Source organism: Streptomyces sp. NEAU-174 (assembly GCF_052665095.1).
In genome coordinates, this window is record NZ_JBQTCE010000013.1 from 332,250 (window position 1) to 376,036 (window position 43,787).

Below are 43,787 nucleotides of genomic sequence, written 5' to 3' on the forward strand. Positions count from 1 at the left end.
GGCCTTCACCCTCGGCGACCAGCACCTCCAGCACGCGCCCGACCTGCTTCTTGTTCTCCTCCCAGGAGATCTCCTCCTGGAGGGCGACCAGCCGCTCGTAGCGCTCCTGGACGACCGCCTTGGGCACCTGGCCGTCCATCTCGGCCGCGGGCGTCCCGGGCCGCTTGGAGTACTGGAAGGTGAACGCCTGGGCGAACCGCGCCTCGCGCACCACGTGCAGCGTCTGCTCGAAGTCCTCCTCGGTCTCCCCGGGGAAGCCGACGATGATGTCGGTCGAGATGGCGGCGTCCGGCATCGCGGCGCGCACCTTCTCGATGATGCCCAGGTAGCGCTCCTGCCGGTAGGAGCGGCGCATCGCCTTGAGCACGGTGTCCGAGCCGGACTGAAGCGGCATGTGCAGCTGCGGCATCACGTTCTCCGTCTCGGCCATGGCGGCGATGACGTCGTCGGTGAAGTCGCGCGGATGCGGCGAGGTGAACCGGACCCGCTCCAGGCCCTCGACCTTCCCGCAGGCGCGCAGCAGCTTGCTGAACGCCTCGCGGTCGCCGATGTCGGAGCCGTACGCGTTCACGTTCTGGCCGAGCAGGGTGATCTCGGTGACGCCCTCGGCGACCAGGGTCTCCACCTCGGCGAGGATGTCGCCGGGGCGGCGGTCCTTCTCCTTGCCGCGCAGCGCCGGGACGATGCAGAAGGTGCAGGTGTTGTTGCAGCCCACGGAGATGGAGACCCATGCGGCGTACGCGGACTCGCGCCGCGTCGGCAGCGTGGAGGGGAAGGCATCCAGGGACTCGGCGATCTCGACCTGGGCCTCCTCCTGGACGCGGGCGCGCTCCAGCAGCACCGGCAGGCTGCCGATGTTGTGGGTGCCGAAGACCACGTCGACCCAGGGGGCCTTGTTGACGATGGTGTCGCGGTCCTTCTGGGCCAGACAGCCGCCGACGGCGATCTGCATGCCCGGCCGCCGGGCCTTGATCGGCGCGAGCCGGCCGAGGTTGCCGTACAGCCGGTTGTCGGCGTTCTCCCGCACCGCGCAGGTGTTGAAGACGACGATGTCGGCCTCGCCCTCGCCGGTGCCCTCGGGCGCGCGGACATAGCCCGCCTGTTCCAGGAGGCCCGAGAGCCGCTCGGAGTCATGGACATTCATCTGGCACCCGTAGGTGCGGATCTCGTAGCTCTTGGGTGCTTGAACGTCCACTGCCGGGCTCCGGTCGCTGCTGATGGTCACCCAACAAGGGTAGGCGCTCACAGAAGCCCCTCTGCCGGGCGGTGGACCGGGCCACCGGCCCGTCCCCCGGGGGTGGGCCGACGGCCGGGTACCGGCACACTGTGTTCCATGACACGGAACAGCGCACAGGGCAATATGCTCGACAAGGCGATGGCGGTGCTCGGCTGCTTCCGCCCCGATGGCGGGGCGTTCCGTCTCACGGAACTGTCCGCGCGGACCGGGCTCGCCAAGACCACCGTGTTCCGGCTCTGCGCCGATCTGGTCCGGCTCGGCCTGCTCGAACGTGACGCCGAGACCTACCGGCTCGGAGGCGCCCTCTTCGAACTGGGCTCACTCGTCCCCCGTCGGCGCGATCTGCGGGAGGCCGCGCTGCCGTTCCTCCAGGACCTCTTCGAGGCCACGCACGAGACCGTGCACCTCGGGGTGCGCGAGGGCCACGAGGTGGTCTACGTCGAGCGCATCCATGGCCACGACGCCCTTCGGCTGCCGTCCCGCATCGGCGGCCGACTGCCCCTGACCTGCACCGGCGTCGGTAAGGCGCTGCTGGCGTTCTCGGGCTCCGAGCTGGTCGAGGAGGTCCTGGCCACGCCTCTGCCCGCCCTCACGCCCCACTCGATCACCGATCCGGACCGGCTGCGCACGGCCGTCGAGCAGGCCCAGGTCGCGGGTCTGGCCTACGAGGAGGAAGAGGCGGCCCCGGGGGTCAGCTGCATCGCGGCTCCCGTCTTCGACGGGCCGACCTCGGTGGCGGCGCTGTCGGTGGCCGTACCCCGCGGCCGCTTCCGGCCGGCGCAGCTGGCACCGGCGGTCCGGACGGCGGCCCTGGGGCTGTCGCGGGCCCTGCGCTCCGGCAGATGAGGGGGCGGCGCCCGCGCAACGGGATCCGCGACTCGCCCCGCCCTTCCACGGGATCCGCGACTCACCCCCGCCCTTCCATAGCGACTCGCCCCGCCCTTCCGTAGCGACTCGCCCCCGCCCTTCCGTAGTGGGTCTCCCCTCCCCTCCCGGCAGCGGGCCTGGCAGGATCCTCGTCATGGCCCTCACCCTTCCGCGCCTGGACCGGCGCCGCGCCCTCCAGTCAGCCGCCGCGGGCCTCGTCGCCCTCGGGCTGCTGCTGTGGTGGCTGCTGGCGTCGGGCGGTGGCGCCTCGCCCAGCGGCCGGGTGACGTTCGCGACGGGGGTCTCCACCGGGGTCTACGACACCTATGGCCGGATGCTCGAGCAGGACCTCGCCCGGGACCTCCCCGATGTCGATGTGCGGCTGGAGCAGTCCAGGGGTTCCCCGGACAACGTCGAGCGGCTGGCCCGGGGCAGGGCCACCTTCGCCATCGCCGCCACCGACGCCGTCGCCGCCTACCAGGGCGAGGGAGCGGGGCGGCTGCGGGCCTGCGCCCGGCTGTACGACGACTACATGCAGCTGGTCGTGCCGAGAGGCTCGTCCGTGCAGTCGGCCCACGACCTGAGGCATCTGCGAGTCGGGGTGGGCGGCGACGGCTCCGGCGTGCAGCTGATCACCCGGGCGCTGATCAAGGCCTCCGGGCTCGACTTCGACCGGGACATCCGGGCCGAGCGGGTCGGCATCGACGCCATGCCGAAGCTGCTGCGGCAGGGCAAGCTCGACGCCTTCTTCTGGTCGGGCGGGCTGCCGACATCCGCGGTGCGCACCCTGGCTCACGCCTACCCGATCCGGCTCGTCCAGCTCGGCGACCTCACCGGCCCGCTGCATCGGCAGGGCGGGGTGACGCGCTACTACCGGGCGGCCACCGTGCCCGCCGACGCGTACGAGGAGATACGCAGGCCGGAGCCGGTCAAGACGATCGCCGTACCGAACCTCCTGGTCACGACGGACCGGGTGGCCCCCGATCTGGCGGAGGGCGTCACCCGCACGGTGATAGAGAACCGGGACCGTATCGGGGCGAAGGTGCACGCCGCCCAGAAGGTGGACCTGCGGACCGCCGTCTTCACCGACCCCCTCGCCCTCCACAAGGGCGCGGCCCGCTATTACCGTTCGGTCAAGCCGTAGTCCGGCACCGCCGCCGCCCCCTGCCCGGCTCGTGGTACCGCCGTCACGTCCTTACGGCCCGCGTCACGTCCTTACGGTCGTCACGGTCTCACCGGGCCCCGTCCGCGGCACCGTAATGGTCACGCGCAGACCACAGGGCTTGTTGGGCGCGTAGTGGATCGTGCCCCCGCCCGCCGTCAGCAGCGCGCGGGTGATGGACAGGCCAAGGCCCGAGCCCGAGACGTTCTGGTGGCGGCCGCTGCGCCAGAAGCGGTCGCCGATGCGGGCGAGTTCGTCCTCGGTGAGGCCCGGGCCGCCGTCGGCGACGACGATCGCCACGGTGTCGCCCTCCGTGCGCGCCGAGACCTCCACATGCGCCCCCTCGGGCGTGAACTTCAGGGCGTTGTCGACGACGGCGTCCAGCGCGCTGGACAGGGCCACCGGGTCGGCCCAGCCGGTGATGGCCGCGGGGCCGGTGTAGGCGAGCCCGACCTCCTCCCGCTCGGCCACCGGAAGCCAGGCGTCCACCCGGTCGGTCGCCAGCTCCGCGATATCGGTGAGCCGCAGATCCGCGGCGGTGTGCTCGGCCAGGGCGAGGTCGAGCAGATCGTCCAGGACGCTGGCCAGGCGCTTGCCCTCCGCGCGCACCGAGGCGATCTCCTCATGGCCGTCCGGCAGCTCCAGCGCCAGCAGCTCGATGCGCAGCAAGAGCGCGGAGAGCGGATTGCGCAGCTGGTGCGAGGCGTCGGCCACGAACGCCCGCTGCTGCTCAAGGACCTGCTCGACGTTGTCGGCCATCTCGTTGAACGAGCGGGCCAGCCGCCGCAGCTCCGGGGGCCCGGAGGCGGCCGCGACGCGTGACTGCATCCGCCCGGTGGCGATGTCATGGGTCGCGGTGTCCAGGACGCGCACGGGCCGCAGCACCCATCCGGTGAGCCGGAAGGCGGCGCCGACGGCCAGCAGCATCGCGGCGCATTCGCCCCCGCCGATCACCAGCCAGCCGTGCAGGATCCGCGACCGCATCTGGCCGGTGGGCGAGTCGGTGACGACGACGGCCACCACGTCCCCGTCGCGGACGACAGGAGAGGCCACGGTGAGCCTGCCCCGCTGCCAGGGCCACACCTGGGGCGGATCGTGGCTGCGGCGCCCGGCGAGGGCCTCGTCGAACGCCTGGGCGCTCTCACCCGAGTCCGGCAGCCGCCAGCCGCCGGGCGCCTCGGCCATGGGCGGTGCGTCCCGGTCCCGGTAGAAGACCCCGGCCCGGATGCCGTACAGATCGTGGTAGCGCTTGAGCTCGGCGCGCAGGGTGCCCAGCCGCTCGTTCCCCTCGGCGCCGACCGCCCCCGTGGGCCCGGCGGTGACGAACTGGGCGAGCGCGGCGAAGCGCGCGGTGTCGTCGATCCGGTCGACGACCACGCGCTGCTGCTCCCGGGCGGCCAGGCTCCCGGCGAGCGGGAAGCCGAGCGCGAGGAGCACGCCCGCCATGAGGACGATGAGGAGCGGGAGGAGCCGCGTGCGCACCGAGGGAGCCCCGGTCGCTCAGCCGGCCGGGGCGACGAGGCGATAGCCCACCCCGCGCACCGTCTCGATCAGAGCGGGCATCCGCAGCTTGGAGCGCAGGGAGGCGATGTGGACCTCCAGGGTGCGCCCCGTCCCCTCCCAACTGGTGCGCCAGACCTCACTGATGATCTGCTCCCGGCGGAAGACGACACCGGGGCGCTGGGCGAGCAGGGCGAGCAGATCGAACTCCTTACGGGTGAGCGAAACGGTCGTCCCGTGGACGGAGACCTGGCGGGTGGGCAGCTCGATGGTCACCGGGCCGAGCCGCAGCGGCGGATGGGAGCCGTCCGGGCTCTCCTCGGGGCCATGGCCCGGGTCGTGGGCGGCGGTGCGGCGGCTGACGGCGTGGATCCGGGCGAGCAGCTCCATGGTGTCGTACGGCTTGACCACGTAGTCGTCGGCGCCGAGGTTGAGCCCGTGTATGCGGGAGCGCACATCGGCGCGTGCCGTCACCATGATCACGGGGATGGCGGTGCGCTTGCGGATCTTGCCGCACACCTCGAAGCCGTCCTGGTCGGGCAGGCCCAGGTCGAGGAGGACCACGCCGAAGGGGGCGCCGGAGTCCGGCAGCAGCGCCTGGAGCGCCTCCTCGCCGCTGCGGGCGTGGGCGACCTCGAAACCGTGCTTGGAGAGCATGGCGGACAGCGCCGCGGCGACATGGTTGTCGTCCTCGACGAGCAGCAGTCTCACCGGCCCCTCCGCCACCTTTCCGTATCAGGGGAGACGCGCCCCGTACGCGTCCCCGTCACCATGTCTTCGAATGCGGCCACGAACATGGCCACAGGGCATCCACCCCGATCGACGGGCAGCCGTCAAGACGCATTCGGTCACACACGGGTTTCCGTTACGCAGCCGGTACGGTGCGCGTCGCCCCGTTCACGCAGAGTGTCGTGTCGCGGCCATATCGTTATCCTCAATTTCAGCTCAGATGTAATGACGCTGGTCGCGGGCGCTCATTAGTGTCCTCCCAACCGAGGAGGACGGAGCGAGACGCCGATGAGCGAAGTATCGGTGACCAAGGACGCCGCACCGGTGGCGAACGCGTTGGTTGCGCTGTCAGGAGTCAACAAGCACTTCGGCGCGCTGCATGTGCTCCAGGACATCGACCTGACCATCAGCCGGGGTGAAGTGGTCGTCGTCATCGGGCCGTCCGGGTCCGGGAAGTCGACGCTGTGCCGCACGGTCAACCGGCTGGAGACGATCGACTCCGGCTCCATCACGATCGACGGCAAGCCGCTGCCCCAGGAGGGCAGGGAGCTCGCCCGGCTGCGTGCCGACGTCGGCATGGTCTTCCAGTCCTTCAACCTCTTCGCGCACAAGACGGTGCTCGAGAACGTGATGCTGGGCCAGGTCAAGGTCCGTAAGTCGGACAAGAAGGCCGCCGAGGAGAAGGCCCGCACGCTGCTCGACCGGGTCGGCGTCGGCGCCCAGGCGGACAAGTACCCCGCCCAGCTGTCCGGTGGCCAGCAGCAGCGCGTGGCGATCGCGCGCGCCCTGGCCATGGACCCGAAGGTGATGCTCTTCGACGAGCCGACCTCGGCGCTGGACCCGGAGATGATCAACGAGGTGCTGGAGGTCATGCAGCAGCTCGCCCGGGACGGCATGACGATGGTCGTCGTCACCCATGAGATGGGCTTCGCCCGCTCCGCGGCGAACCGGGTGGTCTTCATGGCCGACGGCCGGATCGTCGAAGAGGCCGAGCCGGAGCAGTTCTTCAACAACCCCCGAAGCGACCGGGCCAAGGACTTCCTGTCGAAGATCCTGCACCACTGAGCCGGCTGAGCCCGCCGGACCCGCACATGGCCCGGCAGACCGCTCCACGTTCGCCACTGCGTATGTGAACCACGTACTGAACACAGAGGGATGGGCACCATGAGGATTCGTAAGACGGCCGCGGCGGCCACGGTGGTTCTCGCGCTGGCCGCGACGGCGACCGCCTGTGGCGGCGAGAAGGGCACCGCAGGGGACAAGCCGAAGGGCGGCGAGGTCTTCAGCGGCGAGTACACGGTCGCGAAGGATGTGAAGATCGACTCGCCGACCCTGAAGGCGGCGCAGAAGCGCGGCAAGATCGTCATCGGCGCCAAGGCCGACCAGCCCTTCCTCGGGTTCCAGGACACCGAGGGCAAGCGCTCCGGCTTCGACATCGAGATCGCCAAGATGGTCGCCGCCGACCTCGGCTTCTCCGCCGACAAGATCAGCTTCAAGACGGTGGACTCCAACGTCCGCGAGACCTCGATCTCCAAGGGCCAGGTCGACTACTACGTCGGCACCTACACCATCAACGACGAGCGCAAGAAGCAGGTCGGCTTCGCGGGCCCGTACCTCACAGCCGGTGCCGACCTGCTGGTCCGCAAGGAGGACAAGGGCAAGATCACCGGCCCGGACAGCATCAAGGGCAAGAAGGTCTGCTCGATCGTCGGCTCCACCCCGCTCCAGGAGATCAAGAAGCCGAAGTACGGCGCCAAGACCACCGAGCTGAGCAAGTACTCGCTCTGCGTCAAGCAGCTGCTCGACGGCCAGGTCGACGCGGTCACCACCGACGACGCCATCCTCAAGGGCTACGCAGCCCAGCGCCCGAGCAAGCTGTACGTGGTCGGCAAGCCGTTCACCGAGGAGCCGTACGGCGTCGGCATGGCCAAGAACGACAAGGCGCTCCGCGACGCGATCAGCGACTCGCTCGAGAAGCACATCAAGAACGGCGACTACAAGAAGGCGTACGAGGGCACGCTCGGCAAGTCCGGCTCCTCCTACGTCGCGCCGAAGACGCCCCTGCCGCGCTACTGAGCAGGGTTCCCCGACGGGCACGTTCGCTCGTCCGCCCGTTCACCTGTTCACCCGTTCGCCTCGAAGCCGGTGCGCTCCGCACGCCGCTGACCTGACCGCTACCGCGGAGAATCGATGAACGTACTTCTCGATCATTTGCCCCAGTTCCGGGAGGGGTTCCTGGGAACCCTCTCCATCACGGCGGCCAGTGCGGCGCTGGCTCTCGTTCTGGGCGTCGTCATAGCCGGCTTCCGGGTGTCGCCCATACCGCCGCTGCGGGCGTTCGGGACGGCCTGGGTCACGCTGCTGCGCAACACCCCGCTGACCCTGCTGTTCCTGATCTCGTTCTTCGTGATCCCGCAGATCTTCTTCCCGGGGACGAGCCCCTTCGTCCTCGCCATGATGGCGCTGGGCTGCTACACGTCGTCCTTCGTCTGCGAGGCCGTGCGGTCCGGTATCAACACCGTGCCGCTCGGCCAGGCGGAGGCCGCCCGCAGCCTGGGGATGACCTTCTTCCAGACCCTCCGGCTGATCGTCCTCCCCCAGGCCACCCGGTCCGTGATTCCCCCGATGAGCAGCATCTTCATCGCGCTCACCAAGAACTCGGCCATCGCCGGGGCATTCAGCAACACCGAACTGTTCAATGTCTCGAAGCTGCTGAGTGACAAGGGCTTCGCGATCGGCTGGATCTTCCTGTGGATCGCGCTGTGCTACCTGGTCATCACGTTCGCCATCAGCGGTCTCTTCCGGCTGCTGGAGAACCGCCTGGAGGTGGCCCGATGAGCTCGAGCGTCCTGTACGACGCCCCCGGCCCCAAGGCCCGCGTCCGGAACCGCATCTTCTCCGTGGTCGGCGGCCTGGCCGTCCTCGGGCTGATCGTCTTCGCGGTGGTGCGGCTGAACGCCAAGGGCCAGTTCGCGCCCGAGATGTGGGACATCTTCAACTACGCGGGGGTGCGGAACAGCATCCGCGACGGTGTGATCACCACCCTGAAGGTGTTCGCGGTCGCGGCGGTCCTCTCCCTCGCCCTCGGTGTGCTGCTGGCCACCGGCCGGCTCTCGGACCACAAGCCCGTCCGCTGGCTCGCGACCGGCTTCATCGAGCTGTTCCGGGCCGTCCCGCTGCTGATCACCATCTACGTGCTGTGGGTGCTCTTCCTGACCTACCGCTCGGACCTGGGGCTCAGCGGTGACAACACCGGCTTCTGGGCCCTGGTCATCGGCCTTACCGTCTACAACGGCTCGGTCCAGGCCGAGGTCCTGCGCGCGGGCATCAACTCGGTGCCCAGGGGCCAGCGCGAGGCCGCGTACGCGCTGGGCATGCGCAAGACCCAGGTCATGATGACGGTCCTGGTGCCGCAGGCCGTAAGGGCGATGCTGCCGACCATCATCAGCCAGCTGGTGGTGACCCTGAAGGACACCTCGCTCGGCTACGTCATCACCTACCAGGAGCTGCTGTTCCAGCTTCAGCAGCTGGCCGGCAACATCGTGGTCAACGACGAGAACCCGTACGTTCCGGTGATCATCGTCGGCGGTGTCATCTACATCGCGATGTGTCTGGCCCTCTCCGCCCTCGCCACCTGGATCGAGCGGCGCGGCCGGCGTGCCAAGACCGGCATCCGGGTCGCGGACGCCGGGCAGCCGCTCGCGGCCGCCGACGCGCTCGACGTCGTCGACCAGTCCACGACCTCGGCACCGGACGCGTCCGCGGGCAAGACGAACTGAGGGGACGTCCCCGGCGACCGGGCGGACGCCGTCCGGAAGGGCCGGGCGGACGCCGTCCGGGGAGGCCGGGCGGATGAGCGAGACCCTTAGCAGGGCGGTGGCGCACGCGCCACCGCCCTTCGTCGCTTGACGCGGGCAGCGGCAGTGGGTTGCATGCTTTCTGTGATCGCTCACCGGGTTTCAACTGCCAGTTTCCGTACGTCACGTACGACCCGCAGGGCCACAGGAACCGCACCGTGGACCCGGTGATCGTCGCCGGGGCGGGCCCGGTCGGCCTCACCCTGGCCCTCGCCCTCGCGCGCCTCGAGGTGCCCGTCATCCTGCTGGACGAGTCCACGGAAGCCGAGGAGAGCCGCCTGGCCCGCACCGTCGTGCTGCGCCCGGACGCCGCCGCCCTGCTGGAGCGGCTGGGCTGCCGGGTCACCGCCCGCACCCGGCCGTGGACCGGATGGCGCACGATGCGGCGGCGGCAGCTGGTGCGGCAGGTGCCCCTCACTCCCGGCGCCCTCTTCGGCGGTTCGCCCTCGTCCGAGCGCGGCACCGGCGGCTGGGACGGCGGCCTTATGGAGGCCATGGAGGCTCCCGAGGGCGACGGGCACTCCCCGGAGGACGAGACGGCACCGGTGTCGGCGCCCTCACCGCTGCATCTGCCCCAGCACGAGCTCACCCGGGCGCTGCGGGGCTCGCTGGCCGCCGTGGGCGACGAGGACCTCGTCCGGATCGTCTCCGGAACCCGGATCGACGACCTGGAGCAGGACGACCACGGGGTCGGGGTGCGCACCCGGGGCGCCCAGGCCACCTGGTGGCGGGGCAGCTATCTGGTGGGCTGCGACGGGCCGCGATCCACCGTCCGCAAGCTCCTGGGCGTGCGCTTCCCGGGCCGTACGGCGGTGGAGCGGCACGCCGTCGCGGCGCTGCGCGCCGAACTCCCCTGGCCCGGCGAGGCCCTTCTGCACCGCTCCCCGCCCTGGCGCAGCATCGACGCCGAGGTCACCGCCCGGCCGCTGCCGCACGGCCTGTGGCGGATCGACTGGCTGCTGCCGCCCGGCCGCGATCTCGTCACCCCCGACGCCCTGATGGTGCGGGTGCGCGACACCCTCGCGGGGTGGTGCGGCGAATCCGAGCCCCCCTATGAGCTGCTGGACACCGGCGTGCACACCGTGCACCACCGGCTCGCGCTGCGCTGGCGCGTCGGGCGCGCCTTCCTGGCCGGGGACGCCGCCCATCTGCTGGGCGCGCTCGGCACCCAGGGGCTCGAGGAAGGGCTGCGGGACGTCGACAACCTCGCCTGGAAACTCTCCCTCGCCTGGCACCACGGGGCCTCGGACGCCCTGCTCGACAGCTATCAGGCGGAGCGGCGCGGAGCCGTCGGGGCCCGGCTGCGCGCGGCCGACCAGGCGCTGCCGCTGGTGCGGGCGGCCGGCGGCTGGCACGCGGTGCGGCGCACCGTGCGGCCCGGCGGGGCGCGCGGGCACGACGCGCTGCTCACCGACGGCCATCTCGGGCGGGGTCCGCTGGGCGCGCCGCCGGTCTACGACCGTTCGCCACTGGCCCCGGCCACGTCGCCGGACGGCTCGGTCGCGGTGGGCACGGCGCTCGGGGCACCGGTCGCCGATGTGCCGGTGACCGCGCCGGACGGCTCGGTCGTACGGCTGCGGGAGCGGCTCGGGCGGGAGCTGCTGGTGGTGCTGGTCGCCCCCGGCACCGGGGTGTGGGACCGCCGCCACTGGATGCGCGCCGGGCTGATGCCGCGGCTGGCGGCGGCCGTCGCCGCGCTGCCCCTGCGCACCGAGCTGCTGGTCACCGAGGCGTATCCGGGTGCTCCGGCGCACACCGTGCTGCTGGTGCGGCCGGACGGCCATCTCGCCGCGGCACTGTCCGGGGTGCGGCCGAGCGCGCTGTACGCGTGCGCGGACGCGGCCAGGGGCGGAATCGCGGCCAGGGGCGCCCCGGCGGAGGCGAGCGCACGGCGGTAGCGCGGGAGACGCGGCGGGCTCAGCGGGGGCGCGCCCGGGTTCGCGCTCGGGCGCCCTGGTCGCGTCTCCGGGCGCGGGCGGTCGTCTGCGGGCGTGCTGTAGTCCGTGCGCTGGCGTGCGTGGAGTCCGTGCGCGGGCGTGCGTGGTCCGGACGCGCATCCACGTCCGAGGCCGGTGAGATTGACCTTCCTTTCCGGCACATGATTCACTTCGCAGCGTGACTGACACGTGCTTGCCTCGCTTCTGGCGGAGGGTCCATCTGGACCTGGTCCGCTACGCGGGCTGTGTCTGTCGTCCGTCCTGTTGATCCGCTTCCTTCCCGCGCGGCACAGCCGCGCCCCTTTCGCGATCATTCAGGACGGTTCTCTGTGCCCGACGTACGCACTTCCCCCTCCAGTCCCACGCACCTCTCCGCGGGCCTCGTCACGGACCCCGGTACGGACCCCGCAGCCGGGCCCGTCGCCCCGCCCAGCGCCGCGGAACTGCTCGACTTCGCCCGCCGGACCGCCGCCGACGCCGAGCTCGTCGCCTCGCTTCCGCTCGATCCGGAGGGCCGCACCTGGCTGCGGCTCGACGGTCCGGGCGGCAGCGAGGCCTGGCTGATCGGCTGGCCTCCGGGCACCGGCACCGGCTGGCACGACCACGGCGGCTCCCATGGCGCCTTCGTCTCGGCGGCCGGTGAGCTCAACGAGCAGTCACTCGCCGCGCGTCTGCCCACCGAGGGCTGGAAGACCTTGGAGCTGGCCGACGGTGTGGACCGCGAACGGCGGCTGCCCGCCGGGCAGGGCCGGGCCTTCGGACCGCATCATGTGCATGAGGTGATCAACCCGTCCGACACCGAGCATGCGGTGTCGGTGCACGCCTACTATCCGCCGCTGCCGCTCATGCGGCGCTACAGCCGTACCGGTCAGACGCTGCGGCTGGAGCAGGTCGAGCGGCCCGAGGAGTGGGGATGAACACGATGGGCACGACCAACACGACCAACACGACCAAGCGGAGCGTGGACGAGCTGCTGGCCGAGGCCCGCGAGGAACTCGACCGGCTGGAGCCCCTCGACGCCGCGGCGGCGCAGGTCGAGGGCGCGCTGCTGGTGGACATCCGGTACGCGGCGCTGCGGGAGCGCGACGGCACCATCCCGGGGGCGCTGATCGTCGAGCGGAACGAGCTGGAGTGGCGGCTCGACCCGCAGTGCGACCACCGACTGCCCGAGGCCACCCACCACGATCTGCGGGTCGTCGTGGTGTGCAACGAGGGCTACGCCTCCAGCTTCGCCGCGGTCTCGCTGCGCCGGCTGGGACTGGCGCGGGCCACCGATCTGATCGGCGGCTTCCAGGCGTGGCGCGCGGCGGGCCTCCCGGTGAACTGAGGGGTCGTCACCCCGCCCTCAGCCCCGAGACCGAGCCACGGGCCCCTCAAGAGCCACCGGGCCGCTCAGAGGTCGGGAAGGTGATGCTCCAGCAGCTCCGGGTCCTCGCCCTCCTCCTCCAACGCACGCCGCACCACCCGCAGCGCCAGCCCCTCCGAATAGCCCTTGCGGGCCAGCATCCCGGCGAGACGGCGTATCCGCTTCTCCCGGTCCAGGCCACGGGTGGCCCTCAGCTTGCGCTCGACCAGCTCGCGCGCCGTCCGCTCCTCCTGATCGGCGTCGAGCTGCCCCACGGCGTCGTCGATCAGGGCGGAGTCCACGCCCTTGGTGCGCAGCTCCCGGGCGAGCGCCCGCCGGGCGAGCCCCCGGCCGTGGTGCCGGGACTCCACCCACGCCTCCGCGAACGCCGCGTCGTCGATCAGCCCGACGTCCTCGAACCGGGACAGCACCTCCTGCGCGGCGTCATCGGGGATGCCCCGGGTGCGCAGCGCGTCCGCGAGCTGCTTACGGGTGCGCGGGGTCCCGGTGAGCAGGCGCAGGCAGATCGCCCGCGCCTGCTCCTCCGGGCCCGGCGGCGGCCCCTGCTCGGCCCTCGACAAGGAGGGGGCGCCGCTGTCCGGACGGTCCGGGCGCTCCGGACGGCCTGGGCCGTCCGGCCATTCGGTCCGCCGTGTCATGGGTCAGCTCTTGGCCGCGGCGGCCTTGGCCGCCTTCGCCCCGGACTTGGCCGCCGGGGCGGCCACGGCCTTCGCCGGTGCGGCGGCGGCCACGCCCGTGGCACCCGCCGCGTCCGCGGTGGGCTCCGCGGCGGCCGGGTCCTGGGGCTTCACCCCGATGCCGAGCTTTTCCTTGATCTTCTTCTCGATCTCATTGGCGAGATCGGGGTTGTCCTTCAGGAAGTTGCGGGCGTTCTCCTTGCCCTGGCCGAGCTGGTCCCCCTCGTAGGTGTACCAGGCACCGGACTTGCGGACGAAGCCGTGCTCGACGCCCATGTCGATCAGACCGCCCTCGCGGCTGATGCCCTGGCCGTAGAGGATGTCGAACTCGGCCTGCTTGAAGGGCGGCGCGACCTTGTTCTTGACGACCTTGCAGCGGGTGCGGTTGCCGACCGCGTCGGTGCCGTCCTTGAGGGTCTCGATGCGCCGGATGTCGATGCGGACCGAGGCGTAGAACTTCAGCGCCCGGCCACCGGTCGTCGTCTCCGGGGAGCCGAACATGACGCCGATCTTCTCGCGCAGCTGGTTGATGAAGATCGCGGTGGTCTTGGACTGGTTCAGCGCACTGGTGATCTTGCGGAGCGCCTGGCTCATCAGCCGGGCCTGGAGACCGACGTGGGAGTCGCCCATCTCACCCTCGATCTCCGCGCGCGGCACCAGGGCGGCGACGGAGTCGATGACGATGAGGTCGAGAGCGCCGGAGCGGACCAGCATGTCCACGATCTCGAGCGCCTGCTCGCCGTTGTCCGGCTGGGACAGGATCAGCGAGTCGGTGTCCACGCCGAGCTTCTGCGCGTAGTCCGGGTCGAGGGCGTGCTCCGCGTCCACGAAGGCGACCGTGCCGCCCGCCCGCTGGGCGTTGGCCACCGCGTGCAGGGTCAGGGTCGTCTTACCCGAGGACTCCGGGCCGTAGACCTCCACCACGCGGCCGCGCGGCAGGCCGCCCACGCCGAGGGCGACGTCGAGCGCGGTCGACCCGGTGGAGATGACCTCAATGGGGTCGTTCGGCCGGTCGCCCATGCGCATCACGGCGCCCTTGCCGAATTGCCGTTCAATCTGTGCGAGCGCGGCGTCGAGGGCCTTCTCGCGGTCGGTTCCTGCCATGGGTCCCACCCGGTTTGCTTGAGTCGATCGCTTCACGTCCATGACGCTAGCGCCTGCCACTGACAAGCGGCCCTGACGTCCTCGGCCTGTGGATAACTGCCGGAGCCCTCCATGAGAATGGATGTTCGATTTTTGTGTCAACTACGCCGCGCCAGCGCGGCGCGCATCCGCGCGAGGGCCGAGCCTCCGCGCCGCCGCGTGCGCCCGTGCACCCGCAGATCGTCGGTCACGTCATAGCGCTTGATGTACGCGCCGAGGAACGCCTGAAGCGTCGCGGTCGCCGGAATCGCGATCAGCGCGCCCACCGCGCCCAGCAGCGCGGTGCCCGCGATCACCGATCCGAAGGACACGGCCGGGTGGATGTCCACCGTCCTGGCGGTGATCCTCGGCTGGAGCAGATAGTTCTCGAACTGCTGGTAGATCACGACGAAGATCAGGACCCACAGCGCGTACCAGGGCTCGATGGTGAACGCGATCAGCATCGGCAGGGCCCCGGCCAGGTAGGTGCCGATGGTCGGGATGAACTGCGAGATCAGCCCCACCCAGACGGCGAGCGCCGGGGCGTAGGGCACGCCCAGGGCCTCCAGCAGGATGTAGTGGGCGACGCCGGAGATCAGGGCCATCAGCCCGCGGGAGTAGATGTAGCCGCCGGTCTTGGCGACCGCGATCTCCCAGGCGCGCAACACCTCGACCTGCCGGGTCGGCGGCAGCACCGAGCACAGGGCGCGGCGCAGCCGGGGGCCGTCGGCGGCGAAGTAGAAGGCGAACAGGGTCACCGTCAGCGTCTTGAACAACCCGCCGAGCACCTGTGCGGAGACGTCCAGCACATTGTCGGCGCTGTTCTTGACGTAGCTCTGGAGCCAGTCGGAGTGCAGCAGGCTGTCCTGGATCTCCAGACGCGACAGATGCGTATGGAATGTGTCGTTGATCCAGCTGACCACGTCGTCGAGGTACTTCGGGAAGTCCTGGACCATGGTGATGATCTGATCGGCGAGCATCGAGCCGAGCAGGGTGAAGAAGCCAGCGGTGCCGACGAGGATGGCGAGAAAGACCAGCCCGGTGGCCAGCCCGCGGCGCATGCCGCGGGCGGCCATCCGGTCCACGGCCGGTTCGATCGCGAGCGCCAGGAAGAACGCGATCAGGATGTTCAGCAACAGCCCGGTCAGCTGGTCGAAGGCCCAGGTCGCAAGGCGGTAACAGGCCACCAGCGCGAGTGCGAGGACCATGGCGCGCGGCAGCCAGCGCGGCATGCGCGCGGCGCATTGCGGGGATTCCGAGGAGGCCCGAGCGGCGCTCGGGTTGTCGTCGGCGTCGGAGGAGAGGGTCTCTTCGGTCGGGGCCACGGAGCAAGTGTGGCGTACACCGGTCGTAGAAATCCGGCCACCCCGGGAAGCTGATGGGTCCGGAGTGCCCGGGGCCGCTCAGCGCCTGCTCTCGGGGATCTCCATCGCGGCGCAGACCCCGCGCCAGACGTCCTTGGCCTCCCAGCCGTCCCGCAGCGCCTCGTGCACCGTCCGGCCGCCGAGTTGCGACATCACATGATCGCGCGCGAAGGAGTCGGCGTACGCCTCGCCGAAGTGGTTCGCCATTCGCTGCCAGAAGTCCGTCAACCGCATGTGACCAGTATCGCGCTCCCGGGGTGCACCGGTGCGTGAGCCCCCTACGGATCGTGTCTCGCGGCCTACGGTCTGTCCATGGATCGATCCGCAAGCCTCCCCTCCTCGCCGTCATCACCCTCCTTGCCCACGCCCGGGCCCGCCGAGCCGCCCCGGCCGGCCGGGTCCTCCGCGCTCGCCCGCGCCGAGCGGTTCGTCTGGCTGTCCGCCCGCGTGCTGGAGCAGCGCAGATTCGCGTATCACTTCCTGGGCGGCGGCGCCGAGGCCGTCGAGACCGCGCTGACCGCGTACCTGGGGACCGACGGGGGCTACGGCCATGCGCTGGATCCGGATCTGCGCGGCCCGGTGAGCCAGCCGCCGCATGCCGTGCACGCCTTACGGGTGCTCGACGGGATCGGCCGGTGCGGCGGGCAGCGGGTGGAGCGCCTGTGCCGCTATCTGACGTCCGTGTCGACCCCGGACGGCGCGCTGCCCGTCTGTCACCCCTCTCCGCACGGCTATCCGGCGGCCCCCTGGGTCCCGTCGGCGGATGATCCGCGCGGTGATCTGCTGACCACCGGGCCGGTAGTGGGGCTGCTGCACCGCAACGAGGTGTGGCATGCGTGGCTCTTCCGGGCCACGGACTTCTGCTGGGCGGCGGTCGCCGCCCTCGCGGAGGGCGGCGCGGCGCTGCGTCCGTACGAGGTCGCCGCGGCCGTCGCCTTCCTCGACGGGGCGCCGGACCGGGCCCGCGCCGAGGCGGCGGCCGAGCGGCTCGGCCGCCGGGTGCGGGAGGAGCGGCTGATCGTGCCGTCCCCGGTGCCCGGGCCCGCCGAGGACCGTCCCGTCCCCGGGTCCGTCGAGGACCGCCCCCTGCCGCCGGGGCCCGGTGAGCCCCTCCAGGTGCACGACATCGCTCGTACGCCCGGCTCGCCGGCGCGCCGGTGGTTCACCGACGCCGAGGTGGAGCGGTCCCTGGACGCGCTCGTGGCCGCCCAGCAGGAGGACGGCGGCTGGCCGCCGCACCGGCGTGCCTGGACGCCGGGGGCCACGCTGGAGTGGCGTTCGGTGGCGACCATCGAGGCGCTGCTGACGCTGCGGGCCTACGGGCGGCGGATCTGAGTACGGGCGTCCGGGGCGGTCACAGGGCCCGGACGCCGGCCGTGACGGCGACGGCCACGGCGACCACCACCAGGAAGGGGGCGCGGAGTACCAGCGCGAGCGCCGCCGCCCCCAGCCCGGCCGCCCTCGCGTCCAGGAGGAGGTGCCGGCCGTCGCTGAAGGTCTGCTGGGCGGTGAGCGCGGCCAGCAGGGCCACGGGCAGCAGTGCGGCCAGACGTCTGACCAGCGGGCGCTCCAGGACCCCGGCGGGCACCGAGAGGCCCAGCAGCTTGACCAGGTAGCAGCCCGCGGCGGTGACGCCGATGGCGATCCAGATGGTCATCGGCGCTCACCCCGCTCCGCGCCGCGCGCCATGCGCCCGTGCACCGTAAGGACGACGGGAGCGGCGAGCGCCGCCACCAGGACCGGGACCCCGGCGGGCAGCACCGGCTGGCACAGGAGCACCAGCAGGACGCCGAGACCGGCCACGGCCCGTTCGACGGTGCCGCTGAGCATGGGGGCCAGCAGGGCGAGGAAGACGGCGGGCCCGGCGGCGTCCAGGCCCCAGGCGTCGGTGTCGCCGAGCGCGGACGCCCCCAGGGCGCCGATCAGCGTGGTGAGGTTCCACAGGGCGTACAGCGTCAGCCCGGTGACGGTGAAGCCCAGGCGCGCGGTGCGCCGGTCGGGCTGGGCCAGGGCGACGGCCGAGGTCTCGTCGATGACCCATTGGGCCGCCAGGGGGCGCACCGCGCGCGGCAGCCCGAGGAGCCCGGACAGCCGCAGCCCGTAGAAGGCGTTGCGCACCCCGAGGAAGAACGCCCCGGCGGCGGCGGTGAACGGATTGCCGCCCGCCGCCAGCGCGCCCACGAGGGCGAACTGCGACGCCCCGGTGAAGACCAGCAGGCTGAGGGCGCAGGTCTGGAGCAGGCCGAGCCCGGCGCCCGCCGAGGTCACCCCGAAGGCGAAGCCGGAGAGCCCCACCGCCACACCGACGCCCAGGGCGTCACGGACGACGGCCGAGTCCGCCGGGGGCGCGGCGGGATCGGTTTGTATCTCTATCTGTTCTGACACAGCGCGCACATTAGGAGAGCGCTTCGACTCCGGTCTTGTACGTTCTTGCGCGCTCGCGCCGGTAGGCGCCCGGTGGCACCCCCACGATCCGGGTGAAGTGACGGTTCAGATGGGACTGGTCGGTGAAGCCGACGGCGACGGCCACCTCGGCGGGCGCGCTCCCGGCGTCCAGCAGCCGCCGGGCCCGGCGGACCCGCGCGTCGGTGAGCCAGGTGTGCGGCGGCATCCCGTAGACCGCGCGGAAGGCGCGCAGGAGGGCGAAGGGACCAGTGCCCAGTTCGGCCGCCAGCCGTTCCAGGGACGGCGGGTCGGCCATCCGCTCCTCGAGGATCGCGCGGGCGCGCGCCGCGGTACGCGCACCCGCGGTGCGCGCCGTGCGCTCGGGGAGCGGGCCGCCGTGGTCGCGCAGCAGCCGGGCGAGCGCGATGCGCAGCAGACTGTCGGCGGCGAGCGCGTTGCCCTCCTCGGCGGCCCGGTGCACCGCGGTGACCAGCCGCGCTCCCTGGGGATCGTCGACGCTGGGGACCCGGAACCCGGCCGTGCCCCGGAGCGTGGTCGTCTCGGCGGCGATACCGGCGACCAGGTCCGTGGCCGGGTACAGCACGCTGTACGCCCACCCCTCGGGCGCCCCGGCCCGTCCGGTGTGCGGCACCTCGGGGTTGATGAGCGCGAGCCCGCCGGGCCCGGTGCGCTCGATGGCGCCGCGGTGGTGGAACTCCTCGACGCCCTCGGTGATCGCGGCGATCACGAAGGTCTCGTGGGTGTGCCAGACGAAGGTCTTGTGGATGTAGCGGGCGCGCAGCAGATCGACGCCCGGAAGCTGGGGGTACCGCCAGTGCCGCGCGCTCTCCCGGTTCGCCATGGCACCATTGTGCGCCCCGCCCGGGCCCCCTCTGACCTGCGGCTCCGTCCATTGTCAGAGGTGCGGTGCACGATGGAGGGCATGGCAGGCTCGGCGCTCGACGGTTTCTCCCCGGCCACCCGCGGATGGTTCACGGGTGCCTTCACCGCGCCCACGCCCGCGCAGGAGGGCGCGTGGCGGGCGATCGGCGCGGGCTCGGACGTCCTGGTCGTCGCCCCCACCGGCTCGGGCAAGACCCTGGCCGCCTTCCTGGCGGCCCTGGACAGGCTGGCCGGTGAGCCGCCGCCCGCCGAGGCGAAGAAGCGCTGCCGAGTGCTCTATGTCTCCCCGCTGAAGGCCCTGGCGGTGGACGTCGAGCGCAATCTGCGCAGCCCGCTGACCGGTATCCGCCAGGAGGCGGTGCGGCTGGGCATGCCCGAGCCGGAGATCCGGGTGGGCACCCGCTCGGGCGACACCCCGGCCGCCGAGCGCCGCGCCCTGGCCACCCGCCCGCCGGACATCCTCATCACCACCCCCGAGTCGCTGTTCCTGATGCTCACCTCCGCCACCCGGGAGGCGCTGCGCGGGGTGGAGACCGTGATCCTGGACGAGGTCCACGCCGTCGCGGGCACCAAACGGGGGGCCCATCTCGCGCTGTCCCTGGAGCGCCTCGACGAGCTGCTCGAGCGCCCCGCCCGGCGCATCGGCCTGTCCGCGACCGTGCGGCCGGTGGACGAGGTGGCGCGGTTCCTGTCGCCTCGGCGCAAGGTGGAGATCGTCCAGCCGCCCTCGGGCAAGGAGTTCGATCTGTCGGTGGTCGTGCCGGTGGAGGATCTGGGCGAGCTGGGCGGCGCCCCCGCCCAGGAGGGCGAGGCGGGCGAGCGGCCGTCGATCTGGCCCCATGTGGAGGAGCGGATCACCGATCTGGTCCAGGCCCACCGCTCCACCATCGTCTTCGCCAACTCCCGCCGGCTGGCCGAGCGGCTGTGCAACCGGCTGAACGAGATCGCCTACGAGCGGGCCACCGGCGAGGCCCTGCCCGAGGACCACTCCCCCGCCGAGGTGATGGCCGAGGCCGGTGCGGCCCGGGGCGCGCCCGCGCTGCTGGCCCGCGCGCACCACGGCTCGGTGTCCAAGGAGCAGCGGGCGCTGGTCGAGGAGGACCTCAAGGCGGGCCGGCTGCCCGCCGTCGTCGCCACCTCCAGCCTCGAGCTCGGCATCGACATGGGCGCGGTCGACCTGGTCGTCCAGGTCGAGTCACCGCCCTCGGTGGCCTCCGGTCTCCAGCGGGTGGGCCGGGCCGGCCACCAGGTGGGCGCGGTCTCCACCGGCGTCGTCTTCCCCAAGTACCGCGGCGATCTGGTGCAGGCCGCGGTGGTCACCGAGCGGATGCGCGAGGGGGCCATCGAGTCGCTGCGGGTGCCCGCCAACCCGCTGGACGTGCTCGCCCAGCAGCTGATCGCCATGACCGCCATGGACACCTGGGACGTGGACGAGCTGCTGGCCCTGATCCGCCGCGCCGCGCCGTTCGCCTCGCTCCCGGAGTCGGCGTACACCTCGGTCCTCGACATGCTCGCGGGCCGCTATCCCTCCGACGCCTTCGCGGAGCTGCGGCCGCGCCTGGTGTGGGACCGCGTCGCCCATACGGTCACCGGCCGCCCGGGGGCGCAGCGGCTCGCGGTGACCTCCGGCGGCACCATCCCCGACCGCGGGCTCTTCGGCGTCTTCCTGGCGGGCGCCGACCCCAAGAAGGGCGGCGGCAGGGTCGGCGAGCTCGACGAGGAGATGGTCTACGAGTCGCGGGTGGGCGATGTGTTCACCCTGGGCACCACCTCATGGCGGATCGAGGACATCACCCGCGACCGGGTCCTGGTCTCCCCCGCCCCCGGCGTCCCCGGCCGGCTGCCCTTCTGGAAGGGCGACCAGCTCGGCCGCCCCCTGGAGCTGGGCCGCGCCCTGGGCGCGTTCCTGCGCGAGGTGGGCGCGCTCCAGCCGGAGGACGCCCGGCTGCGGCTGCTGGCCGCCGGTCTGGACGCCTGGGCCGCCGAGAACGTCATCGGGTATCTGGACGAGCAGCGCCGCGCCTGCGGCCATGTGCCGGACGACCGCACGATCGTGGTGGAGCGGTTCCGCGACGAGCTGGGCGACTGGCGCGTGGTGGTCCACTCCCCCTTCGGCGCGCAGGTCCACGCCCCCTGGGCGCTCGCCCTTGGCTCCCGCCTCTCCGAGCGGTACGGCATCGACGCCCAGGTCATGCACGCCGACGACGGCATCGTGCTGCGGCTGCCCGACGCCGATCTCATGGGCCTCGACCTCCTCGACGCGGACCCGACGCGCCAGGGCGTGGAGTACGACACCGAGCAGTCCCCGGTGGGCGCGGCCGATGTCGCGTTCGACAAGGGCGAGATCAACCAGATCGTCACCGACCAGGTCGGCGGCTCGGCGCTGTTCGCCTCCCGGTTCCGCGAATGCGCCGCCCGCGCCCTGCTGCTGCCGCGCCGCGACCCCGGCAAGCGCACCCCGCTGTGGCAGCAGCGCCAGCGCGCCGCGCAGCTCCTCCAGGTGGCCAGCGAGTTCGGATCCTTCCCGATCGTCCTCGAAGCGGTCCGCGAATGCCTCCAGGACGTCTTCGACGTCCCCGGCCTCACCGAGCTGATGGGCGACATCGAGGCCCGCCGGGTCCGGCTGGTGGAGGTGACCACCCCGGAGCCGTCCCCGTTCGCCCGCTCGCTGCTCTTCGGCTATGTGGCGCAGTTCCTCTACGAGGGCGACTCCCCGCTCGCCGAGCGCCGCGCCGCCGCCCTCTCCCTGGACTCGCGGCTGCTGGCCGAGCTCCTGGGCCAGGCCGAGCTGCGCGAGCTGCTCGACGCCGACGTCCTGGCCGAGCTGGAGCGGGAGCTCCAGTGGCTCACCGAGGACCGCCGGATCAAGGACGCCGAGGGCGTGGCCGACGCCCTGCGGGTGCTCGGCCCGCTCACCGCCGCCGAGCTGGCCGAGCGCGGTGCCGAGCCCGGGTGGGCCGAGGACCTGGCCGGGGCCCGGCGCGCCATCCGGGTCCGGATCGCGGGCGAGGACCACTGGGCCGCGGTGGAGGACGCGGGGCGGCTGCGGGACGCGCTCGGCACGGCTCTGCCGGTCGGCGTCCCCGAGGCGTTCACCGAGCCGGTCAAGGACCCCCTCGGCGATCTTCTGGCCCGCTACGCCCGCACCCACGGCCCGTTCACCTCGGCCCAGGCCGCCGCCCGCTTCGGCCTCGGCGCGGCCGTCACCGAGGGCGCCCTGCACGGACTGGCCGCGGGCGGCCGCGTCGTCCAGGGCGAGTTCCACCCGTCGGGGCTGGGCCAGGAGTGGTGCGACGCCGCCGTGCTGCGCCGGCTGCGGCGCCGCTCCCTGGCCGCGCTGCGCCATGAACTGGAGCCCGTGCCACCCTCGGCGCTCGCCGCCTTCCTCCCGCAGTGGCAGCATCTGGGCACCCACAGCCTGCGCGGTATCGACGGGCTGGTGCGCGCGGTCGAGCAGCTCCAAGGCGCGCCGGTCCCGGCCTCCGCCCTGGAGAAGCTGGTCCTGCCGTCCCGGGTGAGCGACTACACCCCCACGATGCTCGACGAGCTCAGCGCCTCCGGGGAGGTCGTCTGGGCCGGAGCGGGAGCGCTGCCGGGCAAGGACGGCTGGGTCACCCTGCACCTGGCCGACACCGCCCCGCTGCTGCTGCACACCCCGCACCCCCTCGAGGCGGGCCCGCTCCACCAGGCCGTCCTCGACTCCCTGGCCGGGGGGTACGGGCTGTTCTTCCGCCAGATCGCCGAGCAGGCCCGCGCCGCCGGGCACGAGTTCCTGGATCCCGAGCTCGCCGAGGCCCTGTGGGACCTGGTCTGGGCGGGCCGGGTCACCGGTGACACCCTCGCCCCGCTGCGCTCCCTGCTGGGCTCGGGCCGTACGGCGGGCTCCACGGCCCACCGCGCCAAGCGCACGGTCCCCCGGGGGCGCTATGGCGGCCTTACAGGCCGCACCGGCCGACCGACGGCGTCGCGCAACGGCCCGCCCACCGTCGCCGGACGCTGGTCCCTGCTGCCGGAGCGCGAGCCCGAGCCCACCCACCGCGCCCACGCCCTGGCACGCACCCTGCTCGACCGGCACGGCGTGGTCACCCGCGGGGCGGTCGCCGCCGAGGGGGTCGAGGGCGGCTTCTCCGCCGCCTACCGGGTGCTGTCCGCGTTCGAGGAGTCCGGCCAGGCGCGCCGCGGCTATGTGATCGAGGGGCTGGGCGCCGCCCAGTTCGCGATGGACGGCGCGGTGGACCGGCTGCGCGCGGTCAGCACGGCCCGCGACCGCGCGGCGGCCCCCGCCTTCGACGGACAGCGCGGGCCGTCCCGGCGTGCCTTCGTGCTCGCCTCGGCCGACCCCGCCAACGCCTATGGCGCCGCTCTCCCCTGGCCCGATCCGCCCGCCGACGCGAGCCACCGGCCGGGCCGTAAGGCGGGAGCGATGGTGGTGCTCGTCGACGGGGAGCTGACGCTCTACATGGAACGAGGCGGCAAGACCCTGCTCGCCTGGCCCTCGGGCGAGGCCGAGGCCGCGTCCCCCGAGGACGACGCCCGGCTGTGGACGGCGGTGGAGGCGCTGGCCGAGTCCGCCCGCGCGGGGGCGCTCGGCTCCGTCACCGTCGAGCGCGTCAACGGCGCCCAGGCGCTCTCGTCCCCGATCGGCAAGCTCCTGGAATCGGCGGGCTTCCACCCGACTCCACGGGGCCTCCGCCTGCGCCCTTGATCAACCGCCGTCCCTCCGGTCAACAACGACCGTCCCGCCCAACAACTACCGCCCGCGCCCCGGAACAACAACCACCGCCCGCACCCCTGATCACCGGGCGCTCCCGCCCGCCCGCGGCCACCGGCATCATGGAGGGCATGCCCGAAGGAGACACCGTCTGGCAGACCGCTCAGCGTCTGCACCAGGCCCTCGCGGGTTCCCCGCTCACCCGCAGCGACCTGCGCGTACCCCGTCTGGCGACCGCCGACCTCACCGGCCGCCAGGTGCTCGAGGTGGTCCCGCGCGGCAAGCATCTGCTGACCCGTGTCGAGGGCGGGCTGACCCTCCACTCCCATCTGCGGATGGACGGTTCCTGGCAGGTGTACGGGCCGGACGAGCGCTGGCGCGGCGGCCCGCACCACCAGATCCGGGCCATCCTCGCCAACACCGCCCACACCGCCGTCGGCTACCGCGTGCCCGTCCTGGAACTGCTCCGCACCGGCGACGAGGACCGGGTCGTCGGCCATCTCGGCCCCGATCTCCTCGGCCCCGACTGGGACCCGGACGAGGCGCTGCGCCGACTGCTCGCCGATCCCTCCCGGCCCCTGGGCGAAGCGCTGCTCGACCAGCGGAACCTCGCCGGGATCGGCAATGTCTACAAGTCCGAGCTGTGCTTCCTGCTGCGCGTATCGCCCTGGCTGCCGATCGGCGAGGTGCCCTCCCCCGAGCGCCTGGTGGCCCAGGCCAAGAAGCTCCTGGAGGCCAACAGGAACCGGCGCGCCCGGGTCACCACGGCCGAGTCACGCCGCGACCGCAGGCTATGGGTGTACGGGCGCCCGGGGCGGCCCTGTCTGCGCTGCGGTACGCCGGTGCGCGCCGCCGACCAGGGGAGCGCGGGTCAGGAGCGCTCGACCTTCTGGTGCCCGAGCTGCCAGACGGGGCCGCGGGGGCCGGATCCGTCCTGACGCGGAGGGCCTCCCCGGCGGCGAGTGCCGCCCCTTCCGGGCGAGGGCCCACAGTGCACCGGCAGCAGGCTCAGCCCCCAGCCGCCGACCGCTAACGCCCCCTCCACCGGCCCGGTCTCCCCCGGCTGCACCGCCAGCCGCGCTACGGACCACCACCAGACGCCGCCCAGAGCGAGCGCGAGCACCCATCGGACCGGCCTGAGGCCCCGAGTGTCCGCCCCTCCGACGGCTGCCATGACTGCCTCCTTCGGGGCGCCGAACCGCACCGGACTTCAATGAGGCCGCTTGGACGCCTGTTCGCACACGGCGGGAGGGCGCACAGGAGGCACGTCGGCGCGTGTCGGACACTCGTGCTCCCCCCAGTTTGCCCAGCCGGTCGACACGGCGCACCCAGAGCGGGCCAAGGGGCCGGAGCGAGGCGGCCTCAGCCTCATCCGGCCTGGCCCGACGTCCGCCTCTCAGCCGCACCGGCCGCGTTCTAGCCCCGCTTGCCGCCGTTCTCGGCCTGGAACATCCAGTGGTGCTTCTCCAGGTCACGAGTGAGCTCGATCAGAATGTCCTGGGTCACCGGGTCCGGCTCGTCGGTCGCCCTGATGCGCTCCCGCATCCGTCCGATCACCGCTCCGAGGGCGTCCACGAGCGTCCGGACGGCCTGCGCATCATCAATCCAGCCGTCCTTGACCGTCTCGACACCACTGGTCGCGGCGACCGTCTGGGCCCGTCCGTCCGGCGGCACCCCGAGCGCAGAGGCCCGCTCCGCCACCGTGTCGGCATGCTCCCTGGTCGATGCCACGACATCGTCGAGCTGTAGATGAACCGTGCGGAAGCGCGGGCCCACGACGGTCCAGTGGATCTGCTTGCCCACCAAGTGGAGGTCGACGAGATCGACGAGGGCGCCTTGCAGCGCGTCGGCGACGATCTTGAGGTGCTCCTCCGGCAGCGGGCTCTTCACCACAGACATCCACTTCCTCCTGTTCGACCGTTTGGCCCCTCTTGATTGCCTCTCTCCCTCTGGGGTGACCCGAATCCGGCCGGACAAACATCGAGGCCCCGACCGGTATCGCTACCGGTCGGGGCCTCGGAGAGCCGACTTCGCGGGCGGTCTCAGGCCGCTACCACGTCCACGGCTTCCTTGGGCGTCTTGATGGTCACCCGCTCCTCCGGAACGCCCGTCACGGACGTCACGGACACGGGGTTGAGCACGGGCCGCATGGGCGCCGGCACCTTCTCGGTGGTGGACGCGGCCGACTCGGCCAGTTCGGCGAGCGACAGCTCGTCGCTGACCTCGCGCATGACCTGCGACATCCGCACCTCCAGGGCGTCGCAGATGGCCGACAGCAGCTCGGACGAGGCTTCCTTCTGACCGCGCTCGACCTCTGACAGATAGCCGAGCGACACCCGGGCGGAGGAGGAAACCTCGCGCAGAGTACGGCCCTGGCGCTGGCGCTGCCGGCGCAGCACGTCACCCAGCAGGCGACGGAGCAGAATCATCGCTGGCTCCCTCCTCGGACCTCGGATCCGGATCCTTCACGCCCCACCGTACCGCCTCCGGCTGTGCCCGTGCGGGGAGCGATGTCGTGTTCACTCAGGGCTGCAAACATCAAATCTCGTCGTGTTGTTCCGTATCCTTTGCCCCCGCCGTCGCGATCAATTCGCTGAACAGCAGCTTGACGGCGGCATGAACGGTCTGTCCGCGGATTCCGGCGCGGTCTCCTTCGAGCCGCAGCGCCGCCGCGGCCACCGCGTCCGAGGGCCCCGCGACGGCCACGTGAACGGTGCCCACGGGCTGGCCGTCCTGGGGTGTGGGACCCGCCACACCGGTGGTGGCCACGCCCCAGTCCGCGCCCAGCGCACGCCGTACGCCCCGGGCCATCTGCCGGGCCACCTCGGCGTCGACCGCGCCGCGCTCGGCCAGCAGGGCCTCGTCCACGCCCAGCACCTCGTGCTTGAGGTCGGTGGCATACGCCGTCACCGAGCCCCGGAAGGAGCGGGAGGCGCCGTCCACCGAGGTCAGCTCGGCGGCGACCAGACCGCCGGTGAGCGATTCGGCGGCGGCCAGGGTCTGCCCGCGCCGCTCCAGCAGCGCCAGCACATCGGCCGCCGTCCCGCCGTCGCTCACTTCGTGGCCTCCTCCGTCGTCCGTCCCGCCCGGCGCAGCACGATCGCCTGCCGGATGTAGTCGAGGCCGGTGACCACGGTCAGGACGACGGCCACGGCCATCACCCAGAACCGCAGCGAGGCCAGCGGTCCGGTCAGCGCCAGGATGTACATCCCGACGGCGGTGCCCTGCGCGAGCGTCTTCATCTTTCCGCCCCGGCTGGCCGGGATGACCCCGATCCGGATCACCCAGAACCGCATCACTGTGATTCCGATCTCACGGAAGAGGATCACTCCCGTCACCCACCAGGGGAGGTCGGACAGGGCCGACAGACAGATCAGCGCCGCACCCATGATCGCCTTGTCCGCGATCGGATCGGCGATCTTCCCGAAGTCGGTGACCAGGTTGTACCGGCGGGCCAGCTGACCGTCGAAGAGATCGGTGATCATGGCGATGGCGAACGCCGCCCATGCGAAGGAACGCCACGCCGGGTCGTACCCGCCATTGTGCAGCATCAACAACACAAACCCCGGCACCAGCAGCAGCCGCACCATGGTCAGGATGTTGGCGATGTTCCACAAACTGGCGGGCCTGACCGTGGCGCCGGCCGGCCGGCGGTGACCTCCCGCGGCGGAGGCCGGGACACCCGTCATCTGTCCGCCTCTCCGGTGGACGCGCCGCCGCCCTGCCGCTCCAGCGGCTCAAGCGGCTCCGCGACGAGGTCCACTCCCTCCGTCGCGATCACCTTCGCTTCGACCATACGGCCCACCTCCGGCTCCCCGTCGGTGCGCAGCAGCGTCTGGCCATCGGTTTCCGGCGCCTGGTGGGCGCCGCGGCCCAGGACCGCCCCGGTGTCGTCGATCTCCTCCACCAGGACCTCCACGACCTCGCCGAGCCGCTCCTCCGCCCGCTGGGCGGTCAGCTCCTCCGCGAGCCGCGAGACGCGCTCCAGGCGCTCCGCGACCACCTCCGGGTCGACCTTGTTCTCGTACCCGGCGGCCTCGGTGCCGTCCTCGTCCGAGTACCCGAAGACGCCGATCGCGTCCAGGCGAGCCGCAGTGAGGAAACGCTCCAGCTCGGCCAGGTCCTCCTCGGTCTCGCCGGGGAAGCCGACGATGAAGTTGGACCGGGCGCCGGCCTGCGGCGCCTTGCCTCTGACGGTCTCCAGCAGCTCCAGGAACCGGTCGGTGTCGCCGAAGCGGCGCATGGCGCGCAGCACCCCGGGCGCCGAGTGCTGGAAGGACAGATCGAAGTACGGCGCGACCTTCTCGGTCGAGGTGAGCACGTCGATCAGCCCGGGACGCATCTCGGCGGGCTGGAGATAGCTGACCCGGATCCGCTCGATGCCGTCCACCGCGGCCAGCTCCGGCAGCAGCGCCTCCAGCAGCCGGATGTCCCCGAGGTCCTTGCCGTACGAGGTGTTGTTCTCCGAGACCAGCATGATCTCCTTCACCCCCTGCTCGGCCAGCCAGCGGGTCTCGCCCAGCACATCGGAGGGGCGGCGGGAGATGAAGGAGCCGCGGAAGGACGGGATGGCGCAGAACGAGCACCGCCGGTCGCAGCCCGAGGCCAGCTTCACCGAGGCGACCGGGCTGCTGTCCAGTCTGCGCCGCAGCGGGGCCCGCGGCCCGGAGGCCGGGGACACCCCCTCGGGCAGATCCTCGGGCGCGGTGTCCTGGGCGTGGCCGGGGAGCGCCACCGAGGTGGCGTCCTGCCGCTCGGCGGGGCTGATCGGCAGCAGCTTGCGGCGGTCGCGCGGGGTGTGGGAGGCGTGGATGCCGCCGGAGAGGATGGTCTGGAGGCGGTCGGAGATGTCGCCGTAGTCGTCGAAGCCGAGCACCCCGTCGGCCTCGGGCAGCGCCTCGGCGAGCTCCTTGCCGTACCGCTCGGCCATGCAGCCGACGGCCACCACGGCCTGGGTCCGGCCGTGGTCCTTCAGATCGTTCGCCTCCAGCAGGGCGTCGACCGAGTCCTTTTTGGCGGCCTCCACGAAGCCACAGGTGTTGACGACGGCGACGTCAGCGTCGGCGGCTTCCTCGACGAGCTCCCAGCCGTCCGCCGCCAAGCGGCCTGCGAGCTCCTCCGAGTCCACCTCGTTACGGGCGCAGCCAAGAGTGACAAGGGCGACGGTGCGGCGTTCGGGCATGGGCTCAGACTACTTTGTCCCCACGACAGCCCCCGCTGCCAGGGCTGCCGACTTCGCACGGCTCAGCCCGCCTCGGGGTCTCCCTTGGTGTAGCTGAGCCGCTGGACGGCCCCGCTGGTGCCCACGTTCTTCACTTCCTTGCCGTTCACGAACAGCTTGATCGCCCCGGCGTTGCCCAGCACCAGGTCGATGCGCCTGCTGTCACTGAAGGTCTTGGAGTCCCCCTCGCGCAGCACGCCCTCCTCGATCAGCCGGCCGTTGTGGTCCTGGGCGGAGATCCAGCTCTGGCCGCCCTCGGCGGTCAGCTTGACGGTGACCTTGTCCGCCGGGACGCCCGCGATGGCGCTGTCGGACGGGTCGGGCTTGTGCGGGGTGGCGGGCTTGGAGGGGGTGGCGGTGTTGGTGGGCGCGGAGGCGCTGGGCTTGGGCGAGGCGGGGTCCTCGGCGACGCTCGAGCCGTCGCCGTCGCCGCCCCGGAACAGGGTGAAGCCCACGAATCCGACGACGGCGACGATCGCCGCGACCATCGCGGCCGTCCAGTTCGGGCGCCGGGGCTCGGGGCGGATCCGCTCGGCCTCGAACAGCGGCGCCGGCGCGGTCGGCGCGGGACGGCCGCCGTGCTCGGCGTCGAACTGCGCGATCAGGGACTCCGGATCGAGGCCCACGGCGCGCGCGAGCACCCGGATGTGCCCCCGGGCGTAGACATCGCCGCCGCAGCGCGAGAAATCGTCCTGCTCGATGCCCCGCACGATGGGGGTGCGCACCCTGGTCGAGGAACTGACCTCGTCGACGGTCAGCCCCGTGGCGATACGGGCCTGCTGGAGGGCGCGACCGATGGAAGGCCGGTCGTCTTCGGGGGAGTTGCCGTCTTCGGGAAGGTTGCCGATGGACACGGGGGCGCCTTTCGAGCGTGAGCCACCTGCTGGAGGTTCAGTCTAGGGGTGGGGCGAAAGGGTCGGGCAAGCGGGAGGACGGAGTTTGTCCGCCATCGGGATTGCCGTTCGATCACGATTCTGGGGTCTCACTCCGCCACCTCCCTCAACTTGACGTTTCGGTAGGGGAAACGGTTGCCCGCCAAACCCTTATGAGTGAGCCTTACCGCGGATCACGTCCAGCACGCCATCCAATTCATCCGGCTTGACGAGCACATCGCGCGCCTTGGACCCCTCGCTCGGGCCGACGATGTTCCTGGACTCCATGAGATCCATCAGCCGCCCAGCCTTGGCGAAACCCACCCGCAGCTTGCGCTGGAGCATCGACGTCGAGCCGAACTGAGTGGAAACCACCAGCTCAGCGGCCTGGCAGAGCAGATCGAGATCATCGCCGATCTCCTCGTCGATCTCCTTCTTCTTCGACGTCCCGACCGTCACGTCGTCGCGGAAGACCGGTGCCATCTGCTCCTTGCAGTGGGCGACGACCGCCTCGACCTCGGACTCGGTGACATAGGCGCCCTGCATCCGGGTCGGCTTGTTCGCGCCCATCGGCAGGAAGAGGCCGTCGCCCTTGCCGATCAGCTTCTCGGCGCCGGGCTGGTCCAGGATGACGCGGCTGTCGGCCAGCGAGGAGGTGGCGAAAGCGAGTCGTGAGGGCACATTCGCCTTGATCAGACCGGTGACGACGTCCACGGAGGGCCGCTGGGTGGCCAGCACCAAGTGGATTCCGGCCGCGCGCGCCAGCTGGGTGATCCGCACGATCGAGTCCTCGACATCACGCGGCGCGACCATCATCAAATCGGCCAGCTCGTCGACGATCACCAGCAGATACGGATAGGGCTTGAGCTCCCGCTCGCTGCCCTCGGGCTCCTTCACCTTGCCCTTGCGGACGGCCGCGTTGAAGTCGTCGATATGGCGGAAGCCGAAGGCCGCGAGGTCGTCGTAGCGAAGATCCATCTCCCGCACGACCCATTGGAGCGCCTCGGCGGCGCGCTTGGGGTTGGTGATGATCGGTGTGATCAGATGCGGAATGCCCTCGTAGGCGGTCAGCTCCACTCGCTTGGGGTCGACCAGCACCATCCGCACATCGTCCGGCGTGGCCCGGACCATGATCGATGTGATCAGGCAGTTGATACAGGACGACTTGCCGGAGCCGGTCGCGCCCGCCACCAGCACATGCGGCATGGTGGCCAGATTGGCCGCCACATAGCCGCCCTCGACGTCCTTGCCCAGCCCGACGAGCATCGGATGGTCGTCGCCGACGGAATGCGCCGCGCGCAGCACATCGCCCAGGTTGACCATCTCGCGGTCGCTGTTGGGGATTTCGATGCCGACGGCCGACTTGCCGGGGATCGGGCTGATGATACGGACATCGGGGCTGGCGACGGCGTAGGCGATGTTCTTGGTGAGCGCGGTGATCCGCTCGACCTTGACGGCCGGACCCAGTTCCACCTCGTAACGGGTGACCGTCGGGCCGCGGGTGAAGCCGGTGACGGCGGCGTCCACCTTGAACTCCGTGAACACCTTCGTCAGCGAGTCCACGACCGCGTCGTTGGCCGCGCTGCGGGTCTTGCCGGGGCCGCCGCGCTCCAGCAGGTCGAGCGAGGGCAGCGAGTAGGTGATGTCGCCGGAGAGCTGGAGCTGCTCGGCGCGCGGCGGCAGCGGCCCGCCGGACTCGGCCGCGGCCCGGGTGAGATCGGGGACCTGCTGCGGATCCGCCTCGTCGGCTCCGTCCGTAACGCGCTTCCCGGCCGCCGCCCTGCCCTTGGCGCCGCCCTTCCCGGACTCCTTGTCGGCATCGCGCGCGCCCGGCACCCCGCCGCTCGCGGCTCCGTCCTCGCGCTCGCCCGAAAGCCCGTTGCTGAGCCCGGCGACGAGCGGCGAGGGCTGCACACCGTGCAGCACGGCACCGTCCAGCGAGGCGGCCGCGGCGGCCGCCACGTCCACCGCGTCCAAGGGCCGGTCGAGCGGCGGTTGGGTGGCCGACGGGCGGCGCGAGCGCCGGCGCTTGCGCAGCGCCTCCTCCTCGGCCCGCTCCGGGCCTCCCGCACCGTCCGGGTCCTCTTTGGCGAGCGAGGTCCTGCGAGGCCGCCTGCCGGGCGTCTCGCGCCATTCGTCGGCGTACTCCGCCGCGTCGTACCCGGCCTCCGACGCGTACGCGTCCTCGTGGTCCCGCACCAGGCCCAGCCGGACGCCCAGCTGCCGCAGCCGCTGCGGAATGGCGGCGACCGGCGTCGCGGTGACCACCAGCAGCCCGAAGACGGTCAGCAGCACCAGCAGCGGTACCGCCAGCACGTCGCCCATCAGGTAGATCAGCGGCCGGGAGACGGCCCAGCCGATCAGACCGCCCGCGTCCTGCATCGCCGCGGTGCCCTGGCCGCGCCCCGGGGCGCCGCAGGCGATGTGCACCTGCCCCAGGACGCCGATGACGAGCGCCGAGAGCCCGATGACGATCCGCCCGTTGGCCTCCGGCCGCTCCGGGTGGAGGATCAGCCGGACGGCGATGGTGCCCAGCAGTATCGGCACCACCAGGTCGAGCCGGCCGAAGGCGCCGGTGATCAGCATCTCGACCAGCCTGCCGACCGGCCCGTCCAGATTGGACCAGGTGCCCGCCGCGACGATCAGGGCGATGGCGAACAGCAGCAGGGCGCTGCCGTCCTTGCGGTGCGCCGGGTCGAGTCCCTTGGCGCCGCGTCCTATGCCGCGGAACATCGCCGCGAGGCCGCGCGCCATGCCCATCCACACGGCGCGCACGATGCGGAACACGCCGCTGGTGGGGTTCGGGGCGGGTGCGGGAGCCGCCTTCGCCGCCGCCTTCTTCGACGCGGCCTTCTTCGCGGGCGCGGCCGACTTCTTGGCAGGTGCCTTCTTCGCGGGCGCCTTCTTGGCGGCCGCCTTCTTCGCCGCGCCTCCGGACTGCCCGGCGCGCTTCTTCGAGGTGCCCGCCGTGCTCTGGGAACCCTTGCCGGACGTACGAGAGGCCATGGAGGCGAGATTACCCGCGTCCGCCGTACGGAGCACGCATGGCGGGGGTATCAGGCACCACTGACGTCACACCGGTGCCGCTGCGCCGACGGGGCGGTGAGACGGCCGTGACGGCGCGTCAAAGTGCGGGTGACCGGTCGGCGATGACCGACCGACGGTGACGGCGGGGCGAGCGGGTCAGTTCTGCGAGGGGACCTGGCCGGCGCCGCTGCCCGCGCCCGGCTCCAGCGCGTCCAGCGCCCGCCGCAGACCGGTCAGCTTGCGCTCCAGATGGGCCGCGGTGGCCACGGCGGCGGCGTCGGCCGACTCGTCCAGCTGCTTGGACAGCGCCTCGGCCTGCTCCTCGACGGCGGCGAGCCGCGCGGACAGCTCGGCGAGCAGCCCCGCCGACTCCTTGGCCTCCCCGGCGGCGGGCTGGCCGCCCTCCAACTGGAGCCGCAGCAGCGACGCCTGCTCCCGCAGCTGGCAGTTCTTCATGTAGAGATCCACGAAGACCGAGACCTTGGCTCTGAGCACCCACGGGTCGAAGGGCTTGGAGATGTAGTCCACCGCGCCGGCCGCGTAGCCCCGGAAGGTGTGGTGCGGGCCGTGGTTGATCGCCGTGAGGAAAATGATCGGGATGTCGCGGGTCCGCTCCCGGCGCTTGATGTGCGCCGCGGTCTCGAATCCGTCCATGCCCGGCATCTGGACGTCCAGCAGAATCACCGCGAAGTCGTCCGTCAGCAGCGCCTTGAGCGCTTCCTCCCCTGACGATGCCCGCACCAGGGTCTGATCGAGCGCGGAGAGAATGGCCTCCAGCGCCAGCAGATTCTCCGGCCGGTCATCGACCAGGAGGATCTTGGCCTTCTGCACCATGCCCCGTCCTCCTCGTCCCGGCTTGGGGTCTCCCCAGCTCGCAGAGCTGGGGGAAGCACCGGGCGCCGCCCCAGGGGACGGCTCCCTTGCGCCGCCCGTCCTTGTGCCGGTCATGGTAGCCGCACCCCGCTGTTCGCCACACCCTGTCACCGCGATGTCACTGTGCACGTAGCAGAAACGCGGTGGGAGACCAGAAGGTTCCCCGAATACCGCGTTCCCACACGTGTTCGGCGACACTCAGTCAACACCACGGCTGTCCCGCGCGTTCCTCGGGTCACTCAACCGACATCCACTGCTCCATCACCGTAAGGAGATGATCGGTGTCGACCGGCTTGGTGACGTAGTCCGACGCGCCCGCTTCGATGCTCTTCTCCCGGTCGCCCTTCATCGCCTTCGCGGTGAGGGCGATGATCGGCAGCCCGGCGAACTGCGGCATCCTGCGGATCGCGGCCGTCGTGGCGTAACCGTCCATCTCCGGCATCATGATGTCCATCAGGACCAGTACGACATCGTCGTGCTGCTCCAGGACCTCGATGCCCTCCCGGCCGTTCTCCGCGTACAGCACCTGGAGCCCGTGCTGCTCCAGCACGCTGGTCAGCGCGAAGACATTACGGATGTCGTCGTCGACGATCAACACCTTTTCGCCGTGGAAGCCGCCCGCCGGCTCCGGGGCCACCAGATCCTGGCCGCCCAGCAGCCACGGCTCGGGGGCCTGCGCCTGCCGTCCCGTTCGGCGGCCCGCCGACCGGGCGCCCGACTCCGTCTCCGGCTGCGGCGGGGCCTGCTCCTCGTTGGTCCGCGGCGCCTCCTGCTCGGCCCGCTGACGCCGCCGGAAGAGCCCGGAGCCGCCACGGCCGCGTGCCGTCTGAGAGCCCTCTGAGGCGTCCTGTGCGGCCTCCTCCCGCTCCGCCGCGGCACCGTTCTCCGTGGTCTCCTCCGCGGCGCCCGGGAACGCCTCGAGCGCCAGCGGGGCCGAGCTGCTCGGGGCGAGCTGCGGGTAGCCCTGGGGCGGCAGCTCGCTGGGGTGCAGCGGCAGGTAGAGCGTGAACGTCGAGCCGCGGCCCGGCTCGCTGGCCGCGTGGATCTCGCCGCCCAGCAGCCGGGCGATCTCCCGGCTGATGGACAGGCCCAGTCCGGTGCCGCCGTACTTACGGCTGGTGGTTCCGTCGGCCTGCTTGAACGCCTCGAAGATCACCCGCATCTTGCTCGCCGCGATGCCGATACCGGTGTCGGTCACCGAGAACGCGATCATGTCGGCGTCCGCGTCGCGCAGCGCACCGTGCTCCAGCAGCTGCTCCCGGATGGCGTGCGGCACATCCGCGCCCGCCGGCCGGATGACCAGCTCCACGGCGCCGCTGTCGGTGAACTTCACCGCGTTGGACAGCAGATTGCGCAGCACCTGGAGCAGCCGCTGCTCGTCGGTGTGCAGCGTCGCCGGGAGCTCCGGCGACACCCTTACGGAGAAGTCCAGGCCCTTCTCCGCGGTCAGCGGCCGGAAGGTGGCCTCCACATAGTCGACGAGCTGGACCAGGGCGATACGGGTCGGGCTGACGTCCATCTTGCCCGCCTCGACCTTCGACAGGTCCAGGATGTCGTTGATCAGCTGGAGCAGGTCCGAGCCCGCGCCGTGGATGGTCTCGGCGAACTCCACCTGCTTCGGCGAGAGGTTGCCGTCCGCGTTGTCGGCGAGCAACTTGGCCAGGATCAGCAGCGAGTTGAGCGGCGTGCGCAGCTCGTGCGACATGTTCGCCAGGAACTCGCTCTTGTAGCGCATCGAGACCGCGAGCTGCTCGGCGCGCTCCTCGAGCACCTGCCGGGCTTCCTCGATCTCGGTGTTCTTGGCCTCGATGTCGCGGTTCTGGCGGGCCAGCCGGTCGGACTTCTCCTCCAGCTCCGCGTTGGACGCCTGGAGGGCCTTCTGCCGGTTCTCCAGCTCGGCCGAGCGCTCGCGCAGCTGCTCGGTCAGCTCCTGCGACTGCTTCAGCAGCACCTCGGTCTTGGTGTTGACGCTGATGGTGTTGACGCTGGTGCCGATCATCTCGGCGATCTGGTTGAGGAAGTCCTTCTGGATCTGCGCGAACGGCTGGAACGAGGCCAGCTCGATCACGCCCAGCAGCTGCCCCTCGAAGAGCACCGGCAACACGATCACATGGGCCGGAGCCGCCTCGCCGAGCCCCGAGGCGATCTTGAGATAGCCCGGCGGCACGTTCTCCACCAGGATCGGGCGCTTCTCCTCGGCGACCGTGCCGATCAGCGTCTCACCGGGCTTGAAGCGGTTGGGCATCGAGCCCTGGGTGTAGCCGTAGGAACCGACCAGCAGCAGCTCGTAGCCGTCGTCGGAGGTGCTGTCCGCGACCACGTCGGTGCCCTCGCCAGGCGGTACGGCCAGGAAGAAGGCGCCGTGCTGGGCGGAGACCACCGGGGTCAGCTCGCTCATGATCAGCCGGGCGACGTCCTCGAGGTCGCGGCGGCCCTGCATCAGACCGGAGATCCGGGCCAGGTTGCCCTTGAGCCAGTCCTGCTCCTTGTTGGCGAGCGTGGTCTCGCGCAGGTTGGCGATCATGGTGTTGATGTGGTCCTGGAGGACCTGGATCTCGCCGGAGGCGTCCACGTCGATCTTGAGGTTGAGATCGCCACGGGTCACCGCGGTGGCCACCTCGGCGATGGCGCGCACCTGACGGGTCAGGTTCCCGGCCATCTCGTTCACCGACTCGGTCAGGTCCTTCCAGGTGCCGGCCACGTCCCGCACCCGCGCCTGGCCGCCCAGCTGGCCCTCGGTGCCCACCTCACGGGCCACTCGGGTCACCTGGTCGGCGAAGGACGACAGCTGGTCCACCATCGTGTTGATGGTCGTCTTCAGCTCGAGGATCTCGCCCCGCGCCTCGATGTCGATCTTCTTGGTCAGATCACCCTGGGCGATGGCCGTGGTGACCATGGCGATATTGCGGACCTGGCCGGTCAGGTTGGACGCCATCGAGTTCACGGACTCGGTGAGGTCCTTCCACGTCCCCGAGACGCCGGGCACCCGGGCCTGGCCGCCCAGGATGCCGTCCGTGCCCACCTCGCGGGCCACGCGGGTGACCTCGTCGGCGAACGACGACAGCGTCGTCACCATCGTGTTGACGGTGTCGGCCAGCGCCGCGACCTCGCCGCGCGCCTCGACCGTCACCTTCTTGGTCAGATCGCCGTTGGCGACCGCGGCCGAGACCTGCGAGATGTTCCGCACCTGGATGGTCAGGTTGTTGGCCATCAGGTTGACGTTGTTGCTCAGGTCCTTCCAGATACCGGTCACGCCCGGAACCCGCGCCTGACCGCCCAACTGCCCCTCGGTGCCCACCTCACGGGCCACCCGGGTCACCTGCTCGGCGAACGACGACAGCTGATCCACCATCGTGTTCACCGTGGTGACCAGCTCGAGGATCTCGCCCTTGGCATCGACGGTGATCTTCTTCGACAGATCGCCCTTGGCGACCGCCGTCGTCACCTCCGCGATCGAACGCACCTGGGACGTCAGGTTGTTGGCCATGCTGTTGACGGACTGGGTGAGGTCCTTCCACGTCCCGGAGACGCCCTGCACCTCGGCCTGGCCGCCCAACTGGCCCTCGGTGCCCACCTCGCGGGCGACCCTGGTGACCTCCTCCGCGAAGGACGACAGCTGGTCGACCATCGTGTTCAGAGTGTTCTTCAGCTCCAGGATCTCGCCGCGCGCATCGACGTCGATCTTCTGGGACAGGTCACCGCGCGCGACCGCCGTGGCCACCTGCGCGATATTGCGCACCTGGGCGGTCAGGTTGCCCGCCATGCCGTTCACCGAGTCGGTCAGATCGCGCCAGACGCCCGCCACACCGGGCACCTGCGCCTGACCGCCCAGCCGGCCGTCCGTACCCACCTCGCGGGCGACCCTGGTCACCTGCTCGGCGAAGTCGGAGAGCTGGTCGACCATCGTGTTGATGGTGTTCTTCAGCTCCAGGATCTCGCCGCGCGCGTCGACCTCGATCTTCTGCGACAGATCGCCGCGCGCGACCGCGGTCGTCACCTGGGCGATACCGCGCACCTGCGCCGTCAGGTTCCCGGCCATGGAGTTCACGGAGTCGGTCAGGTCCGCCCAGACGCCGCTGACCCCGTCCACCCGGGCCTGACCGCCCAGCCGGCCCTCGGTGCCCACGTCCCGCGCCATCCTGGTGACCTGGTCGGCGAACGAGGACAGCTGGTCCACCATGGTGTTCACGGTGTTCTTCAGCTTGAGCATCTCGCCGGAGACGTCGACGGTGACCTTCTGCGACAGATCGCCGTTCGCCACCGCCGTGGTCACCTGGGCGATGTTGCGCACCTGTCCGGTGAGGTTCCGGAACGCGGTGTTCACCGAATCGGTGAGATCCTTCCACGTCCCCGCCGCACCCGGCACCTGCGCCTGACCGCCCAGCTCGCCCTCGACGCCGATCTCCCGGGCGACCCGCGTCACCTCGGCGCCGAACGACTGGAGCTGGTCCACCATCGTGTTGACGGTGTTCTTCAGCTCCAGCATCTCGCCGGCCACATCGACGGTGACCTTCTGCGACAGATCGCCGTTCGCCACCGCCGTGGTCACCTGGGCGATGTCCCGCACCTGCGCGGTGAGGTTCCGGAACGCGGTGTTCACCGAATCGGTGAGATCCTTCCACGTCCCCGCCGCACCCGGCACCTGCGCCTGACCGCCCAGCAGCCCCTCGGCGCCGACCTCGCTGGCCACCCGCGTGACCTCGTCAGCGAAGGTGCGCAGCGTCTCGGTCATGGTGTTGATCGTGTCGGCCAGCTGCGCGACCTCGCCGCGTGCGCTCACCGTCACCTTCTGCGACAGATCACCGTTGGCGACCGCCGTGGTGACCTGGGCGATCCCGCGCACCTGCGCGGTCAGGTTCCCGGCCATGAGGTTGACGGAGTCGGTGAGGTCCTTCCAGACGCCCGCGACGCCCGGCACCTTCGCCTGGCCGCCGAGCTCACCCTCCGTGCCCACCTCACGGGCGACCCTGGTCACCTCGGAGGCGAAGGAGGAGAGCTGGTCCACCATCGTGTTGACGGTTTCCTTCAGCTCGAGCATCTCCCCGGACACATGAACCGTGACCTTCCGGGACAGATCGCCCTTGGCCACCGCCGTGGTGACGAGAGCGATGTCACGCACCTGAGCGGTGAGCCGGGAGGCCATCGTGTTGACGGACTCCGTGAGGTCCTTCCACGAGCCCGACATTCCGCGCACCCGGGCCTGACCGCCCAGCTTGCCCTCGGTGCCGACCTCGCTCGCGACCCGGGTCACCTCGTCGGTGAACGCCGAGAGCTGATCCACCAGGCCGTTGACCGTGCGGCCCACCTTCAGGAACTCACCCCGCAGGGGATGCGCCGACCCGTCCGAGCCCTGGGCCCGCAGGTCCATGCGCTGCTCCAGGTCGCCCTCGGCGACCGCCGACAGCACCCGGCCCACCTCGGACACCGGCCGTACGAGATCGTCCACCAGGGCGTTGGACGCGTCAATGGCCGCGGCCCACTGCCCCTCACAGGCGCCGGTCTCCAGCCGCTCGGTGAGCTTGCCCTCGCGGCCGACCACCCGCCGCACCCGGGTCAGCTCGCCCGTGAGCTGGAGATTTCGGTCCGCGACCTCGTTGAAGACCGCGGCGATCTCGGACATCACGCCCTCGCCCGAGACCGTGAGCCGCTTGCGGAAGTTCCCGTCCCGCATGGCCGTCATCGCGGTCAGCAGCCGGTTCAGGGCCGCCGTGTCCACTTCAGTCGTCCCATTGCTCCGGGACCGTCCGCCTTTCGCGCGCGTATTCGTGCCCCGCGCCGCTGCGCCAGACTCCACCGTGTCCCTCCCGCAGGGTTGACCGTCCTCGTCGGGTTCTTCTTCCAGCTTCCCCAGTGTTTCACCATGCCCCAACCAGGCCATAACAGTTCGGCAGCATCCCACACCGCCGAGAGCACCTCTGGGTGGAATCGAGACCGACCGGCATTCGCGACGGCATCGGTGGTAAGTAACCTGGCAACCGGCCAGGGCATCGGAGGGGCGCTGCGACATGGGTGAGCAGTTCGCCGAGACACTTATGAGGAGACCTGTGATCACCGCGCGGGCAGCCGCCACCTTCGAGCCGGTGGGACGCTCGGTCGCCGCCGCCCGCACCTTTGTCCGGGACACCCTCCAGGGGTGGGGCCTCACCGATATCGTGGACGACGCCGTCGTCCTGACCAGCGAACTTGTCACCAACGCGGTGGTGCACGCCGGTACCACCGCCGATGTGGTCTGCATCCGCGCCGACACCGGCGTGCGCGTCGAGGTCGCCGACCGCTACCCCGAGCGCGAGGTCCCGCTCCAGAGCAACGGCGGCCACCACTTCGGGCACCCCGACCGCGAGGGCGGCCGCGGTCTGCTGCTGTGCGCCGCGCTCGCCGCCCGCTGGGGCGTCGAGTACACCGCGACCCACAAGCAGGTATGGTTCCAGCTCGACTTCCCCGACCGCCCGGCCGGCACCCGGGCCGCCGGGCCCGCCCTGCCCTCCAGCGCCCTGCCCATCGCCGACTCCCGGGTCCGGGTCGGCGTCGTCCAGGTCGACAGCGGCGGACTGATCAGCGCCTGGAACGACGACGCTCAGGAGCTGTTCGGTTACCAACCGGAGCAGATCATCGGCAAGCCGCTGACCGACCTCGCGGCCTGGCCGCACACCCCGGGTACCGGCACCGGCGTCGCCGAGGCGCTCCTGCTCTCCCGCTGGGAGGGCTCCTACGGCATCCGCGGCGCCGACGGCAAGGTCTCCCCCGTCTACGCCTCCCACCTGCGCATCCGCGACGCCGAGGGCGAGCCGTCCACCGTCTGCCTGATGGTGCGCGACCGCGAGCGCGCCGTGCTCCAGAGCCCGATGCGCGGTGCGAACGTGGACACCGCAGAAACCGCCGAGCGGGGCCCGGCCACCGACGCCTTCGAGGTCTTCATCGGCTCCCCGGCCCCCGACGACCTCGACGGACTGCTCCAGCGCACCGTCGAGCGGGCCCGCGACATGCTCGACGGCGACGCCGCCTACCTCCTGCTCGCCACCGACGACGAGACCGAGCTGGAGGTCCGCGCCTCCACCGGGCTGCCCTCCGCCCGCCAGCGCTTCGCCCGCGTCCCCGTCGAAGCGGGCACCGGGCGCTATGGCTCGGCCCGGATGCCCGCCGTCCACGAGGACCTGTCCGCGGTGCCCGGCGCCGTTCCCCTGCTGGTGAACACGGGGATGCGCTCCGTGGTCACCGTCCCGCTGAAGGTCGAGGGCCGGCTCACCGGCTCGCTCGGCGTCGCCGCCGAGTCCCCCGCCCGCTACAGCAACGAAGAGGCCCTGCGGCTGCAATTCGCCGCCGACCGCATCGCCCTCGCCGTCGAGCGCGCCCGCCTCACCGAGCTTGAGCGGCTGCGCCGCGGCTCCCTGTCCTTCCTCGTCGAGGCGTCCGACCTCCTCGCGGGCACGCTGGACCGCGACCAGACACTGGCGCTCATGGCCCAGATGACGGTGCCCACGCTGGCCAGTTGGTGCGCCGTCTATACGGTCGCCGACCAGGCGTCCGAGCCCGAGCTGTCGTACGTTCTGCATGAGGACGAGGACCGCATCGACGGGCTCAAGGCCCTGCTGATGAAGATCGATCCACCGGAGCAGGTCCCCACCGGCGGCGCCCGCAGCTGGTCCGGCCCCTACGACGCGGCCCACGCCGCCGCCCTGCGCACCTCGCTGCGCAGCCTGAGCCTCGGCGACTCCGCCCGCCCCTCCTCCGGCCCCGGCGCCTCGCTCGCGACCGCCTCCGCGGTCGGCGGGGAGACGGTCGTGCTGCCCCTGGTGGCCCGCAACCGGGTCATCGGCATGCTCATCCTCGGCAAGCCCACCGACGAGCACTTCCGCCAGGAGAACCTGGAGCTGGCCGAGGACCTCTCCCGCCGGGCCGCGCTCGCGCTGGACAACGCCCGGCTCTACTCGGAGCGCACGGCGATCAGCCAGTCCCTCCAGCGCAGTCTGCTGCCGCCCGAGCAGCCCGAGGTCCCCGGAGTCGAGGTCGAGGTCATCTACCGCGCGGCGGGCGAGGGGAACGAGGTCGGTGGCGACTTCTACGACCTCTTCCCGATCCGCGACGGGGCGTACGGCTTCGCCATCGGCGACGTCTGCGGCACCGGACCCGAGGCCGCCGCGGTCACCGGACTCGCCCGGCACGCCCTGCGGCTGCTCGCTCGCGAGGGCTTCGGCGGCCCGGCGGTCCTGGAGCGGCTCAACGCGGCGATCCTCGACGAGGGCGCCCGCAGCCGCTTCCTGACCCTCCTCTACGGCGAGTTGTGGCCGCAGCACGACGGCAGCGCGGTGCTCAAGGTCGTCTGCGCCGGACATCCGCTGCCGCTCCGGCTGCGCCAGGACGGCAGCGTGGAGGCGGCGGCCGAGCCCCAGCCGCTGCTCGGCGTCATGGAGGACCTCGAGCTGTACGAGCAGACGGTGACGCTCGACCCGGGCGATGTGCTGCTGTGCGTCACCGACGGCGTCACGGAGCGGCGCGAGGGCACCAGGATGCTCGGCGACGACGGCCTTATCGACGTCCTCACGACCTGCACCGGCCTTACGGCGGGCGCGGTGGCCTCCCGGGTGCTGCGGGCGGTCGAACGCTTCGCGGCGGAGCCGCCGTCCGACGACATGGCGATCCTGGCGATGCGCGTCCCCGAGCCCGAGCCGGCCGACGCCTGAGGCGGCCGGGCGGGCCGGGGCCCGCCCGGCGCCGCCCGAACATGACGAAGGCCCCCGCCACGTGGCGGGGGCCTTCGCAGGAGAGCCCCAATACGGAATCGAACCGTAGACCTTCTCCTTACCATGGAGACGCTCTGCCGACTGAGCTATTGGGGCGCGTCGACGAGATCGATCATACCCGAACTCGGGTGCGCTCCCGACCACCCGCCCCGTCGCTCAGGCGGCTGACTGAAGCAGCCCGCCCAGCGCGTTGCAGGCCGAGACCACGCGCTGCAACTCCCGCCGCGACATGGTCGGATCGACGGGCAGCGCCAGGCACTCATCGGCCGCGCGCTCGGTCTCCGCGAGCCACAGATCGCGCCGGAAGCGCGCGGTGCGGTGCGCGGGCGTCTGTACGGGCACATGGCATACGACGCCGCGAGAACGCAGCGTACGGGCGAAGGCGTCCCGGTCCGGCCGGCCGTTGCCGGGGACCCGGACGACGTATTGCTGGTAGGTGTGTTCCACACCGGGCGCGACAGGCGGCGTGAGGACGCCACGCAGCTTTCCGTCCAGATAAGCCGCGTTGGCCTGCCGCCGCAGTATCTCCCCGGCGGGCTCGCAGGCAGCCCCGTATCCGATCACCAGCACGCCGTGGCGCCGGCCGAGCTCGGTGAGGGCCGCCATGTCGGCGGGATGTCCGAAGGTGTGAATGGCCACGATGGCCGCGGTCCTGGGCGTCAGCGCCTCGGCCACCGCGGCCGGGTCTATGCAGTAGGTATGGGCGTCGATGTCCACGAACACCGGCCTGGCGCCGGCCAGCAGCACCGCTTCCGCGGCCTCGGGAGTGCCGTAGGACGGCACGATGACCTCGTCGCCCGGTCGCACACGCGCCCGGGTCAACTCATGCAGCAGCTCATCCGTAGGAGTCCCCATGAGCGACATCGTGCCCAGACAACATGAACACCGAGTGGCTCGCAATACAACAAGAGAAGAGCCCTGCCGGTGACCGAAGTCCCGACAGGGCTCTCTGCAAAATTTGTTCGGCGGCGTCCTACTCTCCCACAGGGTCCCCCCTGCAGTACCATCGGCGCTGAAAGGCTTAGCTTCCGGGTTCGGAATGTAACCGGGCGTTTCCCTAACGCTATAACCACCGAAACACTATAAAGTTAAACCGGACCCAGCCCACACAAAAAGGGGCGGTCAGACGGTTCATTGCTTCAGAACCAACACAGTGGACGCGAGCACCTGAGGACAAGCCCTCGGCCTATTAGTACCAGTCAACTCCACCGGTCACCCGGCTTCCATATCTGGCCTATC

The 43,787-nt window shown here is 71.5% G+C and carries 34 protein-coding genes, 1 tRNA gene and 1 rRNA gene (1 of these 36 only partly in view); 14 read left to right on the top strand and 22 right to left on the bottom strand.

Annotated features, from left to right (window positions below):
- A protein-coding gene (miaB, locus tag ACT2CW_RS33960) for a tRNA (N6-isopentenyl adenosine(37)-C2)-methylthiotransferase MiaB (RefSeq protein ID WP_445519358.1) crosses the window boundary here: on the bottom strand, positions 1–1,225 show its 5' portion. 308 nt of this gene lie to the left of the window's left edge; only the first 1,225 of its 1,533 coding nucleotides appear in the window; its start codon is at positions 1,223–1,225; its stop codon lies beyond the left edge, outside the window.
- 135 nt (positions 1,226–1,360) lie between these two features.
- On the opposite strand from miaB, the gene ACT2CW_RS33965 reads away from it, so the two are divergent.
- Both ACT2CW_RS33965 and ACT2CW_RS33970 read left to right on the top strand, forming a co-directional pair.
- Entirely contained in the window at positions 1,361–2,083 is a 723-nt protein-coding gene (locus ACT2CW_RS33965; protein ID WP_445519390.1) for an IclR family transcriptional regulator, read from the top strand.
- 175 nt (positions 2,084–2,258) lie between these two features.
- The gene (locus tag ACT2CW_RS33970; protein WP_445519359.1) at positions 2,259–3,248 is read left to right on the top strand and encodes a TAXI family TRAP transporter solute-binding subunit; all 990 of its coding nucleotides are present in this window, start codon (positions 2,259–2,261) and stop codon (positions 3,246–3,248) included.
- Positions 3,249–3,311: 63 nt separating this feature from the next.
- Here ACT2CW_RS33970 and ACT2CW_RS33975 read toward each other — a convergent pair whose 3' ends face one another.
- Together ACT2CW_RS33975 and ACT2CW_RS33980 are read right to left on the bottom strand one after the other, a co-directional pair.
- Positions 3,312–4,748 carry an ATP-binding protein gene (locus ACT2CW_RS33975; RefSeq protein ID WP_445519360.1) on the bottom strand — a complete coding sequence of 479 codons (1,437 nt, stop codon included), beginning with the start codon at positions 4,746–4,748 and terminating at the stop codon, positions 3,312–3,314.
- A gap of 18 nt (positions 4,749–4,766) precedes the next feature.
- Positions 4,767–5,477, bottom strand: a complete 711-nt coding sequence (locus ACT2CW_RS33980; RefSeq protein WP_037958178.1) for a response regulator transcription factor — start codon at positions 5,475–5,477, stop codon at positions 4,767–4,769.
- A 306-nt stretch (positions 5,478–5,783) separates the two neighbouring features.
- On the opposite strand from ACT2CW_RS33980, the gene ACT2CW_RS33985 reads away from it, so the two are divergent.
- The 8 genes from ACT2CW_RS33985 to ACT2CW_RS34020 all read left to right on the top strand — a co-directional run bounded on the left by ACT2CW_RS33985 (position 5,784) and on the right by ACT2CW_RS34020 (position 12,616).
- Positions 5,784–6,560, top strand: coding sequence for an amino acid ABC transporter ATP-binding protein (locus tag ACT2CW_RS33985; RefSeq protein ID WP_182471390.1), 777 nt, complete (start codon positions 5,784–5,786; stop codon positions 6,558–6,560).
- Positions 6,561–6,659: 99 nt separating this feature from the next.
- Positions 6,660–7,571, top strand: coding sequence for a glutamate ABC transporter substrate-binding protein (locus tag ACT2CW_RS33990; protein WP_445519361.1), 912 nt, complete (start codon positions 6,660–6,662; stop codon positions 7,569–7,571).
- Between the two features lie 114 nt (positions 7,572–7,685).
- Entirely contained in the window at positions 7,686–8,333 is a 648-nt protein-coding gene (locus tag ACT2CW_RS33995; RefSeq protein WP_020868017.1) for an amino acid ABC transporter permease, read from the top strand.
- Positions 8,330–9,274, top strand: coding sequence for an amino acid ABC transporter permease (locus ACT2CW_RS34000; RefSeq protein WP_445519362.1), 945 nt, complete (start codon positions 8,330–8,332; stop codon positions 9,272–9,274). The genes ACT2CW_RS33995 and ACT2CW_RS34000 overlap by 4 nt, the downstream gene beginning before the upstream one ends.
- A 236-nt stretch (positions 9,275–9,510) precedes the next feature.
- Positions 9,511–11,250 (top strand): FAD-dependent monooxygenase, encoded by a 1,740-nt coding sequence (locus ACT2CW_RS34005; protein WP_445519363.1) that lies wholly within the window; start codon positions 9,511–9,513, stop codon positions 11,248–11,250.
- A gap of 217 nt (positions 11,251–11,467) precedes the next feature.
- Positions 11,468–11,557 (top strand): putative leader peptide, encoded by a 90-nt coding sequence (locus ACT2CW_RS34010; protein WP_309471148.1) that lies wholly within the window; start codon positions 11,468–11,470, stop codon positions 11,555–11,557.
- Between the two features lie 61 nt (positions 11,558–11,618).
- On the top strand, positions 11,619–12,206 hold the full coding sequence (locus ACT2CW_RS34015; RefSeq protein WP_445519364.1) for a cysteine dioxygenase: 588 nt from the start codon (positions 11,619–11,621) through the stop codon (positions 12,204–12,206).
- Complete coding sequence (locus ACT2CW_RS34020) at positions 12,203–12,616, top strand: rhodanese-like domain-containing protein (protein WP_445519365.1); 414 nt, start codon at positions 12,203–12,205, stop codon at positions 12,614–12,616. Before ACT2CW_RS34015 ends, ACT2CW_RS34020 begins: the two co-directional genes overlap by 4 nt.
- A 65-nt stretch (positions 12,617–12,681) precedes the next feature.
- On the opposite strand, the gene recX is transcribed toward ACT2CW_RS34020, so the two are convergent.
- The 4 genes from recX to ACT2CW_RS34040 form a co-directional block, all read right to left on the bottom strand.
- Complete coding sequence (gene recX, locus ACT2CW_RS34025) at positions 12,682–13,293, bottom strand: recombination regulator RecX (protein ID WP_037958163.1); 612 nt, start codon at positions 13,291–13,293, stop codon at positions 12,682–12,684.
- A 3-nt stretch (positions 13,294–13,296) separates the two neighbouring features.
- A complete protein-coding gene (recA, locus tag ACT2CW_RS34030) occupies positions 13,297–14,436 on the bottom strand; it encodes a recombinase RecA (RefSeq protein ID WP_445519366.1) in 1,140 nt (379 codons plus the stop codon).
- Between the two features lie 137 nt (positions 14,437–14,573).
- A complete protein-coding gene (locus ACT2CW_RS34035) occupies positions 14,574–15,779 on the bottom strand; it encodes an AI-2E family transporter (protein ID WP_445519367.1) in 1,206 nt (401 codons plus the stop codon).
- A 78-nt stretch (positions 15,780–15,857) separates the two neighbouring features.
- Positions 15,858–16,052: a DUF3046 domain-containing protein gene (locus tag ACT2CW_RS34040; RefSeq protein WP_020868025.1), complete on the bottom strand. Its 195-nt coding sequence runs from the start codon at positions 16,050–16,052 to the stop codon at positions 15,858–15,860.
- A 78-nt stretch (positions 16,053–16,130) separates the two neighbouring features.
- Between ACT2CW_RS34040 and ACT2CW_RS34045 the strand changes: the two genes are divergently transcribed.
- Positions 16,131–17,153, top strand: a complete 1,023-nt coding sequence (locus tag ACT2CW_RS34045; protein ID WP_445519368.1) for a hypothetical protein — start codon at positions 16,131–16,133, stop codon at positions 17,151–17,153.
- A gap of 19 nt (positions 17,154–17,172) precedes the next feature.
- On the opposite strand, the gene ACT2CW_RS34050 is transcribed toward ACT2CW_RS34045, so the two are convergent.
- From ACT2CW_RS34050 to ACT2CW_RS34060, 3 genes are read right to left on the bottom strand one after another with little or no spacing between them, the layout of a single operon-like run.
- The gene (locus ACT2CW_RS34050; RefSeq protein WP_445519369.1) at positions 17,173–17,475 is read right to left on the bottom strand and encodes an AzlD domain-containing protein; all 303 of its coding nucleotides are present in this window, start codon (positions 17,473–17,475) and stop codon (positions 17,173–17,175) included.
- On the bottom strand, positions 17,472–18,212 hold the full coding sequence (locus tag ACT2CW_RS34055; RefSeq protein WP_445519370.1) for an AzlC family ABC transporter permease: 741 nt from the start codon (positions 18,210–18,212) through the stop codon (positions 17,472–17,474). The genes ACT2CW_RS34050 and ACT2CW_RS34055 overlap by 4 nt, the downstream gene beginning before the upstream one ends.
- 1 nt (position 18,213) lies before the next feature.
- The gene (locus ACT2CW_RS34060) at positions 18,214–19,065 is read right to left on the bottom strand and encodes an AraC family transcriptional regulator (protein ID WP_445519371.1); all 852 of its coding nucleotides are present in this window, start codon (positions 19,063–19,065) and stop codon (positions 18,214–18,216) included.
- Between the two features lie 81 nt (positions 19,066–19,146).
- On the opposite strand from ACT2CW_RS34060, the gene ACT2CW_RS34065 reads away from it, so the two are divergent.
- Positions 19,147–23,811: an ATP-dependent helicase gene (locus ACT2CW_RS34065; protein ID WP_445519372.1), complete on the top strand. Its 4,665-nt coding sequence runs from the start codon at positions 19,147–19,149 to the stop codon at positions 23,809–23,811.
- 137 nt (positions 23,812–23,948) lie between these two features.
- Positions 23,949–24,755 carry an Fpg/Nei family DNA glycosylase gene (locus ACT2CW_RS34070; protein ID WP_445519373.1) on the top strand — a complete coding sequence of 269 codons (807 nt, stop codon included), beginning with the start codon at positions 23,949–23,951 and terminating at the stop codon, positions 24,753–24,755.
- Between the two features lie 478 nt (positions 24,756–25,233).
- Here ACT2CW_RS34070 and ACT2CW_RS34075 read toward each other — a convergent pair whose 3' ends face one another.
- The 9 genes from ACT2CW_RS34075 to ACT2CW_RS34115 all read right to left on the bottom strand — a co-directional run bounded on the left by ACT2CW_RS34075 (position 25,234) and on the right by ACT2CW_RS34115 (position 39,604).
- Positions 25,234–25,716 (bottom strand): Dps family protein, encoded by a 483-nt coding sequence (locus ACT2CW_RS34075; RefSeq protein ID WP_182471378.1) that lies wholly within the window; start codon positions 25,714–25,716, stop codon positions 25,234–25,236.
- Positions 25,717–25,859: 143 nt separating this feature from the next.
- Complete coding sequence (locus ACT2CW_RS34080; protein ID WP_020868033.1) at positions 25,860–26,246, bottom strand: helix-turn-helix domain-containing protein; 387 nt, start codon at positions 26,244–26,246, stop codon at positions 25,860–25,862.
- 109 nt (positions 26,247–26,355) lie between these two features.
- Positions 26,356–26,874: a CinA family protein gene (locus tag ACT2CW_RS34085; RefSeq protein ID WP_037958145.1), complete on the bottom strand. Its 519-nt coding sequence runs from the start codon at positions 26,872–26,874 to the stop codon at positions 26,356–26,358.
- Complete coding sequence (pgsA, locus tag ACT2CW_RS34090; protein ID WP_182471376.1) at positions 26,871–27,506, bottom strand: CDP-diacylglycerol--glycerol-3-phosphate 3-phosphatidyltransferase; 636 nt, start codon at positions 27,504–27,506, stop codon at positions 26,871–26,873. The genes ACT2CW_RS34085 and pgsA overlap by 4 nt, the downstream gene beginning before the upstream one ends.
- Positions 27,503–28,999 carry a 30S ribosomal protein S12 methylthiotransferase RimO gene (gene rimO / locus ACT2CW_RS34095; RefSeq protein ID WP_445519374.1) on the bottom strand — a complete coding sequence of 499 codons (1,497 nt, stop codon included), beginning with the start codon at positions 28,997–28,999 and terminating at the stop codon, positions 27,503–27,505. Before rimO ends, pgsA begins: the two co-directional genes overlap by 4 nt.
- A gap of 62 nt (positions 29,000–29,061) precedes the next feature.
- The gene (locus ACT2CW_RS34100) at positions 29,062–29,892 is read right to left on the bottom strand and encodes a helix-turn-helix domain-containing protein (RefSeq protein ID WP_138917219.1); all 831 of its coding nucleotides are present in this window, start codon (positions 29,890–29,892) and stop codon (positions 29,062–29,064) included.
- 189 nt (positions 29,893–30,081) lie between these two features.
- Entirely contained in the window at positions 30,082–32,916 is a 2,835-nt protein-coding gene (locus ACT2CW_RS34105; RefSeq protein ID WP_445519375.1) for a DNA translocase FtsK, read from the bottom strand.
- 177 nt (positions 32,917–33,093) lie between these two features.
- On the bottom strand, positions 33,094–33,771 hold the full coding sequence (locus ACT2CW_RS34110; protein ID WP_020868040.1) for a response regulator: 678 nt from the start codon (positions 33,769–33,771) through the stop codon (positions 33,094–33,096).
- A 274-nt stretch (positions 33,772–34,045) separates the two neighbouring features.
- Positions 34,046–39,604, bottom strand: a complete 5,559-nt coding sequence (locus tag ACT2CW_RS34115; protein ID WP_445519376.1) for a HAMP domain-containing protein — start codon at positions 39,602–39,604, stop codon at positions 34,046–34,048.
- 250 nt (positions 39,605–39,854) lie between these two features.
- On the opposite strand from ACT2CW_RS34115, the gene ACT2CW_RS34120 reads away from it, so the two are divergent.
- The gene (locus ACT2CW_RS34120; RefSeq protein ID WP_164436247.1) at positions 39,855–42,488 is read left to right on the top strand and encodes a SpoIIE family protein phosphatase; all 2,634 of its coding nucleotides are present in this window, start codon (positions 39,855–39,857) and stop codon (positions 42,486–42,488) included.
- A gap of 83 nt (positions 42,489–42,571) precedes the next feature.
- Here ACT2CW_RS34120 and ACT2CW_RS34125 read toward each other — a convergent pair.
- The 3 genes from ACT2CW_RS34125 to rrf form a co-directional block, all read right to left on the bottom strand.
- Positions 42,572–42,644, bottom strand: a tRNA-Thr gene (locus ACT2CW_RS34125).
- A 60-nt stretch (positions 42,645–42,704) separates the two neighbouring features.
- Positions 42,705–43,403, bottom strand: coding sequence for a DegT/DnrJ/EryC1/StrS family aminotransferase (locus tag ACT2CW_RS34130; protein ID WP_164436245.1), 699 nt, complete (start codon positions 43,401–43,403; stop codon positions 42,705–42,707).
- A gap of 105 nt (positions 43,404–43,508) precedes the next feature.
- A 5S ribosomal RNA gene (gene rrf, locus ACT2CW_RS34135) occupies positions 43,509–43,625 on the bottom strand.
- Positions 43,626–43,787 lie beyond the last annotated feature (162 nt).

Coding starts and splice junctions, on each gene's coding strand:
- ACT2CW_RS34050 (WP_445519369.1), bottom strand. CDS start 17,475: ATGACCATCTGGATCGCCATCGGCGTCACCGCCGCGGGCTGCTACCTG.
- ACT2CW_RS34105 (WP_445519375.1), bottom strand. CDS start 32,916: ATGGCCTCTCGTACGTCCGGCAAGGGTTCCCAGAGCACGGCGGGCACC.
- pgsA (WP_182471376.1), bottom strand. CDS start 27,506: ATGACGGGTGTCCCGGCCTCCGCCGCGGGAGGTCACCGCCGGCCGGCC.
- ACT2CW_RS34045 (WP_445519368.1), top strand. CDS start 16,131: ATGGATCGATCCGCAAGCCTCCCCTCCTCGCCGTCATCACCCTCCTTG.
- ACT2CW_RS34020 (WP_445519365.1), top strand. CDS start 12,203: ATGAACACGATGGGCACGACCAACACGACCAACACGACCAAGCGGAGC.
- ACT2CW_RS34070 (WP_445519373.1), top strand. CDS start 23,949: ATGCCCGAAGGAGACACCGTCTGGCAGACCGCTCAGCGTCTGCACCAG.
- recA (WP_445519366.1), bottom strand. CDS start 14,436: ATGGCAGGAACCGACCGCGAGAAGGCCCTCGACGCCGCGCTCGCACAG.
- ACT2CW_RS33970 (WP_445519359.1), top strand. CDS start 2,259: ATGGCCCTCACCCTTCCGCGCCTGGACCGGCGCCGCGCCCTCCAGTCA.
- ACT2CW_RS34065 (WP_445519372.1), top strand. CDS start 19,147: ATGGCAGGCTCGGCGCTCGACGGTTTCTCCCCGGCCACCCGCGGATGG.
- ACT2CW_RS34000 (WP_445519362.1), top strand. CDS start 8,330: ATGAGCTCGAGCGTCCTGTACGACGCCCCCGGCCCCAAGGCCCGCGTC.
- rimO (WP_445519374.1), bottom strand. CDS start 28,999: ATGCCCGAACGCCGCACCGTCGCCCTTGTCACTCTTGGCTGCGCCCGT.
- ACT2CW_RS34075 (WP_182471378.1), bottom strand. CDS start 25,716: ATGTCTGTGGTGAAGAGCCCGCTGCCGGAGGAGCACCTCAAGATCGTC.
- ACT2CW_RS34130 (WP_164436245.1), bottom strand. CDS start 43,403: ATGGGGACTCCTACGGATGAGCTGCTGCATGAGTTGACCCGGGCGCGT.
- ACT2CW_RS33985 (WP_182471390.1), top strand. CDS start 5,784: ATGAGCGAAGTATCGGTGACCAAGGACGCCGCACCGGTGGCGAACGCG.
- ACT2CW_RS34060 (WP_445519371.1), bottom strand. CDS start 19,065: ATGGCGAACCGGGAGAGCGCGCGGCACTGGCGGTACCCCCAGCTTCCG.
- recX (WP_037958163.1), bottom strand. CDS start 13,293: ATGACACGGCGGACCGAATGGCCGGACGGCCCAGGCCGTCCGGAGCGC.
- ACT2CW_RS33965 (WP_445519390.1), top strand. CDS start 1,361: ATGCTCGACAAGGCGATGGCGGTGCTCGGCTGCTTCCGCCCCGATGGC.
- ACT2CW_RS34110 (WP_020868040.1), bottom strand. CDS start 33,771: ATGGTGCAGAAGGCCAAGATCCTCCTGGTCGATGACCGGCCGGAGAAT.
- ACT2CW_RS33990 (WP_445519361.1), top strand. CDS start 6,660: ATGAGGATTCGTAAGACGGCCGCGGCGGCCACGGTGGTTCTCGCGCTG.
- ACT2CW_RS33995 (WP_020868017.1), top strand. CDS start 7,686: ATGAACGTACTTCTCGATCATTTGCCCCAGTTCCGGGAGGGGTTCCTG.
- ACT2CW_RS34040 (WP_020868025.1), bottom strand. CDS start 16,052: ATGCGGTTGACGGACTTCTGGCAGCGAATGGCGAACCACTTCGGCGAG.
- ACT2CW_RS34080 (WP_020868033.1), bottom strand. CDS start 26,246: ATGATTCTGCTCCGTCGCCTGCTGGGTGACGTGCTGCGCCGGCAGCGC.